The following is a 57,671-nucleotide window of genomic DNA, read 5'->3' as shown; positions in this document are numbered from 1 at the left end:
CTATTTTTTAATAATAATTATTTCAAGTTAACTCTGATGTAAATGAAGGAATCTCCCCATCTATATCTGTAATGATATAAGCTTTATGCCCCGAGAAATCTTCTTTTGAAACAGTAATTTTTATAATATCTGATGCACCTGATTCTAGTGTGTATTTGATGTCAAAGCTTGTTTTAAATTCACCAATTTTTTGCTTAGACAGAACCGTTAGTTCTGCGACCTGACGATTAGACATACCAATACCGCCTAATGGTAATATGGTGATTTCTTTTTTTAAAGTTTCATCTAAATATACTCTAGCTAAAGCACCACTTCTCAAGATTAATGCTTCTTTAAATCGATCTATTAATTCTTCCTCTGATTCAATCTGTACTAACAAAGCTTCTTGAACATATTTTAGCTCTGTAAGTTCATCTAAATTTTCATTAATATCAATACCACTTGAACTAATCGCAGTCTCTGAGTTTGAATTTTCATTTGTAGCTTCATCTATTCCACAGCTAGTTGTAAAAAGCAGAATAGTGCCTAAAGTAAAGGAGAGTAATTTGTTTTTATATATGTAATCAAACATAGTAGAACATCACATCCTTATCTGACATTTTATCGATCTACCATAGGTCAATTATATCCTATTCTTACCAAAAAAACATCAAACTTTTATGGGGCTTCTCTGGGATGTAGCTATTACAATATTGATTATTTCATTACTATTCAACTCGATTTATACTCTTCTCACACTCAAACCCGTTAGGAAATCTCTTTTCTAATTTTGTTATATTGCCTTTTGCGATTTCTTCCAATGAAATTCCTAAAGCTTCTGCTCCTGCAGCTATATACCACAAAACATCACCCAATTCCATTTCTAACTTCTTCCTATCAAGTTCATGACCCTGAAAAATATGTTTTTTTAGTTGATCTGCAACCTCCCCACTTTCACCACACAACCCCAAAGCGGCGTTCAATAACAATTTTTCCGAGTCAGATCCCGCTGCAGTTCGCATTGCTTTCATTTGATATTCTTTAAAATCCATTACACTTTCTCCTTTCACTTTTTATACTAAAATAATCATTAGTATAAACAAAATCTAGCTCTACCCAAAGTTTTTCCAAAAAACTTGAATGGCCATGAAAAAACAAACAGTAATTACGACTGGTTTTATTAATGATGCTCCTTTTTCTAATACCATCTTCGCTCCAATGAATGAACCTATGATTTGACCAAGCATCATAATGATTCCAATAACCCAAGCAATTTGTCCGAATAATACAAAATATAGTAAAGCAGAAATATTACTTGTAAAATTCAAAATTTTTGCATGAGCAGTTGCTTTTGAAGCACCGTACCCACATAACGCAATAAACGATAATGCCATTAAACTACCCGTACCTGGACCAAAAAAACCATCATATAAACCAAGAAGAGGGGCTATAGTTAAGGAAAACAGTGATAACCTCATCTTCATTTTTCGATCTTTATTTTCAATATTAGGTGAAAACAAAAAATACAACCCAATAAAAATAAGTAAAAAAGGTAATAACATCTCAAGATATTCAGCACGTATCTGCAACATAAACCAACCGCCAATAACAGCTCCCAAAAAAGTCATTAAAATTGACAACCTTATCTCTTTAAGATCTATAGACCCGTTTTTTATAAAAAACATCGTAGCAATAAATGTTCCGCTGCTACCTTGAAGTTTATTGGTTGCTACTGCCGTTGCAGGAGGCAAACCAGCCAACATCATCGCTGGTAAAGTGAGCAACCCTCCACCACCAGCAATGGTATCTACCCACCCTGCGAGGATAGCCACAAAAAATAAAATGACAATGACTTCTATACTAAAATCCATTTCATGATTCTCTCCCATAGGATACTTTAATCCCTATACCCCAAATAATATTAAAAATATTACCTACAATTAAACAATACAAGCATCATACCACATTACGAGAACGAAAAGAATAAAAGCTTTCGGAGCTTACAGAGAGGAGGTCCGATACTAACTCTAACTCAAAGCATTATTTAAACAAACGTACTAGATAAAAAATGATTGATACCACCACACTGATTAATATACAAGTAGTAATAGGAAAATAAAATTTAAAATTTTCTTTCTCTATAAAGATATCTCCAGGGAGCTTACCTATTTGCAGAAATCGACCACCAACTTGCCAAACAATTCCACCCAAAATAAGAACCACACCAACTATAATTAACATTTTTGCTACTGGGTTCATTTTTTCACCCCTCAATTTCTTCTTTCAAAAATATCCTTGGCAATGATCTTCCCATGAAATCTTCCATTCTCAATAAAAATGGCATTTGCATCATTACCTGCAGCTAATACACCTGCTACATACAAACCTTTGACATTCGTTTCCATTGTTTCTTCGCTAAACCTTGGTGCTCCCGTTTCTTTATTAAATTTCACACCCATTGATTCAATAAAAGAATGATCTGGGTGATACCCCGTCATAGCAAAGACAAAATCATTCTCAAACTCATGTTTAATGCCATTCTGCTCTATCACTATAGACTGCTCTTTTATCTCATTCACTTCTGAATTCCAAAGCATATTTATTTTTCCTTTTTCGATCAAGCTTTCAAATAAAGGGCGTACCCATTTCTTTACACTATTAGAAATATAATCTTTCCTATGAATAACTAGCACTTCTGCCCCACATCTTTGAAGCTCCATGGCAGCATCAACAGCTGAATTTTTTAAACCAATGACAGCGACTTTCCTGCCCTGATAAGGATGGGCTTCTTTGAAATAATGACTTACTTTTGATAAATTCTCACCTGGAATATTTAATAGATTTGGATTGTCATAATAACCTGTTGCAATAATAACATTTTTAGCTTCATATTGATGAAGCTTACCAAAACGATCTTCGGTTAAAACTCTAAAATAGGCCTCATCATTTATTACTGATGTGACTTTTTCGTAAGTTTGAATTCTTAGTTTTTTTCTTTCTGCGATCATACGATAGTAATTCAATCCTTCATGCCGACTTGGTTTGTCTTGGATCGTTGTAAAAGGAACATCACCTATTTCTATTAATTCAGGTGTACTAAAAAACTGCATAAAAGTAGGAAAATGATAAATGGAATTTACTACGCAGCCTTTATCTATAATTAAAGGATTTATATTATATTTCTGCAATTCACAAGCAGCAGACAAACCACAAGGACCTGCACCAATAATGATAACTTGTTCCATAAATAAGCCTCCAACCTAGATTAACAGTCCGATTGAACCTTCTTATCAAAGAGTTCACGCACTGTTATTTGTATCTTTTCATCATTTAACCATTGTCACGCTATATCACTTGTATCCAAGGACGATCATTGCTCCATTCAATCTGAACAGGAATTTGGAATGTATGGTTTATCCTTTCACTAGTTAATATTTCTTTTTTCTTACCTGATGAAATGATTTCTCCATTATTCAATAACATCACATTCGAAAATAGAGGAACAATTTCTTCAACATGATGTGTTACATAAATTAAACTTATACCATTTTTATTAAATCTTTCAAGTTCAACTAATAGTTTTTCTCTTTCATATAAATCTAAACCAGCACAAGGCTCATCCATAATAATAATTTCAGGCTCGCTTATTAATGCCCTAGCAAGTAAGACTTTTTTACGTTCACCTTGTGACAATAAACCTAGAGGTTGATTTTTAACATGAGATAAGTTCATTTCATCCAGCATCTGATCTGCTTTGTTTTTAACCTCATCTGGAATCGCTTGATAAAATCTAAGAAATCCATATAAACCTGTTGCAACAACTTCCCAAACTGGATCACTGTAGTTCAATTTTTCTAATAAGGATTGGCTAATATAACCAATACTTTTACGAACTTCCCTTACATCACAACTCCCAAATTGATATCCAAGTACTTCAATAGTACCTTGACTAGGAAATAAATAACCATTTAACATCTCTAGAATGGTTGTTTTTCCTGAACCATTTTTCCCAAGAATAACCCAATGTTCACCTTTATTCATTTCGATATTAATATTTGATAGAATCTCTCTAGATTCTCTTCTAAAATAAACCCGGTTTAGTTTAATCATCTGCTCACCTGTTTCAACAAATTCTACATATACTGCTCTAATAATTCATATGGCATCGGACCATTATGCAATACTACATCGTCTGGTTTGTGTTGATATAACAACTGGTACATTTTCATTCTACCATTTGAATCAGAGGTGTGCAGATATATTTCCTTTGCGTAGCATTTTTTTTCCACCATCATTTTTGTTAAATCATATCCTGTAGGTTCATTCCAACCTAAGTCAAAATCTAGAGATAATATATTCACATTACTTTCTTGTAACAAAACAATACACTCTTCAATATTTTTAGCTAATACAAAACCTTTAGGACAAGGTCGTAAATCGTCTAGATAAACATTAATCATCTTCTATCTCCCTTTATGAATTAATCTATTTATAATTTCCAACTCATGTTGAAAAGAAAATTGTTCAGAAGTTGGTGTTTCTAATATAATCGGAATCGCTTTCAACCAATTTGACTTTAAAAACAACTCAAACCGATCTTCTCCTATAGTACCATACCCAATATTTTCATGGCGGTCACGGTAAGATCCACTGGGATATTTGGAATCATTTAAATGTACTGCTTTCACATGTGAAAAAAAACCAAGTTTTTCACCATGACGGCACATTTCATTCCAATTCGTTTCATTCCATAACCCACTTGCATAAGCATGACAGGTATCAAAACAAAAACCAATTTTTTCTGAAAAAAGCGCTAAATTACGAATTTGCAGCAATTCCTCAAAGGTCATCCCCATTTTGGTACCCATACCTGCTTGATTTTCTAGTAAAATTAATGTTTTTCCATTCCATTGAGAAAGTACTTCATTTAAACATTGTAATATATTTTTGTATCCTTGTAACGTATTTTTTTCACTATATTTACCAAAATGAACAACTAATCCCAATGACCCACAAGCATTTGCGATCTCAAGATCATTCAAAATTGATGCCACCATCAAATTTCTTGTCTTCTCATCCACAGCTAAATTTGTTGGATACGGTGTATGTGCAATCGATACCAGGTTATTTTCTTTGCACCATTTATCGCAAGCCTGAGCATCCAAATGATTTAACTCTTTTATCTTTAAGCTTCTCGGGTTTTTCGGAAAATACTGGAAAGATCTTGCTCGTAGTTGTGTTGCAGTCTTAGCTGCATTTAGAAACCCATGTCGAATACTTACATGGCATCCAAAATACATTTGTAATCACCCTTCACCTTCCTTCACAATAAAGAAAGGTTCCCTTTATTTTAACGTGAAATCAAGTAAAATCAAGCGATGTCTATTCACATTGTTGTCTATTCTATGACAACTTAATCATATCAAAAATATTCACTTCTTTTTTTCTAGAAATGAGTCCAATAAGTTATTCATTTTTTTATGAAACGCATCTAACTTATTATCCTCTCCTTCAATTCCCAGATTTGATAACATCTCATTCATTTTTTTCAAATGTTTGTCAAGCATATCTCGATTCTGATCAATCTTCCCATTGATTTTCTCATTTCCTTGAAACTGTTTCACTTGATTTAATTGTTGATTCATCGTTTCATGTAAACTTTTAAAATAATCATGCTGTAACTTTAATTGCCCACTTTGCCCCCCTTTTCCTTGTATACGTTCCATTTGTTGATTTAACATTTGTCTAGCTTGATTAATTTGATTTTTCAAAAAAAGATTATCCATTCTGCTCACCCACCTATATTGATTTTTCTTTAAGTTATGCATATTATGTGTTTCTTGTCTGGTTCATCTGCCCTATTTCTCATGTATAAATTAAAATCAAACGATTGCCTAATCCACATTGCCTATCTTTATAAAAAAAGGGCACTTATCTAGGACTTTTATTTTTAGGTTTCATATGATGTAACAATTACTAAAAATTAGAAGGGACAAAACGAGATGACTGTACGGAAAGTTCCAACTGCTGAATTTCCAACGATTAATGATGCATTAGCAGTATCTGCTCCATACGATACTATTAGAGTAGGTGAAGGAAATTTCCCTGAAGAGCTTACTATTAATATAGATGGGCTTCGCCTTATAGGAGCAGGTAAAGGAAAAACAATCATTAATGGGCAGACTTTAGGTATTATTAATGGCATTACAATAAATAATCAATTAGTTACCATTAAAAATTTAACAGTGCAGAACTTTAAAGGCACAGGAATTTTTGTGAATTTTCAAGAAAATATTATCCATAAGGTACAAGTCATAAACAATAAAATAGGAATTGAACTAAACAATGGTAGAAGAAATATGGTATTTGAATGCGAAATAAATGGAAATGCTGGAGATGGAATCATTTCAAGAAGAGGTAATACTTTTATTATGCATTGTAAATTGATAAATAATAAATCTAACGGACTATTAGTAGAAAGCAATGTTAGTAAGAATTTAATATTTTGTTGTGTAGCCAAACAAAATACTAAAAATGGATTTCTTGTAGGAGGAAGAAGATGTTATATTTTCTCAAGTTCTGCTATAAAAAATGGGGGCAACGGTTTTAGTGATTCCATTACCTCGTTTGAAAATATATATGCATTTAACAAATCATTGGAAAATAAGGTGAATGGATTTTTAATAGATAGTGAAGTAATATTATTTGATAATGTTAGTAAAAACAATGTTTTAAATGGTATTTTAGCAGTGAATGGCGTAACAAGAATTATAAAAAATCATGTAATCAATAATAAAAAAGCTGGAATTCAGGTGGTAGACAATGAGAATGTCATTGATCTAAACATCGTAAAAAATAACAAGGAGGCTGGTGTTCATATTGCTGGAGATGAGACTGCTGTTCGTTCCAATTGTTTAAGAGGCAACACTCCAGATATCTTAGTAGAACAATTAATAACGAATTGTACCTTTGCAGACAACGTTTGTCAGACTAGTATGCCAGATGGATTATGCCAAAGAAATGACGCTGTCAGTGTACCAGGAGATTTTGACACTATATCTGAGGCTATTAATAATCTGGATACTTTATCAGGTTTTCAAATCAACATAAGTAAAGGGATATTTCCTGAACAAGTAAACATCCCGAATACAAAAAGTCGTCTCCGAATTGCTGGATCAGGCATATGCAAAACAATCCTTGATGGCACAAATATTGGAGGTGATGGCATTACAATTAGCAGCCGCCTCAATTCTTTAGAAAATCTATCGGTACAAAATTTTGGGGTCAATGGAGTAAACATAGAGGAGCAGTTTAATACATTAGAAAAAATTCAATCAAAAAATAATATGGAAGATGGATTTATGATCACAGATGATGTAAGTTTTTTCAATCAGTGTGAAGCAATAATGAATGGGAAAAATGGGTTTAATGGCGAAGATACTAATTACTTTATTAAATGTAAAGCAATTGAAAATCAAGATCATGGTTTTATAGTTGTCGATTGTAATTTATTTTTGTTTAACGAAGCAAAAAATAATCGTTTAAATGGTTTTTCATTCAATGATGAACATATTTGCATCGAAAACTGTGCTATAGATAATAAAAACAACGGATTTCTCTCACGATTTGATGATAATTTATGGTTTTTGAATAAAGCAATTGGAAATTCATTAAATGGTATTAATGCAACCGAGATTACTCACATCATTTGGGGCAATGTGTGTAATAAAAATAAAAGTAACGGAATTGAATTAACTGGTCTTGGTAATCGTATTATAAAAAATATTTGTCAAATGAATAAAAGCAATGGAATACAAGTGAATGAATTATTTGATAATGAAATTCGAACGATCGTAGATCAAAATTGTATAGAAAACAATAGAGAAGCTGGAATCATTATAGAAGATTCTACAATAGATTTCTTTGGAATCCGTTCTAACTGTTTATTTGGAAATATCCCAGATATCCAAAATAACTCATTAGAAAGTGATAATTTCACAATCGATGAAAATAAATGTAATTCTAGTATTCCAGAAGGACTATGTGAAGGGTCGTGTAATCCTAAGGGGTTCTTTAAACGATAAACGTTACAATGAACACTTCTTTTGCATTAGAGAAGTGTTTTTATTTTTCCATTATATCGTATTAACGTAAATGGGTTCCCTGTTTCCTCGCTTATGGTATATGATATTGTAAGATGAACTTGAGAGGAGAAATCAAATGGCACAGCTTTTTTTCAGATACGGTTCAATGAACAGCGGAAAATCAATTGATATATTAAAAGTAGCACACAATTACGAGGAACATGGTAAAGATGTCTTAATCTTTACTTCTGGGATAGATGATCGAGATGAAGTTGGTTACATCTCTTCAAGGATTGGATTTAAAAGAAAAGCCATTCCTATTTACGATGATACAAACTTAATAGATACTGTAAAAGAAAAATCTAACATCGCATGTATTCTAGTTGATGAAGTACAATTTCTGAAAAAAGACCAAGTCTTACAGTTGGCTAAAATAGTAGACAACTTTCATATTCCTGTTATTGGATATGGGCTCAAAAATGATTTCCGTAATGAATTATTTGAAGGTAGTCAATACATGCTCTTATATGCTGATAAAATTGAAGAAATTAAAACAATATGCTCCTTTTGCAGTCGAAAAGCAACGATGGTACTGCGGTTCGAAGATGGCAAACCTGTATATTCAGGAGAACAGATCCAAATTGGTGGCAACGAATCATACCATTCTGTATGTCGAAAATGTTATGAAGGTAAAAGAAGTGAAATTTAAATAGCATAACTTAACAATACAACACTCCTTTATATTAGAAGGAGTGTTATACATTCATTTCAACTTGTCTTAATTCCACAACACTATTTTGATCTACTTCATTCACTCTAGACTTTATTTTCTTTTCCAACCTATTCTTCCTTTTTTGAATTTCTTGCAATATTTCAGTATATTTTTGGTTCCTTTTTGATAGAGAAATCCTATTATACACTCTTAGCTCCGCTTCTTTTGTGTAGTATATTGCCTGTTTAAAATCCTTTTTACGATGTTCATAGTATTTTGCCAACTCTATATATGGTTCAGTGTTTATTATTCGTTGATGTCCTTGCAGTTCAATGAACTTTTTCCATAAAGAAACGGACGTTTCAACATCCTTTTTTTTCTTAAAGATCATAGCTAGGGGAATAAAATAATTCGGATCTTCCTCTATAACTCTAGTAGTGAGCAATTCATAAACATATTGAAACAAATCTGTTAATTCCATATTATTGAACCAAACACATAATCGATATAATTCATCTAATTCTAAATTTGAATATACATCTCTTTTTTCAAACAATGAAACAAAATAAATACTTAATATAGCTAAGGTTACAATATCTACTTTATTATGACGAAATACATCCGCCACAATGTTAGGATCTTTTTCTATTAAATATTTAAAATATAATGTAGGTGCCATAGAACCAGGCACATCATCTACACGATGAATTCCTAATCTTTTGCGCTCTACATGACTTAACTTACAAGTAGTTAAAGAATTTCTCCACAAACTTCTAGCTGGATATAATAAATCTATATGCTCCAAATGTTCCCCTTCATAAGTCAATCGATGAATTATGAATCTATTTTTGAGTAAAGGTAAGTCAAACGTTTTACCATTATAAGAGACTAGATGCGTAAAGTGTTGGAACTTCTCATTTATATAAGCCAACATAGCTAATTCTTCACTCGGATTACGAATAAATAACTGCTCTACTATAAATGCATCATCTGTATAATAACCAATTCCAAGCATAAACGGTACGTTCCCAGCACCAATCCCCAAACCAGTTGTTTCTGTATCAAAAAATAACATTTTATCATGTAGAACATTTGATTTTATGGATTGCAAGTGGGATAAGGCTTGAGCACTACCTACCAATTGATATAATGGATAAAAACCAATCTTTTCTTGCAATGGAATCCTTATCTCTCTTTTTACAAAAGAGCCGTATGCATTCGTTTTTGTAACTGCTCCTACCTCTCCCCACTCTCCACCTTTCAAATGAGAAGAAATTACTTTATTATCTATTGATGCTTGAGTTTTTTTCAATCTATTTAATCTATTTTTTAATTGGCTCAACCTTATCCCCCCTCAATAGATTCAGAATTTTGCAGCAGATAAACTTAATCAATGAATCAGTTCATTATTGTTTTCATTAATCAAAACACCTAGTAATTCTAATGCGAACTCTTTCCCAGTTAATCCAACCTCTTCGATGGGACCTACGCAGGCAGGACATCCGCTTAAACAAGTACAACCTTGAATTAATTCTTTTGCTTGTTCTAACAGTGCATGGTGTACTTCATATAAACGTTCACTTAATCCCACTCCCCCAGGGTAACGATCATAAAAGAATATCGTTGGTAATTTAGTGTGAATGGCTTTGACCTGTGGCACCACTCTAATGTCCATCGGATCACACATTAAATATAACGGTGCAATATGAACTAATACGTTTGAAAGACCAAGTAAAGCAAATTGCAGATCATTTTTGCTTCGATTTTCTAAGATATTCTCAGCAAATGAAAACCAATACGAGCTGGTATGCAATTCTTCTTCTGGTAGATGAATCGGACCAGACCCAATATTCTCATGTGTTTTATATTTTATTTTTTTGAAAAATGTTGCTTTAGCGTTTACCGTTACTTCACCATATTGAATTTCATGCGAATTTGTTTCAGTTTGTTTATCTACTTGAAGTACTTTCAATTGGACAGCTAGGTTTGCATCTGTAAAATAGTCAACATCCACTTTTCTTACAAACGCTTTTTTCTCTTCAAAATCCAATTTTTCTACTTGAAACTGTATACCTTCATGAATGTAAATTGCTTCTTCGTGAATTAAAGTAGGAGCACTGAAACGATCCACTTCCCCAATGACCCTGCTACCTTCTGTCATATCTATAATAATAAAGTTTTCTTGGGCAGCAGAACGTAATGAAATATTATGAGCTGGAAACGATTGCTCCATCCAATACCAACGATCTTGCACTTGATGCAGTACCTTTTCTTCAGTTAAAAACTCCAATACTTCTAGTAATGTCTCTCCTCCAAATTTTTCTCCTTTTTCAAACGGTAATTCATAAGCGGCACATTTGATATGATCTATTAAAATTAATAAATTATCTGCTTCTATTCTTGCTTCTTCTGGTGTTGCTTCAAAGAAAAATTGTGGATTTTGAATAATATATTGGTCTAATGGATTGCTGCTTGCAACCATAAAAGTGAGAGAGCTTTCCTGTCTTCTACCCGCTCTGCCTGATTGCTGCCATGTACTCGCAATGCTACCTGGATATCCGTTCATCACACACGCTTGCAATTGACCAATATCAATCCCTAATTCCAGTGCGTTCGTAGAAACGACACCACGAATTTCCCCATTTCTTAATCCTCGTTCGATTTCTCTTCTTTGTTTTGGTAAATATCCTCCACGATAACCACGGATAGATTTTGTACCAAATTCATTCTTGGTTTGTTCCTGTAAGTAAGTTAATAAAATTTCAACACGCACTCTGCTTCGAGCAAACACAATGGTTTGAATACCGTTTTTCAACAATAAACTTGCTAGTTTTTGAGATTCTAACACACTGCTTCTTCTAATGCCTAATTGTTGATTCACAATAGGAGGATTATAAAAAACGACATGTTTTTCACCCGCAGGTGCCCCATTTTTATCAATTAAATATACTTTTTGTTCTAATAATCGTTCTGCATGTTCCTTCGGATTCGCAATGGTTGCTGAAGTACAAATAAATTGAGGATTTGAGCCATAAAAATTACAAATTCGTTTTAATCTGCGTAATACGTTGGCAACATGACTACCAAATACACCTCGATATGTATGTAATTCATCGATAACAATAAATTGCAGATTCTCAAACAACTTTACCCATTTTGTATGATGAGGGAGAATGGCTGAATGTAACATATCTGGATTCGTGACTACGATATGACCAGCATTTCGTATCGCTTGCCTGGCTGTTGGTGCTGTATCTCCATCATAGGTATAGGCCTTTATATCCACTTCTAATAAATTGATCAGTTCATTAACTTCTGCCACCTGATCCTGCGCCAATGCTTTTGTAGGGAACATATATAAAGCTCTAGCACTATTGTCCTCCAATAAACGTTGCAATACAGGCAAGTTATAACATAATGTTTTCCCTGATGCTGTAGGAGTTACTGTCACTACATGATTTCCCTTATTTATTTCTTGAAAGGACTCTGCTTGATGTGTGTATAAACTTGAAATGCCCCTGTCCAAAAAAACCTGTTTCAATTCATTTTGTATTTGTTCAGGGAATTCAGCACAACGTGCTTCTTTAGCTGGAATCGTATGCCAATGTGTAATTTGTGCTTTGTACTGAGGCATGTTTTTAATTTCTTTAATTAATTCATGAAGGGAATTAAATTTACCCGTTAATCTATTCATGATTTAAACTCCTTATCAACCATATCTTCATTTTCCAATACAAATATTATACATCCCATTTTACAGAATATATGTTCTAGTAGCAACGTTATTTTATTAAAAAAGGATAAGCACTTCTACATGGATGTTCTCTAATTCTCTACTTTTTAGTGAAACCAACTCTATAATTGAACGTAGTTTAAAATATATTTATTATTAAGGAGGCAGAAGATGAAGATAAAATTCACACTAATCATGACACTGCTTTCTCTAGTTATTTTGGGTGCTTGTACATATGAAAAAGATAACATTATTGTCAATCAAGAATTATTGGATATAGAATCTTCTTATTCAAATAACGTGGAAACTTATCGTATGCAATATTTAAGTGATGATTTTAAGGTGGTCGGATTTATAGTAAAACCAAAAACGATTGAAGACAAAGCTCCCTTACTAATTTTTAACCGTGGTGGCAATAGAGAATTCGGAGTGATCAATGAAAAAACATTACAATATTTATCATTTTGGGCAGATCAAGGATATGTAGTTCTCGCCTCTCAGTATCGTGGTAACGATGGTGGTGAAGGACAAGAAGAACTCGGTGGTTCAGATATTAATGATGTTTTAAACTTGATCCACGTAGCTGAAGAACTTCCCTATGTAGATATGGATCAAAAAGTCATGCTTGGTGCTTCTCGCGGTGGGATGATGACTTACTTAGCAATCAAACATGATTTAGATATTCAGGCTGCGGCTGTAATTAGTGGGGTGACTGATCAATTAGATTTATATGAGAAACGTAATGACATGAAGCTGATTTTGAATGAGCTAGTTGGTGACCCTATTCTTGATAGAGAAGAATATGAAAAACGTTCTGCTGTTTATTGGGCAGATGAAATCGACGTACCAACCTTGATATTGCATGGTGAAAAAGATTGGAGAGTTCCAGTAGATCAAGCTAGAAATATGGTTGATCAGTTAAAAAAATATCAAAAAGATTATAAATACATAGAGTACCCATATGGGGATCATTCTTTAAGTGCTTATTCTGATGAATACAAAAAAGAAATCATCGATTGGTTTGAATTATATTTAAACAAGTGAACTTAATTCATTCTGATCCAGAATGAGGATTAAATAAACTCTTAAATAATGATAGCAGAGTTATTTATAAATAACTCTGCTATCATCTTTAATATTTTTTATACCAAATTTATATGAATCTCGGAAGTTGTCTTACGAATTTCCAATTTCGGCATCAATACAACACGTTGTTTAGTCGTTTTTTCCTCTTTAATCTCCTTTACTAACAACTCTACAACTTTTTTACCCATATCTTGTATGGGTTGTGCGATTGTAGTCAGAGGAGGGTCACATATTGAAGCTAAGATTGTATTATCAAATCCGATGATGGACAAGTCCTCTGGAATTTGAATTCCTTTTTCTCGAGCCGCTTGTATAGCTCCCATTGCAAGTAAATCATTACAAGCAAAAATAGCAGTAGCTGAATTGTTTTCAGATAGGATCTTAGCTGCTACTTTTCTTCCGCCTTCAATAGTAAAATCACTTACGTGTAAAAGACGTTCATCAAATGCTAATCCATGATCCTCTAAAGCTTGACAGTAGCCTCGAATACGCTCTTTACTGCTCATTACTGTTAAATCCTCTGCAATAATGGAAATCTTTTGATGACCTAATTTAATTAAGTGGGAAGTAGCTTCGTACCCCCCCATATAATCATCTACTAATACAGTATCTACAGGAAGGGAAGGCATGTCCCTAGCAATTAATGCAATCGGTACTTTTTTCTTTAATAGATTTTGCAAAATAGTTGTGTTTTGAGTTCCAGTAGCCAGTATGATACCATCCACTCTTTTTTGTTCTAATAATGAAATATATTTGGACTCTTTATCTATGTTGTTATCCGTACTGCACATCATCACACTAAAACCTAATTCATTCCCCATGTCTTCAACACTTCGGGCGATTTCAGCAAAAAATGGATTTGCAATATCTGGTATGAGGAGACCAATTGTATGCGTTTTCTTTCCCGTTAAAGCAGATGCAACAATACTTGGATGATAATCAAGGTCCTTCATCACCTTCATTACTTTTTGTTTGGTTTTATCCCCGATTCTCCCTGTATTATTGATTACTTTTGATACGGTTGCTATCGATACACCAGCTTCACGTGCAATGTCGTAAATCGTAGGTTTCATGATATAAAAAACTCCTTCTAGCTTTTTTCATTCCCCTTTTTCAATCATTATACTCCAAATATAGAAAAAAAACTTACATCAAATAGAATAGCTGCGATTTCCTATATAACATGAAGAACAAGAACCGCCAGAGGCGGTTCTTCCGTTATTCAACTATAAGTTTGATACTTTACTTACTAAATATATAAGATAGATTAAGACCAACGAGCTGTCATCATTTTTCTTCTTGTATAAAACTCTACACCATCCGATCCGTTGGCATGTAAATCACCATAGAAGGAATTTTTCCAACCTGAAAATGGGAAAAATGCCATTGGTGCAGGAACTCCAAGATTGATTCCTAACATGCCAGATTCAATATTTTCTCTAAAATAGCGTACATTGCTACCGTCTTGAGTAAATAAACATGCTCCATTGCCAAAATCAGATTTATTGGAAATTTCCACTGCTTCCTCTAAATTTTTCACTCGAACGATCGATAATACAGGAGCAAAAATTTCATCCTTCCAAATCTTCATCTCAGATGTTACGTTGTCAAAGATTGTGGGTCCAATATAATATCCTTTTTCGTTAACAAATTCATCCTTACGACCGTCACGTATTAAATCAGCACCTTCTCTTACTCCAATATCAATATAATTTGCTGTCCTCTCTTTATGTTCAGCTCGAATAACAGGACCTAAAAAGACATCTTCGTCTAATCCATTACCCATCTTAATTTGATCTGCTTTTTCTTTTATTTTTTCAATTAATGAGTCTGCCACATCATCCACTGCTACTACAACCGAACATGCCATACACCTTTCACCAGCTGATCCGTAAGCTGCAGTCACGATTTGTTCAACAGCTTCATCTAACTTAGCATCAGGCATGACAATACTATGGTTTTTCGCACCTGCTAACGCTTGAACACGTTTTCCATTCGCTGCCCCAGTTTTATAAATGTATTCAGCAACAGGTTGTGAACCAACAAATGAAATGGCAGGTACATCTGGGTGTTCTAATAAACCATTAACTACATCATGTGCACCATGAACGATATTGAAAACGCCATCAGGCAAGCCTGCTTGTGTGAAAAGTTCTGCCAAGCGATTTGCTAGTATAGGTGTTCTTTCGGAAGGTTTTAATACAAATGTATTTCCACATGCGATTGCTAATGGAAACATCCAGCATGGAACCATCATAGGAAAGTTAAATGGTGTAATTCCACCTACAACACCAACTGGATAACGATACATTCCTGATTCTAAATTTGTTGCAATATCAGGTAATTGTTTGCCCATCATTAAGGAAGGAGCTCCTGCTGCAAATTCTACACATTCAATTCCACGCTGTACTTCTCCGTATGCCTCTTTATAGCTCTTACCGTTCTCTTGTGTAATTAATTTAGCAAGTTCATCCCAATGATCTACTAATATTTGCTGGTATTTAAACAATATACGTGCTCTTCTAGGTACAGCAGTTTTGCTCCATGTTTTAAAAGCTTCTTTTGCCACAGCCACAGCTTTAGCTACGTCATCTTTTGAAGAAATTGGTACTTCTGCGATTTGTTCTTCTGTTGCAGGATTTGGTACTGATAATGTATCCGTTGCTGTGGAATCTACCCATTGTCCACCAATGAAGTTCTTTAATGTATCAATTTGTGTTTTATTCATCATGAATTTATCCCCTCCATGTTTTTCATTAATCTACTTTATTATGATTTCTTCAACTCAAAGTTCCTTATGAATTTATTCTATAAATCTAGTTCACTTTTTATGAATTTATATCTTCTTTATTCCACTTCACTCTGTAAGTTACTTATTATGATTGTCTATCACACTACTAATCTGCTCATAAGTAGGCATTGCATCTGAACAACTATGGCTAGATATAACAATGGATGCAGCTGCACTGCCAAACTCCATAGCTTTATTTACTTGCCAACCATTCATCAATCCATAAATAAAACCTGCAGCATATGAGTCCCCTGCTCCAAACGTTTTCACTATTTTTGCCGGGAATACTGATCCTGTATATGATTTTCCGTCTTTAGCATAAGCAATAGAACCATCTGCTCCATGTTTAATGACTACCATTTTGGCATTGAAATCAAACCATTTTTTTGCAGTCACCCAATCATCACTTTTCTCATAGTTTTCCATTTTTTCCATCATATCAAATTCTTCACGAGTTCCTATGATGACATCACATTTTTCTGCTGCCAGGTTATAAAATATCGCTGTTTCTTGTTCTGATTCCCAAGTATAAGGTCTATAATCTACATCAAAAAATACCATAACACCATGTTTTCTAGCATATTGTAACGCTAGGAAGACTGCTTCTCTAGAAGGGCTTTTTGCTAGGGCTGTACCTGAGATTAAGATCGCTTTGGATTGTTTAATATACTCCTCTGATACATCGTTTGGCTCTAACTTCAAATCGGCTACATTATCACGATACATAAGAATGCTGCAATCCGTTGGGCTTTTGATTTCTGTAAAAGCTAATCCTGTAACAGATCCAGATTTGTCTGTAATCACATTGGATGTATCAATGTTGTTATTATTTAAATATTGCTTTATAAATCGGCCCATTTGATCATCTGCAATTCTTCCGATAAAACCGGATTTCATATTTAATCTAGACAAACCGATCGTTATATTCGCTGGAGAACCGCCTACATATTTCGTAAATGTCATTGTTTCTTCCATCGGTCTATGAATTTCATTTGCATTTAAGTCGACACATAATCTACCTACACCTATAAAGTCTAGTTTTTTATTTTGATCAAAGTTTAATAGATTCATATCATTTCACCTGACTTCCATATGCTTTCATTCTACTCATTAACCATTCATGGTTTGGATCATTTTTAAATGCCCAAGTTCGAACAGGTCCTGCCATCACATTTAGATAATACACTTCATAACCAGGTGGAGCAGATACTGGATGATATCCTTTAGGTACAAGTACTGCGTCCCCATTTTTCAATGTTAATGTTTCATCTAACGAGAGATCATCCGTATAAACCCGTTGAATGGCAAAACCATGTTCAGGATTGACTCTATGATAATAGGTTTCTTCTAAATAGGACTCCTCTGGAAGATTATTTTGATCATGTTTGTGAGGTGGATAACTAGACCAATGGCCTTCTGGAGTAAATACTTCTACAACTAATAAGCTATCTGCTTCAGCTTGTTCTGGTAATATATTATGTATACTGCGTTCCATGTTACCAGATCCTCTTAACTCCACACCAACGTCTTCTGGAGAAATTAACCGAGCTGGAAATGAACCTTTTCCAGGGGCAACACAAACAGCTAGTTGAAGATCAGTTAGTGCTAACACCTCATAAAAATCACCTGATGGAATGTAAACAGAATACGGTGCTATTTTTTCAAATATATCCATCCGCTTTCCGATATTCTCCCATTTCTCTAACTTTGAATTTACAGAAGCCCTACCACTTAACAAAACGATACAAGTCTCTTTATCTCCGGTTACTTTTTTAAGTGATTGCCCTTCATTTAAAGAGAAAACTTCAAATCCCACATATTCCCAACCTGCTGACTCTGGAGTAATAGAAATCACTTGTCCTTTATCATCTGGTTGTTTAGTTGGTACTATGAATTCTGACATTTTATCGTTCCTTTCTATTCGTTTATTCGGTTAAACATTCTGTTTATGATCTAGTTCATCATTAAATAATTTTTGAATATATTCGGTTGATTTTTGTGCGTAAAACACTGGGTTTTTTACTGCTGGATCCTGCTCCGCTTCTAATATTGCCCAACCATTATAATTACGTTTTAATAAAAGAGAGAAGATAGGTTCGAATTCTATGATCCCGTCACCAGGAACAGTAAACACATTTTTTGCTATCGAGGATTTAAAGCTAATTTTCTCTTTTCTTACTTCATCCAAAACTGCTCTTCTAATATCTTTAAAATGAATATGTTTAATGCGGTCATAATGTTTAACTAGTACCTCATATGGATCTGCACCACCATAATAGGCATGTCCACTATCAAAAGTTAAGGAAACTAATTCTGGATTTGTGGTTTCCATTAGTCTATCGATTTCTTCTGACTTTTCAACATTTGTTCCCATATGATGGTGATAAACTAATGTCAACCCGTTATCCTTACAAATTTGACCTGCCTTTTCTAATCCTTCCACCATGTTACTCCACTCTTCATTCGTCAGTGGTTTCACTTCAGTCACATTAGCATCTCTTTTAGGATCACCAATTGTTGAACCTCCAAGCTCACATGTTACAACGACTTTACAGTCCATAGCTTTTAAAAAAAGCACATGATCTTTGTATGCCTCCAGTTCACTCTCATGTTTTGATTTGTCTGCAAACAATACACCCTTCCACTGGGTAACAAGTTGCATCCCTTTTTGGGATAAGACGGTTTTTAACTCTCTAACATCACTAGGAAATTTACTATGCATTTCTGTACCTACAAATCCTAGTGATTTCATTTCATTTAGAATCATTTCACATGTATAGTGTTCTCCTAGTTCTTTCACATCTTCATTGGACCAGTTTATTGGCGAAATCCCTAGATTAAAAGGGTAGATACTCATTCATGATCTCCTCCATCAAAAGATTAAAACTCCTTTGTTAACTTGATGTTTTGCTCCATCTGCTTATGCGCTTGTTGTACTTTTTCACTCTCAGATACTTCTGCTACACCTACACGCCACCATGATTCATATCCATCTGTATTTGTACCTGGTAAAACTTTAATATCTATTAAAGTTGATATGGTATCTCGTTTCGATTGTACAAGAGCATCTTTTAATTCTTCTAAAGTATGAACCTTGTAAGTTTTAACTCCTAATGCACCAGCATAAGCTGCAAAATCTATCGGAACATAATCAGCTGTTAATTGATTTGTTTCTTTAGAACGATAACGAAATTCATTTCCGAATCCATCACTTCCATGCCCTCTTTGTAAGTTATGAATACATTGGAATCCGTGATTATCCAATAATATGACATTAATTTTTTGGCCTTCTTGTATACTTGTCACAAGTTCGGAATGTAACATTAGGAAACTTCCATCTCCACACATGGCATATATTTCTTGACTTGGCTCTGCCATCTTTACACCAAGTGCACCTGAAACTTCATATCCCATACAAGAGAAGCCATATTCCAAATGGTAGGTTTTAGGTTGAGTTGTTCGCCATACACGATGTAAATCTCCTGGTAAACTTCCAGCAGCACCTACGATCACATCTTTTTCATCAATAAATTGATTAAGCTCGCCTAATACTCTTGTTTGTGTTAATCCTTCTTCACTTTCTAATGCATATAATCTATCTACCTCTGCATCCCATTGCTCTTTCAAGCTAGATAAAAAACTACCTTCATATTCTGCTTTATATCCTTCTTGACTTAACCCTTGTTTTAGTGATGTTAACGCCTCTCTCGCATCTGCCACGATGCTTAATCCGTTCATTTTTAGAGCGTCAAACGAACTTACATTGATGCTCATGATGTCTACTTGTGGGTTTTGAAAAGCTTGTTTTGATGATGTAGGGAAATCAGCTAATCTAGTACCTACAGCGATCACTAAATCAGTTTCTTTTGCTAATCGATTTGCTGCTAATGATCCTGTTACACCAACAGCCCCCATGTTAAGAGGATGATCCCAAGACATTGCACTTTTACCTGCTTGTGTATCTGTTACAGGAATTTGAAATGTTTCAGCAAACTCTTTCAATGTTTCGGTTGCAAGTGAATAATGTATTCCACCACCTGCAATGATCAATGGTTTCTTTTTAGATTTAATAAGATGAACGGCTCTTTGCAACCCACTCTGAGTCAAAGGCTTTCTATCCATATAAAAAACTCGTTTTTCAAAAAATGCTAGAGGATAGTCATAAGCTTCACTCTGAACATCTTGAGGGAGACATATCGTAACTGCCCCAGTATCCACAGGATCAGTTAACACACGCATCGCATTCAATGCTGCTGTCATTAATTGTTCTGGTCTAGAAATACGATCCCAATATTTACTCACTGGTTTAAATGCATCATTCGCTGTGACATTATAATCTGTAGGGTCTTCAATTTGTTGTAAAACAGGATCAGGTTGTCTACATGCAAATATATCACCAGGAAGAAAAAGCACAGGAATGCGGTTTACAGTAGCAGTACCTGCTGCAGTGACCATATTCAAGGCACCGGGACCTATAGAGGATGTACAAGCAAAGGTTTGTAGTCTATTCTTTTGTTTTGCATATGCCATTGCAGCATGTGCCATACCCTGTTCATTTTTTCCTTGAATATAGGTTAAACTTCCTTTATCTTGTTCTAAGGCTTCCCCAATCCCTGTCACATTTCCATGTCCAAAGATGCCCATAATACCTTTAAAAAACTTTATTTCTTTGCCATCTAATTCAACGTGTTGTTGATCTAGAAACTTCAGTAGTGCCTGTGACATTGTTAAACGAATCGTTTCCATAAAGACCTCCTTAATGAAAAATTATGGTTTTATGATTTCACTTTTAAATTGTTCAATTTTTACTGGCTTTCCTTGCTGTAAGGATTCCTTTGCTGCCTTTGCAATTAATTCTGCCTGATATCCATCATTTCCAGTGCATACTAGTGGTGAATCTTGTAGTAAGCATTGTATAAATTCTCTTGACTCTATGACATATGCATCCTTATACCTTTCTAAAAAGAAGTATTGAGGTTTGTCTCTATACACACCTTGCATCGTACTAATTTCAACTGTTGTTGGATGATCATTTTGAATCGCTACAGAACCTTTAGAACCAAATACCTCTACTCTTTGATCATATCCATATACTGCCTTACGACTGTTATCAATCACACCGATGGCACCGTTTTCAAATTTCAGGGTAATGATGGCCGTATCCACATCTCCATATTGCTTAAACACTGGATCTACTAAACTAGCGCCTTGAACATAAACCTCTTCTACTTCACTACCAGTCACATAACGAGCCATATCAAAATCGTGAATGGCCATATCCATAAACAAACCGCCAGAAGCTTTAATATATTCAGCAGGAGGTGGTTCAGGATCACGTGAAGTGATTTTTACGATATGAGGATCTCCAATCAAACCATTTTTAACAGTATCGTGTACCTTTTTAAAGTTATGATCAAAACGTCGATTGAAACCAACCTGCAGTTTCACACCATGTTGCTCAACAATTTTTAGTGCTTCAAATGTTTCTTCGGCAGAAAAGCTAATCGGTTTCTCACAGAAAATATGTTTTTTTGCTTCAGCTGCTTCTTTTATCATTTGTGCATGTGTATTTGTGGGTGAGCATATGTATACTGCATTAATTTCTGGATCTTTTATAATTTCTTTATAATCCTTTGTTGTTTTTTTAATTCCTAATTTATTCGCCCAATCTATCACGTTTTCTACATAAATATCAGAAATCGCTTTCAATTCAACCTTATCTAATAAAACTAGATTCTCTGCATGCAACTTTCCTATTCTTCCTGCACCAATAATGCCTATCTTTAATGTATGTTTCACTGTTTCCTTCACCATCCTATCTATTAATCGCAACTATATATCCATAAAGATCGTTATATAGGTTAAGCGCTTTCTCATTTCATTCTATATTTTTTTTAACTATATATCAAGAGAAGATTAGAAAAAATATTTATTGAGAACATCTAATCCACGATACTTAGATTATGAATTCATTTGTCAGATGATTTGAATGTATCTAATCAAAACTCCCGCATGATCAGACGGCCAAAGTCCGGAAAGGGTCCGATCTTTCTGTTTATCCCCCACAGTATTAGAAACCTCTATATTAAAATTGCCTTTGATTAATATTAAATCTATCCTCTCAGTCAAAGCAGAAATAGGATTTAATAAATCTCTAACTTGGAACGCTGTAAACCCAGATCCCACCCCTGAAATATTCCAAACATCTGTAAATCCAAAGTTAATTAGTAAATCATATGTTGGTTTTATAACTCCCTCTGCATTTGAATTAAAATCACCTAAAAATAATAGGGGAAGTGTAGTATTAGCAGGACCATTTAATAATTCTTCTGCCTGCTCCATTCGTATATCTACTGAGTTCCCCTCTAAGTGTGTATTTAACAATCTGAATTTTTGTCCTTGAAAACAAATATCTACAGAAGACCAACCCCGAAGAACAGTAAACAGTACACCTCCTATAGGAACCACTAAATTTCTAGAAAAGTTCTCCTCTTGTATATTGCAAAAACATAAACCTGCACTCTTTTTTGCTAGAATAACATCCCTATCTAATATTCTTATCAAATCCCCTGTACTACTGGGTAATTCACTACTAAAATTATGATTTATTGCCACTACACCGTAATCCAAACCCATTCTTTTTAATTCTTCTAAAAGAATAGTTAAAAAATTTGTTTCATACTTCGTTGTGAGACTTCTAACTGTCCATAAAGCTACTTCTTGTAGCCCTATCAAGTGAGGTTTTATATTTTTCATTTGTTGTGAGATAGACTTTGCCCTTTCTCGAAAATTAGTTTGTTTAAATTGATTAAAAATTTTTGTTGTTACTTGTGGAACTTCCTCCGGTGTTGTGCCTATAAGTGGTTCTAGATCAGCTCCAAAATATATATTCCAAGTCAATATAGTAAATTTTTTTCCGTTATTTATTTTCATATTAAAATCTCCTCTATTAATTTATCTATTGAGATATAATATGTAGTTTGGAAACGGACTGCTTGGATGTATTCACTAAATAGTATTAATATTTATAAAAAAATCAAATAAAGATTTTATAGACTTCATTCATAAAATAGTGAAATGTGATCAAATTGTTACAAAAAGTATTGACTGAATTTTTTTAATAAGTTAATATTACCTATAATAGATATCGGAAACGTTACCGAGAACGTTTCCATTAAATTTATGTTAAAATGTTTATTTTTTAACTAGGTTTCCATATTGATTTGAAAGCGTTATCATATTTTGTGTGTTTTCGGAAACGTTACCGAAATAAATTCTATTATATAAATTTTCTTTTTTCGGAGGTGAATGAAAACATTGGTTACTATCAAAGATATTGCTAAGCAACTGGGCATCTCTGTTTCTACCGTCTCACGCGCTTTAAATGATCATTCTGATATTAAAAAAGAAACAAAATTAAAAGTATTAGAAACAGTCAAAGAACTAAATTACCGTCCAAATAGTGTAGCTAGAAGCTTAATTCATCAACGTACATATACAGTAGGATTAATGATTCCAGATATTACAGATCCTTTCTTCTCAACAATTTCAGTAGGTGCTCAAGAGTTATTATCAGAACAAGGATATCAAGTCATTATTGGAAATACCTTAAGAGATAGTGCCAAAGAAAAACGTTTTATTGAAAGTGCATTGGAAAGAAAGATGGATGGATTGATCATCACACCTGACCATGTGGATGAAGAACTTGTTGAGATGTTATCTAATATAAACATCCCTGTAGTATTTTTAAGAAGAAGACCTTCCAAACTATTAAAGGTACCTTTTGTTGATGTAGATCATTACAAAGGAGCATGCGAAGCCGTTGAACATCTAATTTCACTAGGTCACAAGGGTATAGGTTATATCGGAATTCCTATAGAATCACCGATCGCGATTGATCGATTTCAAGGTTACAAGGATACTCTAAAAAAACACGATATCCCATACGTTTCTGATTTCATACAACTTTCAGGTGGAAGAACGATACAATCTGGTCGTATAGCAATGGATCAATTAATCTCTCATATACCTGAAATGACCGCGATATTTGCATACAATGATTTATTGGCAATAGGTGCTCTAGAGTCACTAGCTCAACACAACATTGGTGTTCCAGATACTATTTCCATTATGGGATTTGATGATTTAGAAATATCAAATTTATATTGGATTCAATTGTCAACCATGTCGCAACCACGTAATCAAATGGGCCGTCACGCTGCAGAAACTTTACTGAAAATGATAAATCATGCTAATACAGATGATGAAATCCCTGACTCAATTTTATTAGATTCTGTCCTAATTAATAGAAATACTTGTAAGAAACTCACCTATCAGTGATTCATTACATCATCAGGTTAAGCGCATACCCTGCTATGATTACTCTCTTATACATCACTTTGTTTTAGAGAGAATAGTTTTCATAAGAAATTATGTTGAGGAGGTGTCAAACCAGTCATACCGTTTCATGTTTATCCGTAGTCTATCTTTATCTATTTTTTGGAGGGGTCTAATTCATGAAAAAATCATTATTTGTTGTTTTATCAGTATTGTTATTAATGAGCATAGTAGCAGGATGTAGTTCAGGTTCTAATTCCGTAGCAATCTACACAGCATTTCCAGAGCAGGAAGTTGTTATGTATATTGAACAGTTTGAAGAAGAAACAGGCATTGAAGTTAATTTTGTTCGTTTATCCGCAGGTGAAACTTTAGCACGTATTAAAGCTGAAAAATCAAATCCACAAGCAAGTGTTTGGTTTGGGGGACCATCAGATACTTTTGTTGCAGCAGCAAATGATGATCTGTTAGAAGCTTACCAACCAGAAGGAGTATCAGATATTCCAGAACAATTCAGAGATGCCAAAAAAGTATGGACACCCATTTATGTTGGAGCATTAGGTTTCGCAAGTAATACCGAGTGGTTAGAAAAAGAAGGAATTGAACCTCCACAAAGCTGGGCAGATTTATTAAAACCAGAATACCAAGGGAATGTTACAATGGCTCACCCTGCGTCCTCTGGAACAGCTTACTCTGTTTATGCCACACTTGTACAGTTAAAAGGTGAACAAGAAGCATTAGATTACTTTTTACAGCTTGATGAAAACATTAGACAATATACAAAATCAGGATCTGCTCCTGCAAAACAAGCTGGATTTGGTGAAACTGGTGTAGGTCTTTCCTTTGCACATGATATTTTAAAACCAAAACATGAAGGTTATCCTATTACGTTATCATTCCCAAGTGACGGAACTGGTTATGAAGTTGGTGCTGTTGCATTAATTAAAGGTGCTCCAAGTGAGCAAACTGAAAATGCTCAAAAATTCATAGATTGGGCAATTAGTAAACAAGCTCAAGATTTATATGCAGATTCAGGATCGTTCCGTTTACCTGTAAATCCAGAGGCAAAAATACCTGAAGGTGCAGTAAAACTTTCTGATTTAAGTGTTATTAATTATGATGCAGTATGGGCCGGAGAAAACAGAGATGATTTACTAGGAAAATTTGAGTCATATGTTGTTGGAAAAGAAGCTGTAGTGGAATAATTTATTTTCAATCCATGGAGATGAGGCGGCTTCATGCTGCCTCTTCACTTTTCACCCAACTTACTAAAAAGTCTCACAGAAAGGCACCTTTCGGGTTATGATTACGGGAATAAAGATTTACCCTACAAAGGAGTAGAGAAGCTTGGCAAATATACCACCATCAACAAATAAAATAGAATCAAAGGTCAATGGACAATTCAAACGAATGAAAATGCTTATAAAAGAACCTTATTTACTTGCTTTAATCATCATCATATTTTTATCTTTATTTGTATTTTCAGTTTATCCAATTTATCAAGTGTTCAAAATTACAGTAATAAATGATGAAGGGATTATAGACTTTTCTTTAATAGTAGAAACCTTCTCAAGCAGTTTTTTTCTAAAAACGTTATGGAATAGTATTCAATTAGGTATCATGTCAGCCATCTTTGGAACGATCATTGGATTTATTTTTGCATATGCTGTAACACGTACTGAAATGAAAGGCAAAAAATTCTTTAACCTTGTTGCTTTATTGCCAATTATATCTCCACCGTTTGTCATTGCTTTATCTGTCATATTATTATTTGGACGAAATGGAATTATCTCTAATGGTTTATTTGGTTTTGAGGACAGTAATGTATACGGGTTAAGAAGTTTAGTATTTATACAAACGTTAGGTTTTTTCCCAATTGCTTACTTAAACTTAAAAGGAGTATTGGAAGCCATCGACAGTTCAGTTGAAGATGCCGCATTAAACCTCGGCGCTTCCAGGTGGAAGGTATTTAGTACCATTACTCTACCATTAGCTGTTCCAGGTATTCTAAGTTCATTGCTTTTAGTTTTTATTAAAGCCATTGAAGACTTCGGTAATCCTATGGTCATAGCTGGGGAGTACCAGACATTAGCGGTGCAAGCTTACTTACAAATTACTGGCATGTATGATCTACGAGCTGGCTCATTTTATGCAGTTGCTTTATTATTACCATCACTTACTGCTTACTTCATACAAAAATATTGGATAAGCAAAAAATCATATGTCACCGTCACAGGTAAACCTACACAAACAAGAGAAAAAATAAATGAAAAACACATTGTCATGCCGTTGTTCATATTCTGTGGATTAATTACAGGTGCAGTTATGCTTATTTATGGTACCGTTTTGTGGGGGGCATTTGTTAAAGTTTGGGGCGTAGATAATACGCTTACTTTTGATAATTTTAAATATACATTTACTTTAGGGTTTGATTCAGTTAAAAACTCATTGTTATTATCTGCGCTTTCTACACCGATAACAGCACTATTAGGTATGATCATTGCCTTTTTAATTATTAGAAAACAATTTATAGGTAAAAAAATAATGGAAGCTTCATCGATGCTTGCTTTTGCAGTACCAGGTACGGTTATCGGTATCGGATATATCCTAGCATTTAATCAAAAACCTTTATTACTAACTGGCACAGCGATGATCCTCATTATAGCTTTCACCTTTAGAAACATAACGGTTGGTATAGAAGCAGGAACAAATAGTCTTCGACAAGTAGACCCCTCTATAGAAGAAGCATCAACAAATCTTGGAGCTAGTTCCTTTACAACTTTTAGGAAAATATCACTACCATTAATGAAATCAGCATTATTCTCTGGACTAGTATACTCCTTTGTACGTTCCATGACTTCAATTAGTGCGGTGATCTTCTTAATTTCCGTGAATTGGAATTTATTAACTGTTACGATCTTATCTCAAGTAGAAGATGCTAGTCTAGGTGCAGCAGCGGCGTATTGTATTATCCTAATTGTGATTATACTTATTGTTATCGGCCTATTAGAATTCTTTGTAAATTATTTAGCATCATCCAAAAGGAGGAACTTTAGATGACAAACACTAACTCAAACATAAATACACATTCAGTGGATGTTAAGCTAACAAATCTACTAAAAGTTTTTCCATCACACAACGGTGGAGACAATTTTTACGCTGTAGATGATATTGAATTAGATATTAAAGCTGGGGAACTAGTCACTTTGCTTGGTCCTTCAGGATGTGGTAAAACCACTACATTAAGAATGCTCGCAGGATTTGAATTACCAACTTCTGGTTCCATTCATATAGGGGATGAAAATGTCACAAATGTACCACCAAACAAACGGAATGTTGCGATGGTATTCCAAAGTTATGCCCTTTTCCCACATCTTTCAGTCTTTGAAAACATTGCGTATGGTTTAAGAATAAATAAAGTGCCAAAAGGAGATGTGATCGATCGAACCTATAAAGTCATTTCCTTAATGCATTTAGAGGAATTTAAAGATCGATTACCTTCACAATTATCCGGAGGACAACAGCAACGTGTTGCATTGGCAAGAGCAATTGTCACAGAACCAAAAGTGTTATTATTTGATGAACCTTTATCCAATCTTGATGCAAAATTAAGAGAATATATGAGGGATGAATTAAGAAAAATTCAACAAAGATTAGGCATTACAAGTCTTTATGTTACACATGATCAAACCGAAGCCATGGCAATATCAGACAAAGTTGTCATCATGAATCATGGTAAAATCCAACAGGCAGATAGTCCAATCAACATTTATACTAAACCAAATAATCATTTTGTTGCTGGTTTTATGGGAAAAGCTAACTTCTTACATGGGGTTGTAAAGGAACTAAAAAACAATATGGCAATGATTAATATATTTGGAAAAAGCGTTTTAATTCGTATAAATGACAAAGTAAAGCTCACCGAAAATGGTCCTGTGGAATGTGTGACAAGACCTGAGTTCTGGGAATTTTCTGACACAGGCAAGTTTATAGGTCAAGTAACTAGAACTATTTATTTAGGAAACCATGTTGAATATGAAATTGCAATTGGGGATGATACAATATCAATGATGGATTTTGAACATTTTAAACATGGGATTAAGCAAGAAGGAGATCAAGTAACACTTCACTTAAAAGAAGAATGCGTAAGTCTTTTACCCACTAGAAAAGAATACATTAAGGAGGGCCTCGCTTGAGCACTCATTTAGAAGTCGCAAAACAAATCGCAAAAGAAGCAGGAGTTTTATTAGAAAAGAGAGTCACAAGTGAGTTCCATGTTGAACATAAAAACAATGTTTTTGATTTAGTAACAGAAATGGATCGGGCATCTGAAGATTTAATTAAAAAACAAATTAAACATCACTTTCCTGACCATCAAATTATTGGTGAAGAAGGAGTCGCTGAAGGTACCGATAAATTTGAAGATTGGTTTGATCGTATAGCTGACATTCCCTTCGCTTGGATTGTAGATCCTATTGATGGAACTACGAATTATGTGAACGGGTTACATAGTTACACCATTTCTATTGCACTCATTTCATTTGGAGAAATCCATGTAGGAGTAATATATAACCCATCTCTTGACGAAATGTTTTGGGCGGAGAAAGGAAAAGGTGCATTCTTAAATGGAAATCAAATTCAAGTTGATCCAACTGAAAAGTTAAACGAAAGTGTCATCTCTACTGGTTTTCCAACAGATATTGATAAAGCACGTAAATATGTACTCAATGGAATCTCTCAGTTAGGGATTGTAGCTCGTAACATTCGAGTTTTTGGTTCTGCTGCCTTACATTGTGCATATGTTGCTGCTGGGAAATTAAATGCTTATTGGGAAGTTGGTATTAATGTCTGGGATGTTGCTGCAGGAGTATTAATCGTCAAAGAAGCTAGTGGGAATGTAGTAGATACATTAGGAAATCCATATCAATTGTCAACTCGCAATTTGATATGTTCAAACGGGAAAATTGAAGAAGAATTAATAACACACCTTAAACAAGCTAATGGAACTGGTTTTTAATAATGATTGAAGCATATTAATAAAGAATGGATACATTTCCATTCTTTTTTGAACTAATACATTACTATCATTTTGAATCATCGTAATCATAGCGAAAGCCATCTTGTAAAGCAACTTTCTGGCTAATTTGATCATTACCTTTTGATAAGGATTGAAGTTTGCCTAAAACCTCACGATAATTTAATGAATTTTGATAACCACCACAATGATGAATAGCTTCATTTAATGCCTGTTCAATAATAGTTAGATCTTTTGAATTTAATTTTACATCCATTTCAAATCCCTCACTTTTGCTATATATAGTGCAATTAAATAACATATCTACATTTAATTTACCCAAGTCATTATAACTCATTCCAAATTTTAAAAAAGTTAAATAACAAGTTTTAAATGGAATTGAATTTGTGCTTTTTCATCTTGTTCACCTTGGTTTATTTCTTAATATATCTATTGTGTTCTTTGTTAGATTAGATTCCCACTCTAACAGATCAATCACTCGCTCTAATTTTTCTGTAATACCACTGTAAATTAAGGTAGCAAAACTAATAAAATTGATCAAGATGACACAATGATAAGTAAATTATATAATCTATTTTTTTCTTTTTCTTACGAGAAGATCTATTACGATTGATCTTTACAAAAAACATATTATACTGTAAATTACTTATAGTAAGTAAATGTAAACTTTAAAGAGGTGCTTGAAATGACAATAGATATAAAAGTGTATTCTGATTATGTGTGCCCATTCTGTTATATTGCAAAAAAATCTTTTAATGATGCTGTTAAAAATAAAGATGTGAAAATTGAATGGATACCTTTTGAACTTAGACCTAGCTCAACTCCTCCAATTTATCCTGAGCAAATGAAAGGGTTGTTTAATCAAGCCGTTAAACCATTAGCTGAAAAATTAAATGTAAACATGAAATTACCTGAAATGTCTCCTCATCCTAGAACACCCATGATCCATGAAGGTTTTTTATATGCCAAAGATCACAACAAAGGGATTGAATTTAATGAACTTGTTTATAAAGCTTTTTGGGAAGAAGGAAAAGATATAGGGAATATTTCTGTATTAATGGAAATTGCTAAACAGGTTGGTTTAGATGTAAATGATTTTGAAAATGCCCTACAAACACATAAATATCAAGAGGATCTAGAAATATATTTAAATAAAGCGGTAGAAGAAGATATACGTGCAATTCCTACATTTGTAATTGGAGATCAAAAGCTTCAAGGTGTTCAAGCACAAGAAATATTTGAAAAACTACTGTTAACCGATGGTACTAAATTAAAATCCCAACACGAAATAAGTTGCAATATTGATGGTTGTGAATAATAATGTTGGAATCTTTTTCTTGCCACCTTGTATAAATCTTTAATGTTCAAGACATCTTATAAATGTTATTAAAGTTTTAATTAAGGAGGCAATTATGAAAGCTAAACCTGATAATAGAGATGATAATGTAGAAAAATTACAAGAAGCTGTACAGAATACAATAGGAAACCTAAGGGAGTCTGAAGATTATTTAGAAGAATTCGGTGATGAGATTGGCAACCATGAACAACAAGACATTGAATCAAAAAATGAACGTAGAAAACAGAGTATTCAGGGGCTGCGCGAAGAAATAAAAGATGAAGCTCAAGCGGAACAGCAAAGAGACTCATAAGATAATTAAAATAAGGGTCCGTTATATTGGACTCTTATTTCATTCTCCAAAGTATCTTTACTAACTGGATCCATAATCATTCCCTTTTATATAAGCAGAATGATTAAAGTTATCTATTTCCTTATTTTTTTCTATATTCCTATCTGAATGATGATTCGTTTTCCTCTCTTCTTTCATTGATAAAATAATAATGATGGTTATTAGTAATGAAAATAAGATTAAAAAATACAATACACTAGACACCATTTTTGCTCACTCCTTTTATCAAAATTAACTAAATATTTTTTCGATTTATAGGAAACACCCAAAAATCATGGGCAATATGTGTATTTTCATGTATTTCCCTTGCTTCTTGTAACAGTTGATCTAATCTTTCACCTTGGTATCTTGAACTAAAATGTGTTAATATCAACTCGTTTACGTTACATTTTTTGGCTAACTGAGCTGCCTGTAATGAAGTTGTATGATAATACTTATACGCAAGGTCATGTAAATCTTCTGTAAAGGTAGATTCATGTACTAAAACATCAGCATCTTTAGACAGTTTAGGTGAGTTTTCACAAATCCTTGTATCTCCCATGATGACAACAATTCTTCCTTTTAGAGCTGGCCCAACGTAATTTGAAGCAATTAACTTCTCCCCGTTATCTAAAATAATGTCTCTTCCCTTTTTAATTTGAGAAAACAGAGGTCCAGGTGGAATGCCACTTTCTTCCAATTTTTTTGATAGTAAAGGACCAGGCTGATCCTTCTCAGTGATCCGATATCCATAGCTATTAATACGATGTTCGAGCTTAGCTATTTCTACTAAAAATTGTTTATCTTCAAATAAAATACCTTCATTTAAATTTTCAGGAATTTCTTCTATATGCAAATCATACTCTAAATGAGCTTGACTTACTAATAAGACCGTTGTTATCACATTTTTAATACCTTTTGGTCCATATATTGTTAAAGGGGACTTTCCACCAGAATAAGAACGACTTGTTAGTATCCCAGGTAAACCATAAATATGGTCACCATGTAAATGGGTAATAAATATCTTTTCTAGTTTGCTTAGTTTTATTGAGGATTTAAGAATTTGATGTTGTGTTCCTTCACCACAATCAAATAACCATACAGTCCCTCTCTCCTGTAACAATTTTAAACAAATGGAGGTTACATTTCGATCACGAACAGGCATTCCAGCAACAGTTCCTAAAAATTCTAGTTCCAATATTGTTTCCCCCCATATGCTCTTTCCAAAATGAGATTGCACTATATTAAAAGTCTAATCTATTGTTACTCAACTTAGGAGTTTTTATCCTCAATCAATATAGCTTTCTGGAGTCAGAAAATTGTAGTCAATAGACAGCAAATTTTACTTCATTCAATAAGATTACATCTAACTTCGACCACATCCATGTGGATCGAACTAAAGGGGTGTACTTACCCTTTATCAACACTAAAATATTTAGCTTCAGGATGTGCAAAAACCATTGCAGATACAGAAGCTTCTGGTTCCATCATACAACCATCCGTTAATTCGACTCCTATTTCCTCTGGATTCATTAATTCAAATAAGGGAATTTGATCTTCAAGGTCAGGACAAGCAGGATATCCAAATGAAACACGAATCCCTTGATATCTAGCACCGTGTCTTTGTTTCATCGTCATCTCAGAAGCGTCAGGGAATCCCCAAACATCTCGCATAATATGATGGATACGCTCTGCAAATGCCTCAGCAGTTTCTAATGCAACGGCTTGGATAGCATGAGAACGAAGATAATCACCTTGGTTTTTCCATTTTTCTGCTAATTCACGGATTCCTTTCCCAGCTGTAACTACTAAAAAACCTACATAATCCATCAAACCGCTATCTACTGACTTTAGAAAATCAGCTAAACATAAATAAGGTTCTACCTGTTGGCGTGGAAATGAAAAAGTTTTAATTACTTTTGTATGATCATTAGGATCATATATCAGAATATCATTTCCTTTTGACTGGGCAGGAAAAAAACGATACATCCCATGTGTTTCAATCTTTTTTTCATAGATTGCTTCTTTGTAAATTTGATCCACAACTTCTTTTAATTCTAGAGCTTTTGAATCATGTGCTTCAATCAATTGATCTACTTTTCCACGTAGACCTAAGTGATGTCCTAATAACATCTGCATATTCACATATGGAATTAAATGATCTAGTGGATAGTTTTTTAATATATGTTTTTCAGTGTCAGGAGGTGTAAATACAGGGACATCCTGTGAAATATCAGAAGATACCGCTCTGGTTAATTTAGGCATTTCCTTATTTTTTCTTGAATCCATGACATCTGAATCTTTAAACTCACGCATTTTTTGGATTAAGAGTTCACGTTGTTCTGGATTACTGATTTGATTCGCTAAATCTAACCCATTCATCGCATCCTTGGCATATAAGACTAATCCGTCATATTCTGCTCCAATTTTATTTTTCGTAAATTTACGACTTAGTGCTGCTCCTCCTACCAGGATTGGAACATCTATTCCTGCATTTTTTAAATCTTGTGCTGTTACTACCATTTGCTGTGCTGATTTAACTAACAACCCTGAAAGTCCAATCGCATCAGGTTTTTCTTTTTTATAAGCTTCAATTAACTGTTCTGGAGGGACCTTTATTCCTAAATTGACTATTTTATATCCATTATTAGATAGAATAATTTCAACTAAATTTTTACCAATATCATGAACATCCCCTTTAACTGTGGCTAAAATAATTTTCGCCTTCACAGAGGATTCCGTTGTCTCCATATGTGGTTCTAAGTAACTTACAGATGCCTTCATTGCTTCAGCACTTTGTAATACTTCCGCTACAATCAACTCATTATTGTTAAATAAACGGCCAACCTCCGCCATACCATCCATTAGTGGTCCATTGATGATTTCTAAAGGTTGATACTTTTTTAAAGCTTGATCTAAATCCACAAATAATCCTTCTTTTGTTCCCTCAATGATATAAGAAGCTAAGCGTTCTTCTAAGGTTAAATTTGATATTTTTTCTTTTTTCTCTACTTTCTTCTCACGATAAAATGCAACAAACTCAGCCAATGTATCATCATTTGTTTCGAATATTAATGCTTCAGCTAAACGACGTTCATCTTCAGGAATAGATGCAAATCTCTCTAATTTTTCAGTGTTCACAATTGCGTAATCCAAACCAGCCTTCGTACAATGATATAAATATACCGCATTAAGTACTTCTCGACCTGCAGGAGGCAATCCAAAGGATACATTACTTAACCCCAGAATTGTGTGACATTTAGGCATCGCTTCTTTTATAAGTCGAATCCCTTCAACAGTTTCTTTTGCAGAACCAATATATTGTTCATCCCCTGTTCCTACTGGAAATACTAAAGGATCAAATATAATATCCTCAGGATGAAGTCCATACTTATTTACTAATAGATCATACGATCTTTTTGCAACCTCAAGCTTACCTTCTCTAGTAATTGCCTGCCCGTTCTCATCAATTGTACCTACAACTACTGCTGCGCCATATCGATGTATAAGTGGGACAATATCTTCAAACTTCTCTTCCCCGTCTTCTAAGTTTATCGAGTTAATAATGGCTTTTCCCTGAGAGAATTTCAAAGAGAGCTCTACGACTTCTGCACTGGTTGTATCAATTACTAATGGTACCTTCACTTTTTTCACAACATATTGTAAAAATTTCTCCATGTCATCTACTTCGTCTCGATCAGGGTCTTGCAAACAAATATCTAAAACATGTGCTCCACCTTTAACCTGCGCTCTAGCAATTTCAGAGGCTTCTTCAAATTTGCCTTCTGCAATCAATCTTTTAAATTTTCTAGAACCCAGTACGTTGGTTCTTTCTCCAACCATATAAGGTCTATTATCTGTATCAATATAAACTGTTTCAATACCGGATACCGCAGCTAAATGTTCACCCGTTTGGGGGCGTGGAATATATGATTTCATCGTTTCTGACAAAGCTCGAATGTGTTCTGGTGTAGTTCCACAACATCCCCCAGCAATATTTAACCAACCTTTTTCAGCGAAACCCGCCATTTTTTTTGCCAAGGAATCAGGTGATTCGTGATAATGACCATCTTCATCGGGTAATCCTGCATTAGGATAACAACTAATCGCTGTATCTGCAATTTCCGAAAGACTTCGAATGTGATCTCTCATAAATTCAGGACCAGTCGCACAATTTAATCCGATGGAAACAGGTTCAAGATGTTCCAAAGATATATAAAATGATTCTATATTTTGACCTGCTAATGTTGTACCCATCGGTTCAATTGTTCCAGAAACCATCACTGGAATTTTTTTACCTAGTTTCTCAAAAGCACGTTGAATTCCAATACTAGCCGCTTTCACATTTAAAGTATCCTGAGATGTTTCAAGTAATAGAACATCAACTCCACCTTCTATAAGTGCTAGTGCTTGTTCATGATAACTTCCTTCTAATTCGTCAAAAGTAATTCCACCAGTAACTGATAATGTTTTAGTAGTAGGACCCATCGCTCCAGCTGCAAACCTTGGCCACTCATCAGTTGAGTATTTATTAACCGCTTCTACTGCTAGTTTTGCAGCTTCTATACTTAACTCCCTAGCACGATCTTGAAGATCGTATTCTGCTAAAACAACACTGGTTGAACCAAAAGTATTTGTTTCAATAATATCTGATCCGGCTTCCAAATATTTTTCATGTATGCTGGAAATAAGTTCAGGACGAGTTAATACAAGCATTTCATTACATCCGTCTAACTCTTCTCCTCCAAAATCTTCTGGTGTAAGTTCCGCTTGCTGTATCATTGTACCCATTGCACCATCTAATATAAGTATTTTCTTTTTTAGTTGTTCCTGTATTGATATTTTACTCATTATGTTCCACTCCGCTTCAATATATATGCGTTCGATGAATCATCGAATATCTTCCACTGTCATATTTCTATATAGTCTACCAAATTTGTCGGAATTGTAAAGAGATAAAAATCCATATATGATTTTTTTCTAGATTAAATCAATTATTATAGACGAATTATATCATATTATATGTGGATTGTAGTGAATTAAAGAAAAAAACTTTAGAGGAGTAAAGAAAAATTTATAAGAATATTACAAAAAAGGTGTCTAGAAGTCCTATCATCTTCTAAACACCTTATTTAAAGGTTATTCTTATAAAGGTACAGATTAACCTGTTGTCACGCTGTACATCTTTTCACGTAAACCTTGTACTTCAGCACTTTCCAAATACTCATCATAACTCATTTGTTTATCAATCAACCCAGTAGGGGTGATTTCTATAATACGATTTGCTATCGTTTGAATAAATTGATGGTCATGTGAGACAAACAACATAGTACCATCAAATTGAACAAGACCATTATTCAAAGCTGTAATGGATTCCAAGTCAAGGTGATTGGTAGGTTCATCTAAAATTAAAACATTTGCTGCACTAAGCATCATCTTTGACAACATACAACGAACTTTTTCTCCCCCAGAAAGCACATTACATTTTTTCAATGCTTCTTCACCAGAGAATAACATTCTTCCTAAAAACCCACGAATAAATGATTCATCCTGATCCTTGGAATATTGGCGAAGCCAATCCACTAAATTTAAATCCACATCAAAATAGTCCGAGTTATCCTTTGGAAAATACGCTTGCGAGGTTGTTACTCCCCAAGTATATGAACCATCAGTAGGTTCTATTTCACCCATAAGTGTTTTAAACAATGTCGTTTTTGGAATTCCATTCGGTCCAACAAAAGCGATTTTATCCCCTTTGTTTACAACAAGGTTCATTTTCTCTATAACTAAATCATGTTCTATAGATACTGTTAGATCTTCAATAAATAATAACTGCTTACCTGCTTCTCTTTCAGATTTAAAATTAATAAATGGATATTTTCGATTCGAAGGCTTAATGTCTTCAAGTTTTAATTTTTCTAATTGCTTACTACGGGATGTTGCTTGTTTGGACTTCGAAGCGTTGGCACTAAAACGAGCAATAAATGCTTCTAGTTCTTTTCGTTTTTCTTCTGTTTTTTTATTTTTCTCTTGCATAAGTTTTAAAGCTAATTGGCTTGATTCATACCAGAAATCATAATTACCTACGTATAACTCTATTTTTCCAAAATCAATATCTGCGATGTGTGTACATACTTGATTTAAAAAGTGTCGATCATGAGAAACAACAATGACAGTACCATCAAACTTTGCTAAAAAATTTTCAAGCCATTGAATAGATTCTAAATTTAAATGGTTGGTAGGCTCATCCAATAATAAAATATTGGGATTACCAAATAAAGCTTGGGCCAGTAAAACACGCACCTTATCATTCCCGCTTAGTTCTGACATTTTAAGATCATGAAATTCTTTAGAAATACCTAATCCTATCAATAATTCACCTGCATCAGCTTCAGCTTGCCAACCATCCAATTCTGCAAACTCCCCTTCAAGTTCTGCTGCACGCATTCCATCTTCATCAGAAAAATCAGGTTTTGCATAAATAGCATCTTTTTCAACCATGATATTGTAAAGTTTACTATGACCCATAATAACGGTTTTTAACACTTCATATTCGTCATATTCATAATGGTTCTGTTTTAAAACAGCTAGTCTCTCACCTGGAGTAATATTGACTGTTCCTTTATTAGCTTCTAGTTCTCCTGATAAAATCTTTAAAAAGGTTGATTTTCCAGCACCATTGGCACCGATCAAACCATAACAATTTCCTGGAGTAAACTTTATATTCACATCTTCAAATAGGGCTCTTTTTCCATATCGAAGAGATATATTATTAGCTGAAATCATTTTTATAACCTACTTTCTCAAATTTTTAGGTATAATTAATTCTGTTACTTGTAAAGATGGTGAATTACTTTTGAAGAGAAGAGTTTAGAGCCCATTCCTCTACATTCCAAACCTTCGTTATCCAATCCTCATAAAATTCAGGTTCATGGCATACAAGCACGATCGTTCCTTGATATTCCTTTAAAGCGCGTTTCAGCTCTTCTTTAGCAACTACATCTAGATGATTCGTTGGTTCATCAAACGCAATCCAGTTGCTTTCTCTCATTAGCAATTTACATAAACGTACTTTGGCTTGTTCACCACCACTTAATTTATTTAACGGTCTTGAAATATGTTCATTCTTTAACCCGCAACGAGCCAATGCTCCACGTACTTCATTTTGATTCATATGAGGAAACTCATTCCAAACATCATCAATAGGGGTTAGATGTCCTACTTTTACTTCTTGTTCAAAATAAGCAGGGATCAAAAAGTCTCCTTGATGAGTTTTTCCACCGTAAGGTTTAATGAGCCCTAACATTGTTTTTAAAAGAGTGGACTTCCCTACTCCATTACAACCAACTATCGCGATTTTATCTTTACGTTCTATCAGCATGTTCATTTCAGGTAATAATGGACTGTCATACCCAATTTGCAAATTCTCAGCTTCAAAAACAATTTTCCCACTTGCCCGCCCTTCTTTAAATACAAAAGTAGGTTTCATTGCGATTTCAGGACGATCTATTCTTTCAAGTCGATTCAATTGTTTTTGTCTACTTTTTGCTCTTCCAGATGTAGAGTACCGTGCTTTATTTCGTTGAATAAAATCTTCTTGTTTTTTAATGAATTCTTGTTGTTTTTCATAAGCATCGATATGTTGGTTTTTATTTAAGTCCGCCATCTGCAAAAACTTTTCATAATTAGCTGTATATCTTGTCAGTTTTGTGAATTCCAAATGATAGATCACACCCACTACTTTATTCATAAATTCCGTATCATGAGATATGAGCATGAACGCTGAAGGGTATTCTCGCAAATAATTCGTTAACCAATCTATGTGTTCCGTATCCAAATAGTTTGTAGGCTCATCTAATAATAGAACAGCGGGTTGTTCTAAAAGCAACTTTGCCAACAATACTTTTGTCCTCTGTCCACCACTTAATTCAGAAACATCACGATCCAATCCAATCGCAGCTAAACCTAAACCATTTGCCATTTCTTCAACCTTATTATCTAATAAATAAAAACCACTATTTTCTAAACGATCCTGAATCTCACCCATTTCATCTAAAAGCTGTTCCAATCTCTCTGGTGAGGCATCAGCCATCTCCCCCGTGATTTTATTCAACTTTCTTTCTTCTTCCAACAAAGGTAAGAAAGCCTCTTTAAGCACATCTCGCATTGTTTTCCCTGGTGTTAATTTTGTATGCTGATCTAAATATCCATAATTCACCTTAGGTGTCCATTCTACTTTTCCTGTATCTTTTAATACTTGTCCTGTTAATATGTTCATCAGTGTAGATTTTCCGACTCCATTTGCTCCTACAAGTCCTACATGTTCACCAGGCAGTAATCTAAATGACACATTTTTAAATAAAACACGTTCTCCAAACGTATGACTTAAATCCTCTACTGTTAAAAGACTCACGATATTCTAACTCCTAACTTATAAAATTGCATCTATATAAAATGTATAGCGTATTTAATTTGTTTTTAATGTTTTAAGCAAGCAAACAATTCATTATAACATAAATTGTTAATGGAATAAATTAAAATAAAAAAATTCGCCATACAACTACCTTAGTCAATGTATGGCGAGACTGTCTAATGATATAAAACTTTATTAATTGTTTAAGATGATACGTTAATATTTATAGTTTGAATTATGCCATGCAGTTCATTTAATTCTTTAATTTCAAAGTCTGGTTTAATTTCAACGGAAGGTTCCATGTTATTACGATTAACCCATACACATTTCATTCCTATGCTAAGAGCACCTTTAATGTCAGTATTAAGATTATCTCCTACCATAATCCCTTCATGTGGTTCAATTTCTAAAAGGTTCATTGCTTGTTCAAATATAGCGGGTGATGGTTTTCCTTGACCAAAACTACCAGATATCATCACTTGATCCATATATGGTGTTAATTTTGGCAAGGCAGCTAATTTTTCATTTTGAATATCTGGAGAACCGTTGGTTAGCAGCATTAGTTTATATTTTTGTTTTAACTTCTCTAATGTAGGATATATTTCATCATATACGTAAGATCGCGTTCTTCTTTCCATCGGAAATAACTCACCAAGTTTTTGACCCAATTCAAGATCATCAATTCCCAGTACTTTTAATCCTCTTGTCCAAGCTTCTTTACGATACTGAGGTGCCATTTTTTTCAATCTACTGAAATGTTCATTCTCATCGTTAAAATTCCCCCATAAAGCTTCAAAGGGATTGATGCCAATATTCTTAGTAAAATCAAATGTTTCAAATGTTTCATACAAGGACCTAGCTTCTTGACGTACAGCCTTTTCTAATTCCTCTGGATCAATATTATAATGTTTTTTCACTGACTCACAAGTAACCTCAAAAGCTTCTTTTACACAACGTTCGTCCCAAAGCAAGGTATCATCCAAATCAAAAATAACGGCTTTAATACTCATGTTTTCACTCATTTCTAGTGTAATATTTAATGGATAAAGACAATCTTAAATTGATTTTTTAGTTATTTATATCGATTAGACGTTTAATGTTCGTCTAAACTTATCTATGAATCGGTTTGGATACTCATCCACAAGCGCACTTACCTCATCAAGTTTGTTCCATTCATCCTCCGTTAACTTCCACTCTAAAGTTCCCATATTTTCTTCAAATTGATCTAATGTATTTGCTCCTAATATTGGTGAAGTAATGCCTTTTTTATCAAGCAGCCAATTTAAAGCTACTTGAGAAGGTTTTGCTCCCCTTTGTTCAGCAATTTCCATGACAGTATGGAGTATTTTCCAATTTTTTTCAGTATTACGATTCTCCCAAGAAGATTCACCCATTGCTTTATGAAGTCTTCCTTCAGTAGGCTGTAGACCCTTGGAATATTTTCCTGATAAAAATCCGCTTCCAATTGCAGCCCACGGCATTACACCAACATTTTCTTCAATGCATAAAGGTAAAACCTCTCTATCCATCTCCATGCTTACAAGACTATATTGAGGCTGGATGGAAATATATCTTACAAATTTATTAAAATCACTATAACATAGGGATTTCATTAATTGCCATGCTAAAAAATTGGAACATCCTATGTACCTTACCTTACCAGAGCTTACTAGGTCATCCAAAACTCTTAACGTTTCTTCTACAGGTGTGAACTCATCCCAAACGTGAACTTGGTAAAGATCAATATAATCTGTATTTAATCTTTTTAAGCTAGCATCAACACCATCCATAATGTGTTTTCGAGATAATCCAGCACTATTAAAATCTTTACCTGTCTGAAATCTTACTTTAGTTGCCAACACCACTTCAGAACGCCGATCTTTAATGGCTTTTCCAACAATCTCTTCAGATTTTCCTTGTACATATACATCTGCTGTATCTAAAAAGTTACCCCCTCTATCTAAAAAACGGTGAATCATATCAATCGAATCTTTTTCATTTGTTGTATTTCCGAACGTCATTGTACCTAGACATAATTTCGAAACTGCCAAACCACTTTTCCCAAGTAAACGATGCTCCATACTTGTCCTCCTTTGTATATCAATGAATATTTATTCACTTTTTTAAACTATTTTATCCTAATCTTATTAATATGAAAAGAACAAGATCACTTGTTGATCTTGTTCTAACTTATATAAAAACTTTTAGGTTACAGAGAAAGAGTGCTCTATTTGATTTATATAAAATTGATTAGTTTTAGTTCTTTTCATCATCTACAATTTCTATATTATCTAACTGTGCTCTAAAGTTTTTCCTAAAGGATTTTAAATATTCCTGTCGTAACTTCTTTTGTTCTTCAACTTCTTGTGCATTTAAGCCAACTTTTTTCTTCTTTCTAGCAAGCTCATTAATTCTGTTGATTTGATCGTTGTTCATAACAATTTGATCCTCCTTATCTACCCCATTACTTTGACATTTCAAAAAATAATTGTCAAGTCCTTTAATGATCTATGATTAACAGAAAAAAAGCTTGACTATTGTTTACTATTTATTAAAAGAGTATTAGTAAAATTAAGCGGGGGAACACTTGCCGATCAGAATGGAAATCGCAAATCAATTAGAATATATAGCAAAAGAAATACTAGATATTTCAGACTAATGAAATCAAAGTATCCATCGTTGTCGGTAGTGGAAAATTATTCAGCGGAAACCTAGTATCTGAATGGTGTATTGATAAAGTAGAGGCAGACAATATATTGGTACACTTGGAACAATTACCAGTCAATACCAGCAACATCTTTAGCAGAGCCTTATATCCATTTAAAAGCGGTTCAACATTTACAAAAAGGAAACATAGTCATCTTCGGAGTAGGGAACGACAACCTTTCGTTATTACTATTATTCAAAGTGCACAACGTACAATTGAAACAAAGAGTGATGCTATATATTTGCTAAACAAGGAATTGATAGCGTTTTTACTTGTGACCCCTTTCTTAACAAAGAGGCAAAAATATATAGAAACTTAAACTATAATGATGTAATTACAAATAATATAAAAGTAATGGATCAATCTGCTTTATTATTAGCAAGAGATCATAAACTCCGTCCATATAATCAATTTTAATAAACCTCAAGCAATGAAGAAAATATGTGAGGTGTCAACATATAGGAACTTCTATTATTGATGGCTAAATTTTAGTTATGAAAAATATTATACTATCTAAAAAATAGTCAAATTATAAGGATTAGCCTAGATGCTGGACTTAACTCAATTCAATTCTTCCTTCAGCTTCTCTAATGCAACATAAGCTAGCTCTTACCCTCTATTACTCTCATTTGAAGTAACAACTAACCATCCTGATAGTGGACCTTTATTTTTGAAGGGACTCAGTACGCGTGTATGATGAAGGTTATGTGTTTCTGGATCAAAATTCGAATGATTTATTTTAATTAATACCATCTAAATTATTTCTTGAATTAGGATTTACAAATATTCTTTCACATCATATTTACTATTCTACATATACTGCATTTTTCTTCGTTTTAATTACGACATTCTATAGTTCACCAGTTGGGATCAACAAGATTTGTCCTATAATGATATTACTGTTTTGTAATTGATTCTCCTCTTTAATCTTAGAAATAAAATATCGAATATCCATTTCTCTAGGTGCATAGCTCTTGGCAACGCTCCATAATGAATCTCCAGGTTTAACGTGAATTTGTATCATTTGTTTGTCTTGGTGCTGAATATTATCCGGATTCTCTAAAGCAAAAACATTCAAAATTGCTCCAAACATCAAACCTATTGTTACAATAACTGTTGTTATTAAAATAAATAATATTTTCTTTCTTAAAAAAATTGGTTTATTTATAACTTTTAGCTGTTCTGCTTTTTTTGTATCTATGGCATTACTTGTATAAATTAAATGCATATTAGCTACCTCCAAACATTTGTTCTAAAATCAGATTATCACGAACAGTTGTTTGTGTCAATATCATTTTCGAACTTATGTTTGTGCGAAATAACGTTCTATGTTATAATATCAACTAATACATAGATCGTTTAATAAAATGAAACTTGAGGAGGGAATTTGATTGAACAAGTTATCCACGAGACAGCAATCCATATTAGATTTTATTAAAGAAGAGGTGCAAAAAAAAGGCTACCCTCCTTCCGTTCGTGAAATAGGAGAAGCAGTTGGATTAGCATCCAGTTCTACGGTACATGGACATTTGGAAAGATTAGAAAAAAAAGGATTTATACGCAGAGACCCTACAAAACCACGTGCAATTGAAATTTTAGATGAAGAAAATCCCACTATCGTTACTTCATCCATTACACAAGTACCTTTAATCGGAAAAGTTACTGCTGGTCTTCCAATTCTTGCTACAGAAAATATAGAAGAGTACTTTCCACTTCCAAATCATTATGTTGGGGATTACAATGTTTTCATGCTTCAGATTGTTGGAGAAAGTATGATTGAAGCCGGAATTCACGATGGAGATTACGTTATCGTAAGACAACAGCAATCTGCAAATAATGGTGAAATTGTAGTTGCTATGACAGAAGAAAATGAAGCAACTGTAAAGAGATTTTTTAAAGAATCAAACCACTTTAGACTTCAACCTGAAAATTCAACAATGGAACCGATTTTACTCAATGAAGTTAGTATTTTAGGAAAAGTAGTGGGTTTGTTTAGAGATATTAGTTAGAATAAATCACCAATGAGGTATTTTAATAAAAAAAATTAAACTTCTTCTAAATTTACAGAAGAAGTTTTTTCTTATCCATAAACATAAGTTCACCAAATGTTTTTAAAGGCGTATACACATTTTTATAAATTTTGGTAAAAAAGTATAATCAAATTTATTTTTACTTCATACATTATTAAAGTGCAAAAATTTTACATTTCATTTACTGAAATAAAACATTTTTGTGCTATTGTATGATTCAAATAGAAAATTATTAAAATATGTAGGAGTGAGACAATGGATTTATTTGGGTATGGGGATTATAAATTTATAAGCAATCATGGAAAAACTAGACACCGTTTATTCGAAGAATTTGAAAAATTAGAAAGTAAGAAATCATTAAAATATCCCAAAGAAACAGATTTATTTAATAACAATTATAAGAAATATCGTTGAATTCGAAGAATTCATCTAACTTAGTCCTATTAATAAGACCATCATATCCCATCTCGAGAAAACCTTGGCAGCAATGCTGAGGTTTTCTTCATTATGATTAATACATAATGGTTATATCCACAACTTGCCACGATGCTAAATTTTGAATTCTTATAAAAAAATCTCCATCATATTGTCGCTTATAATTAAAGTCAAAATATTTTTCTCCAGTAGTAATTACTTCTTGAATTATTTTATTGCCATCCCATAACTGTACACGAACAAATGGCTTAGATGTAATATAAAGTCTATTAATAGAATCTATAAGAGGAACATCGTAATACGCACGTTGGTTTAATTTGGGACTATAAGAAACTCCTTCTACCATTACTAACTTTTTTAACATGCTATAAATCCTCCTAAAAAAATAGTAATATATATTGGCTTGTTATCATAATAATATATTTTTAAATTTCATGATTTTGGAATACAACAAGCTGAGCCCCAAAAATCATAAAATAATATGGATATACTCACATTTTTAAGTAACAATATACATATATGTATATTGTTACTTAAAAAGGTTGTTCGCAAGAATATAAGAATTTATCTATTGATAAGGTTTTTATCAATTAATATGAATTGTAAAAAGCACTCATAGTTGAGTGCTTAATCAAATGAATTATGAGAGAGGTGTTGTTTAATATGGGTGTATTCAACGAATCAATCTATGGTTCCAGGTTATTTCTCCTCGTTAATTCCCCTCAAATAAATTTTGTAATCGAATAATAATTACGGCTAATTGTTCACGTGTAACTGGTTCTGTTGGTCTAAATGTACCATCACTGTATCCAACCATTAAACCTTGTTCAGCTACTTGTTTAATTGCTTCAGCACTCCAACGATTTTCTGGTACATCACTAAAACTTATTCTAACCTCCGTTTGTTCTAATGGTTGTAAATAGTGATTTACAATGCTTTGTCCATATGTTTTACTTGGTGCCCAATTTCCACTTAGTTCCTCTACTGTTTTTGCTTTTCCCAAAATCCAAGTAAAGTGACGTGGATCTGGTGTATCTTCTCTAGGGTATCCATCGGCACCCGCGTATAATGCTAAATGATCACAGTGTGCAGTTATTCCTTCTTCCCAATCTATAAAACGTTGATGAGCTTCTGGATCATTGTTATCTCCACCACTCGCGATTTTTAAACCACATGGGTTGTGATAAGTATCATCAATCACTCCCCCAAACTGTCCGAATGCTGTTTCTAATGCTGATTGAGCATAGGCGATGGCTGGATTTAATTTACCCCGTTTTGGAGCAATCTCCCAATATAAAGGAGCTAAATCAATAAACATTTGTGTTGCTCCTCTATTCTTTGCCCACTTCCTAGCTTGTTCCACTGTTGCTGTGGTTTCTGATATAATTTTTACCAAGTTAAATACATCCTCTCTAAATTGATCTCTATCAAAATGCTTGTGTCAACTGCATTTTTTACGTTTCACTTTATTATGCGGTTGAACATGCTCTTTATTATAAATTAAACTCATTTACTGTAGGTACACGTCTTAACATTATATTAAATTTGACATAATAAAACCTCACTACAACGTATAGTGAAGTTATCTAGAGATGATAGATGAGTACATAGACGTCCGTAAGTGCCCTACTAAGAGTTGTTATATATTATGTTCAAACGACTCATTTTGTGTGTAAAAAAGTGACATACTTATTTAAAAATCTGTGCTCATCTCATGTCTGAACCACGACCTTAACTTTTGTTTAGTTTTAATAACGGAACTTCATTCCAAAGTCATCACTATTTAATGAAGTTGAATTCATTCTCCTTTTCCTTTCCCTAGATGTTGACAAAGGAATTGTTCTTGCCAGAGATACAATAAATAATGAAAGGAACTTTTTTTCTTATTGTGCAATAACAAGAATTACCATTTAACCAACAACAAATTAATGATTCTTCTAGGACATCTAATTCACGTCATTTTAATACAAACATATCCCCACCAGTTACCTGAAACAATCCAGTGGGGATCACACTCATTTCTGTACTGTATTCTTTATACTGAACACTAGTACAGTACATTCGTCCACTCAACATAATACCAACTTGAATACACTATTAAAAACTGAAAGGACGGGTGTATTCGATGAATCTAGGTGTGACTGCTGTGTCTGTAAAAAAGAGACAGCCTATCTAATATAAGGCTGTTTCATTTTTTTTGCCTTGCTTTTTTTTCTCTCGGTTAACTTGATGAGGTCTCTTTTAGAGGGATTAAAATTGTGTGTTTAATCCCTTACAAATATACAGGTCACAATTGTATTGGATGCTCATATACTAATCTAAACAAACAATGGAGGGTTAGCATGGGGGATAAAACAGGTTTATATCAAAAAATGGTCAATGTCATGATTGCGGTTTCTGATCTTCAAAAAGATGACAAGGTGGAGTATAAGACTACAACATATAAAGCAATTAATGAAGAAAAGGTATCTGGTGCTGTGAGAGCTGCATTAATAGAAAATAAATTAGTTGTATTCCCGATTGAGCAACAACATCGAAAAGAAGGTAATCTTACGACGGTAGATGTGAAATACAAAATTGTGGATGCAGAAACAGGGGAAAGTGAAGTATTAGTCAGCTCTGGAACAGGGGTGGATGTGCAAGATAAAGGGGTACGAAAAGCCATGACTTATGCGTTTAAATATTTATTCTTAAATTCATTCGCCATAGCAACAGGTGAAGACCTAGACAAGGTTTCATCTTCTGAATTAGTTGAAAAGAAACAGAGAAAACAAGAGGAAGAACGGGAGAAGAAATTAACTAATGTACCCGAATCTGGCAACATAATTTTCCAAAAGAAGTTGTAGGTAAGATCTTAGGTTTTTAAATGCGATCTTTTGAGCTATTCAAAGTTTATCTACTCGTGATTATGGTTCTGATGAAATTTTTATGTCGTGCGTGGCAGAGAATCTCCACATGATAGCATAGGTCGATTTTACCGCCAGCTCCAATTATTAATACATTTTAGTAGAATATTAGGTGTTTGATATAAAGAAACAGTTTAAAACTAATTTTTTTTAGAGGTAATGGTCTCAGCCTAATGAGACCAAACCACTGACTTACGTTTATGTCGGTGGTTTTTAATATCAATGATTAATGTTTATTTGTAGTCAATATATAGAGAAAATTGATTAATTAATTCAGAAATATTATCAGACATTGTTTTTATTTCATCTGAAGATCTCTCACTTATATCTCCAATAGCGATTACATTCCATAAGTCATTAAATAAATAACTAATATCTTTAAACTGCTCAGTTTCATTATAATTATTAAGAAATGTAAATAGTTGATAAGCTTTATAAGTTTCCTCAACTCTTAATAAACGATATATATACTCATTATTAGAATTATCAGTTTTTACTTCATCACTTTTTAAAAACTCATTTAATTCTTTTGATGCATCAATAAATTTTGAATAATATCGATTTTGCATCTTTTCTATATCTTTATTAAGATTATAATTATTCAAAATGACACCAAAATTAACCATTAATAAAATAATATTGATAACTATAAGCAACTTTTTCTTCATAATTATACATTCCTTATAAAGATGAAAATGGTAAGTTGATGAATCGGATTTTTGTTGTGTCATGTCTGAAATAATAAAATAGAACTGCGTACCAGTTCAAAAACCTAATTTTATGGGCTAACCACTGACAATATATAGTTAGTAGTTTTGACTATAAGAAGAAGACAATTCACTATTTAAATATATTATATGATCCAATTCAGGAAGACCATATTTATCATTCAAATTCTTAAACAATTCATCGTGTTTTTCCATTAATTCTTCTGATTTTTTTAATATTTCATATGCTTGCTTTTTAACCTCTTCATCTTGCTCTTTAATGGAATCTCTTAACAATAAGAAAAAGTTAAGTTTATCTAGTACTGCAATATTGTAAGTATCGTGCAGACTTTCAACCTTCTCGGTTTTAATAGTGTCAGCTGGATAAGCAATAAGAGATATAAACCCAGAATATCTTCTATATTTTGGAATAATTTCTTGAGTTAGTGTATCATATAGAATATTATCATTTTGATAATTATCGCCGGTAACGCTTTCAAATAAAGTCATTACTTCTTCTTCCGGTACGGATATCAAGGATCTCATCTTTAAATAGTTTCTATAATCTTCTTTAACAGAAACTGAGTTTGATAGAAAGTAAGTAACACTATTCGTTATTATCAATAACAGCACAATAAGTGTAATCTTTTTCACCATACTACTCCTTTACTATGAATGAATTCATAATATAATATTTAATTATGAATTCAAATGGTAAATGTATCTAGTTATATTTTATTAGAACAATCATAATATTATAAGTTGATTCTATCATTGCCACTGGTCCTTTAAAAAATGAAATAATTGATGTCGGAGAAGGAATTATCGTTGGTAGAGATATTATAATATCCACGTCCAATCAAAGCATTACCAATATGAATACATTAGTAAAAAATCTAAAACAAGCAAGTGGGGATCACACTCATTTCTGCACTATATTCTTTACCCATGATCATAACCCACTAGCAGCTAAGTAAGTACACTAGAATATATCATTACTATTATAGTTGATATTTCAATATAATTTGGTACCGTTCAAACAGTGAAAATATTAGATGGAGGGGAAGGTATTATTCATAGGAGAAATTGTGGATCAGTCTTTACAGCCTTTTTTTCTACATGTACAATTACAGGTATCATTCCCCAATAGGTTGACTCCCCCACCAACCTAATCATCTTAATCCTTGAATAATTTTGGCTGTTTTTTCTGCAAAGATAAATGGATTGGCCACTGCTTGATAGGTTACAATTTTTGAAGGTGGTCTACCAAAACTAAATAGGGTAGATACATTTCCTAGTAAAAACCTTCGTTTCTGTATTCTTTTGACTATTCTATTTACTTCGTCTGGAAACAGAACCAATCTACTTAGACATAAATCTTTGTCTCTTGTTACCGGAATAAAAGAAAATTCAAGATCCTTAAAGCCTGTATTTGGTCTACCTAATATTTTTGATGGCCTTAACCTTTGAAACCGTGTGAAACAAAATCCATTTATGCAAAATGCGTCAAATCTTGTACCAAGTATATTGGCGATCTGTTTACACTTTTTAGTTGGAGAGTTAACAGTACTCGGAGCAAAACTAATTTTTGCCTCAATTAGAGCTCTTCTAACTGCTTCTGCGAAGATTAACGGACATTCGATTGCCTCAAAAGCTAAACTAAATAATGCAGGTTTAGTTTGCATATAATTTTGAATATTAGATGCAATTTTAATAGAGGGTAGTTGAATTAATGCTTTTAAAAAAGGGGTCACTTCTTCTTCCAAAAAACAAATCTCTCCTAGACATAATGTTTTTCCTTGCCTATCTAATGATTCTTGAAATACTATAGAAGCTGCTGAAGCCAGCTGGTTTCCAAAGACATTAATCCCTTCTATTGTTATAGGGACAGGACGGAACCCTACACTATTACATGCATCTAAACTAATAAATTCTGTACCACCAAAAATAGTATTAAACTTCTCACATAAACATTCAGAGTCATTACTCATCGTTTATCATCCTAACAAATTTTAATGTGATTGTCCGTACTTTATTATATTAATAACATTTACATAGTGACACTGACATTAGCTGATTTTTGTTCATACATTACACACGTCCAATCAAAACACTATTTAGATACGTACAATATAAAAAATAAAAAGGACGTGTAAAGTATGGATGTGTTCGATGAATTCAAATGTAACTGTTGCGTGTGCCCTATGCAGTGTGTTTTGGAACAATTGGTAGGTGTTGGTGATGTAAATATTATAACTCCGACAGCTAATAATTCTGTTATTATTAACCAAGTAAAAGATTTCATAGCATTTACTTCTAATGGAAATATACCCATTTGTCAAATCACTGCTACTCAATTCAGTCAGAATTTGGTTCCCGATGGCATTAAATTAAAACCAATTAAGAAAAGTAAAGGAGAATGCGCTTGTTGCGAAAACCCTATTACAAACTTAGCAAATTCAATGATTGGTGAAATGGTTGAGATTGAGTTTATCTCCCCTTTTCCTTTCCCTTTTGTAGATAAAATTATAGATGTTGGCAAAGGAATTGTCGTAGGGAGGTTTTTTAATGATATCGACATTTTCTCTTCATGTGCAATAACAAGAATTATTCAACAAACCCAACAACAAATTAACGATCCGCCTTTATTTTCAAATTTCCAACAACTCAAAAAAGGTACTCCCCCACCAGCTAACTAAGAACTTAGCTAATGGGGGAACAATGGGGAAACAACACTAAATTTTATTCTTATGAATCTAGATAAAAATACCGGCTGCTAAAATGATAGCTATAAGAATGAAGAGTACTAATACAATACCAAAAAGACCTCCAAAACCTCTGCCGCCGTAAGCACTCATAATATCCCTCCTATACAAATGACATAGTATATATTATGTTCAAAAGTTAAATTGGATTGGACTAGAGACCTAGTAGAAGTACACATTTTTTGTTATCTAACATAGCAAAACCCCACTACCTAAATAGTGAGGTACCATAAAGTGATACTATGAGTGGATAATAGTTCTAATAGGAGCTATTTTATTCTATGTTCAAACCCTTCATTTGGTATAGACAAGTGACTTGCTTGTTTAAAAATGTGCTTTATTCTAAATCAAGTGTTCATTCTCATCTATTAATTACGTGCATGTAAGTTCTTCAGTTACAGTTGATGAACGATTATAAATCGTAAGTTTAAGTGCAATGACTTCTGTTTCGTCAGGATGTGGCATCAAGTCGGTATTCATTAAGATAGGGGTAGCTAATAGGAAACACTTTTGGATCAAGAATATAGGCTCCATAACTCCCTTCCCTCCTTTCACAAAACAAAAACTCTAAAACCATATGATACATCTCCATGGTCAAAGAAATGATTTAAGTTTTGAATGACATTTTTATGATAAAAGTCGGTGGCTTCTTCCATTTAAAATAATCATAATCCCTTGTACTTTTTCATGTGAAATCTATAAACGTATACTGGTGACACTCTTAACGATCGGATTTTAAATGTCGGTGAAGGAATTGTAGTTGACAAAGCAATCTTTAGGAATCGTCTAGATTTATTATTTACATGTTCTATAGTAAAAATTGCTCCATTTTAACCAAACAACACTCAGTTCTTCTAAAGCTTCTAAGTCACATTGGTTTAAAAAGCTACTCCCCCATTAAGTACAGAACCTCACTATTTATGACCATACAAAAAGGACCGCAAAGGGTCCTTGTGTTAAAAAATATTGAATTATATTTAATTCCATTCCACACCTTCCTTAACATTAAAGAACCCTGCTGTTAAAATAAGCAGGGTCTTATTTTGATTCTAGAAATTTTAGATAAAAATACCGGCTGCTAAAATGATAACTAGAAGAATGAATAGAACTAATACTATAGCTGCGACTCCAGAACCGCCGCGGCCTCTGTGGCAACAGTAACCCCCTCCACCGTATTGACTCATTAATATCCCTCCCTTACTTGGAATAATATACAATATGCTTAAAAATTTAATTTGGCTGGACCAATGTTCTGATACAAATGCACATTTTTATATAAATTCCAAGATAAAGCCTCACTACATTAAATAGTGAGGCATCCGTAGAGAGATTATATGAGTGTATAGTAGTTTAACCAGGAGCTATTATATTTTATGTTCAAACCCTTCATCTGGTATAGACAAGTGACCTGCTTGTTTGAAAATGTGCTTTATCCTAAATCAAGTATTCATTCTCATCTATTAAATAGGCTTTTGTATTTTATAAAACATGCCAAGTTATTTTAAAGTAGAGCATGTACAAGGCGTTCGTTTCTTATCTTGATAGATTCGTTGTTTAAAATTAGGTTTAATTGTACTAAAGTCTTTAGTATTTATGTTCCCATTTTATCAAAGTAAATAGCGTCCCTTAATGTCCTGAACCTTTTCATCAACTAGGTGAAGATTTAATCATTTTCTTAAATTATCAAACAATAATCTCTCTTGTTTCATTGAGCTAGCTATTAAAACAACATCTGCACCATTTTCATTGTCTTTACTACAACCATAGTTTGCAGTTCCTGAGATCATAGTGTTTTTCCATTCTTTCTACCTACAAAAATAATACATTCTTTAAACCGTCTTCCCCTGTATGTTTATGAATCCACCCATATGTGGACCCTAAAACAAAATGCTGCCAAGGTTGAAGTATTAACTGCTTAAAATCACCTTTAAATGGTTTACAGAAACTTTCAATATAAAAATGTATGGAAAATCATCATTTCCTTGTCTTTTTAGATCATTTAAGTGCCCTTTACAAGCTAAAATAACCTCTTTACATATGATATTACCTTTCACTACCTGCCCTGCATACCAAATAATTAGGAGGGATTGAGAAGAGTAAGGGGTTTTTGATAAAATTAGTAGCCCCTGCTTTATTCGTATGCTCATACATCAAATCAGAGTTCTTAACTTCCTTTTTCAACCTCCTATAAAACTGATGTGTTTCGATATAAATTTTAATTAATTCTTCTTCATCTGATTCCTCATAAGAGTCACCTAAATTCACGTATTTTTTTAGCAGTAGGTACAGTCATATTTTTGTTACCCCCTTTCATGAAAAATTTTTCCGTGGTGTAAACGATGCTACCCGCACGGTAGTTATGTTATAGTAAATCAAGTTGGATCGTAGGGGGCATGCACTGCAAAAACACGTAATTTTCAATGTTATCCCCTCCTTATTATCACTTCAACTCACCTTTACTTCTATTACTCTAACTTGTCTAAGGGAAGATCTTAACGCTCATTGCACGAACTCTAACTAAAGGAAAAATCACTTTACCTTGTACGATATTTAAATTTGCTACCAAAGTTAAATTTTGATTTACTAAACCTTCTGCAACAATCGTCAGGTTTGGTGTTGTATTGCTTTCAAAATCTACAACTTGAGGATTTACTTTTGCTGTTCCACATACCGTTTCTTTCAATATTGGAGTCAGTTCCATACGACCATCCCCTGATCCATCAAATAATTGATAGTGTAAATCAACCAAAAATGGAAGAGTTACTGGTTCTAGCCTTACTGAAAAATTCAATTCAAAACTAACATCAATTTTGAATAATTTATGCTTATCACATTCCGGTACCTCCAATGACAATAATGTTACTTCTTCTCCATCCAAAGGTAATAAAATTGGTGGATCAGCAGTTTGAGAAAATAAGACACGTTTCATATTTTATGATTCACCTCCCTAGTAGAAGATAATGTATCTTATGTTACTAGGAAGGATTTTGCTTGTTCGAATAACTATTATTTATAAGTACGCACTTATATCATCATTCGCCTTGATTTCATCCTTCTCTTGTCTTTCTTTCTCCCTTTCTCTGGATGTTCTTTGTTATGGCACGACGAACAAACACTTAATAGATTATCCATATCTAATGCTCGACTAGGATTATCTTCAAAGTGCTCTATATGGTGAACTATATCTGCTGGAGTAAGTTTGTTTTGCTTTATAGATAATTGACATAAGTAATTGTCTCTTTTTAATACAAGCTTTCTACAAGATTTCCATGTTTGACTATCATAAAATTTCTTTCTGTTTGTTTTGTTCAAGGTATTATCTTATCACCCTTTTAAAGATTAATATTTGTATACATGAATGACCATTTCTAAGTTTTAGAAATGGTCATAGATAAATTAAATATTAAGTTTTAATTAATATACAGTTCAATATAAAATTCGGATGAGACATTAAAATAGATTTTTTAATAGATGTTTAATATCAAGATAATTTCCTTACTTGTAGTTCTTCAAAATACATAGTGATTTTATACATAAATTATTTACAATTTTTGCCACTCACTCCCAACAAAAAAAAGACGTATCTCTACGCCCTTCTGTTTACGTTTATTCATAAAATTTTATTTTCAAACAATCTATAATGTGAATACTGTTGCTTTCAGGCTCCGAGACCCAATTAAAACAAATCCTACGGTTGGTCTAGTTACACTAGTACATCTAAGATCATACGTATTTATTCCAGCAATTGGGTTATCGTCCACTAGGGGAGAGTTTGGAAAGTTATTATGTCTTCCTTGAACAACAGATTCATAATCCATTTCATCATTGATCGTTGCAATAACAGTGTCATTACGTAGCAATTCATATGTTACTGCAAAAGTTTGCCCCATCATAGTAAGACCCAGTACAGCAATTTGTGCCATTGAATCGATAGATACTTGTGTTTTCTGTGGTTGTTTAATACACACATCAACGGTAGATACAACTGCAGATGGATTAGCTGGTGTTAAATTAATTACATTTGGATCACTTGTATTATATACATCTAGTACTGAAACTGTATCCGCAACAACAAAAGGATCATTTTTTAAACCCATAAAATATCCTCCCAACTTCTTAAATTAAAATATCATTTCACATTATCTTATGTATAATCTAATGAAGTTGCTTGGACTGGTATCCCTAGACGATTGTACAAAAACCAAGGAACTTCATTGAGTGGTCGATTGGAATAATATATAAGCAAGCTGTCTGTACTAGTCCTTATTAAGAGTAATCTAAGTAAGGACTTTTCTTTTTTCATCCACCCTAGCATAATGGATGATAACTTAATAACTTCCCAAAAAAGGGCCATCAGTGCCCTAATAAAAAAAGCACTACTATGAGTGCTTACATTGAATTAATTATTTTCTTTTTTCTCAAATCTTTCAGCAAGTAGCTGCTCTAACAATTGATTATTACGTTCCATAATTTCATTTGCACTTAGATCATTTTCAGTTTTAGATTTCATGAAGCCAAAAGCCTTAACTATCGCATAAATGTAAAATACACTTGCCGCGAGACCAAAGACTATTGTTGAAAATGAAAAAACACCCATTAATCCATACATTAAGTCCATTAAGTCTATTCTCCCTTGTTGTTATTTAGTTGTATTCACATATAACATAAAATATGTCTTTCACAAAAAACTAGCTATTTTTCCTCCTGCTTCCCTCCCCTAGCTCAATGGATAATAGTTTCCCAACATAAAAAGACGTATTTCTACGTCCTTCCTGTTCACTGTTTAAAAATAAAATTTTATTTCAAAACTGTAGTATATATATATCATAAGATATCAAATGAGGTTTTCCCTCATCAAAAATTAATAAATAGCAACTAATGATCTGTCTGTTAGTTTTCCTTGTGATATAAATGGATCACCATCTGGAGGTAGTTTTTTTGCCTTCACTTGATAAAAAACCTCTCCACAGTGTGGTGGATTATCACAAAACGTAGAGTTAGGTTGAGTGTTTCTAATGAAACTAATATTAGCTCTAAGTGCTGTATTGTCAGCACTTAGTTCTAAGGAATTCGACTCACTTGATGTTATAGTTGATCCTAACTGTTGACTGTTTCCATGTTTATCAATTCTACATAGTCTATATTCAACAGTACTGTTAATAGCTAGACTAATGGATGGTTCAAGGTCTGCAAAATCACTTGAACGGAGGTCTTCATCCACCGACCATATCAGTACCACATTTTCCTTTGGATCCTTCACACAAACTTTTACCTCTAGAATGACTACCTCTTTGTCTTCAGTTAACTTAACTGTATCATCCCTAAAATCACTGATTTTCTTTGTTTCTTTTTTAAAGTCTGCCATGATATCGCCTCCTTTTCTCCTTTAATATCGTTCACACTATCTTATGAACCAACCAATGAATTTGCTTGGACTCTTATCTATGGGCTGGAAGCACCAAAAGTATTGGTAACATCAGTCGATGCCTTCCCCAGCTTTTGCAACAGTTCCTATTAACCTAGATGGCGAACCTGGTCTAGTTAAATAATTAATTTCAACAGTTTTATTTACTAAGGTAGCTAATTCATTTGTAGCTGGATCTTCACAACAACTACACTCACCTTTCATATCCTTTCGAACTGGTTTCAATAATGTATTACCTAATACATTATTTCCAACTGCAGTGACATTGCATATGGGGAAACACCTTATAATCCCTCCTACATTTATTGTTGCTAGAAAATTTTCTACAGATGTGATTATACCTACTTGTTCAGCTGAAATTGTAAAGACCCTAGTATCAGGTATATTTATCAATTGTTGCATAACACATTGCATAGGACAAACACAACAATCGCATTTTGACTTGTCGAAAACCCATTCTCATCACTTTCCTTCTCAAATTGTTTATTTGATGAGATATAGTATGGATTGGACTGCATCCATGATTGTACATATACCTATAAGAAATTCGCATTGGTCTGTGTCAACATGGTTTTTAAGTTATAATCAGTTTCACTCTTATAAATAGTTAATTTATCACCATCACGATCAGAGGCATTGATTTCTATGAAATCTACATAATCATCACTTGTGTAAGGTGGAGTGAAATCATACGATATGATTTTTCTATAATCAGTCTGATCTATTGAAAACTCCAGTGTAATTCTTGCATAGTTATCGTCAAAAAGATAATATTCACTTAGGATGAATATGGTTGTGTCGATGTATTTAATTCATCCTTTTCACTACTAAATTTCAGAAAATTCCCTGAGAAATCCAA

At 33.4% G+C, this 57,671-nt stretch carries 58 protein-coding genes and 3 pseudogenes; 15 read left to right on the top strand and 46 right to left on the bottom strand.

Translation table 11 applies throughout. The features are described from left to right. Positions 1-22: 22 nt before the first annotated feature. The 9 genes from ERL59_RS02645 to ERL59_RS02605 form a co-directional block, all read right to left on the bottom strand. Positions 23-571 carry a hypothetical protein gene (locus ERL59_RS02645; protein ID WP_160644219.1) on the bottom strand — a complete coding sequence of 183 codons (549 nt, stop codon included), beginning with the start codon at positions 569-571 and terminating at the stop codon, positions 23-25. A 136-nt stretch (positions 572-707) separates the two neighbouring features. Beyond that, complete coding sequence (locus ERL59_RS02640) at positions 708-1,031, bottom strand: nucleoside triphosphate pyrophosphohydrolase family protein (protein WP_160644217.1); 324 nt, start codon at positions 1,029-1,031, stop codon at positions 708-710. A 60-nt stretch (positions 1,032-1,091) separates the two neighbouring features. Then, entirely contained in the window at positions 1,092-1,850 is a 759-nt protein-coding gene (locus ERL59_RS02635; protein WP_160644215.1) for a TSUP family transporter, read from the bottom strand. A gap of 169 nt (positions 1,851-2,019) precedes the next feature. Next, entirely contained in the window at positions 2,020-2,238 is a 219-nt protein-coding gene (locus tag ERL59_RS02630; protein ID WP_160644213.1) for a DUF2905 domain-containing protein, read from the bottom strand. Between the two features lie 11 nt (positions 2,239-2,249). After that, positions 2,250-3,224, bottom strand: coding sequence for a YpdA family putative bacillithiol disulfide reductase (locus ERL59_RS02625; protein WP_160644211.1), 975 nt, complete (start codon positions 3,222-3,224; stop codon positions 2,250-2,252). Positions 3,225-3,324: 100 nt separating this feature from the next. Then, complete coding sequence (locus ERL59_RS02620; RefSeq protein ID WP_160644209.1) at positions 3,325-4,089, bottom strand: ABC transporter ATP-binding protein; 765 nt, start codon at positions 4,087-4,089, stop codon at positions 3,325-3,327. A gap of 23 nt (positions 4,090-4,112) precedes the next feature. Beyond that, on the bottom strand, positions 4,113-4,439 hold the full coding sequence (locus ERL59_RS02615) for a cyclic-phosphate processing receiver domain-containing protein (RefSeq protein ID WP_160644207.1): 327 nt from the start codon (positions 4,437-4,439) through the stop codon (positions 4,113-4,115). A gap of 3 nt (positions 4,440-4,442) precedes the next feature. Further along, on the bottom strand, positions 4,443-5,279 hold the full coding sequence (locus ERL59_RS02610; RefSeq protein ID WP_160644205.1) for a deoxyribonuclease IV: 837 nt from the start codon (positions 5,277-5,279) through the stop codon (positions 4,443-4,445). A gap of 132 nt (positions 5,280-5,411) precedes the next feature. Further along, positions 5,412-5,765: a hypothetical protein gene (locus tag ERL59_RS02605; protein ID WP_160644203.1), complete on the bottom strand. Its 354-nt coding sequence runs from the start codon at positions 5,763-5,765 to the stop codon at positions 5,412-5,414. A gap of 216 nt (positions 5,766-5,981) precedes the next feature. Here ERL59_RS02605 and ERL59_RS02600 point away from each other — a divergent pair, with 216 nt between their 5' ends. Beyond that, complete coding sequence (locus ERL59_RS02600; protein ID WP_160644201.1) at positions 5,982-8,063, top strand: right-handed parallel beta-helix repeat-containing protein; 2,082 nt, start codon at positions 5,982-5,984, stop codon at positions 8,061-8,063. 136 nt (positions 8,064-8,199) lie between these two features. Continuing rightward, positions 8,200-8,772: a thymidine kinase gene (locus ERL59_RS02595; RefSeq protein ID WP_160644199.1), complete on the top strand. Its 573-nt coding sequence runs from the start codon at positions 8,200-8,202 to the stop codon at positions 8,770-8,772. Positions 8,773-8,818: 46 nt separating this feature from the next. Here the strand turns inward: ERL59_RS02595 and ERL59_RS02590 are convergent, their stop codons facing one another. Both ERL59_RS02590 and ERL59_RS02585 read right to left on the bottom strand, forming a co-directional pair. Beyond that, positions 8,819-10,117 (bottom strand): ribonuclease H-like domain-containing protein, encoded by a 1,299-nt coding sequence (locus ERL59_RS02590; RefSeq protein WP_160644197.1) that lies wholly within the window; start codon positions 10,115-10,117, stop codon positions 8,819-8,821. Between the two features lie 48 nt (positions 10,118-10,165). Further along, on the bottom strand, positions 10,166-12,469 hold the full coding sequence (locus ERL59_RS02585; RefSeq protein WP_160644195.1) for a DEAD/DEAH box helicase: 2,304 nt from the start codon (positions 12,467-12,469) through the stop codon (positions 10,166-10,168). A 210-nt stretch (positions 12,470-12,679) separates the two neighbouring features. Here ERL59_RS02585 and ERL59_RS02580 point away from each other — a divergent pair, with 210 nt between their 5' ends. Continuing rightward, entirely contained in the window at positions 12,680-13,552 is an 873-nt protein-coding gene (locus ERL59_RS02580; RefSeq protein WP_160644193.1) for an alpha/beta hydrolase family protein, read from the top strand. A gap of 98 nt (positions 13,553-13,650) precedes the next feature. Here ERL59_RS02580 and ERL59_RS02575 read toward each other — a convergent pair whose 3' ends face one another. The 8 genes from ERL59_RS02575 to ERL59_RS02540 all read right to left on the bottom strand — a co-directional run bounded on the left by ERL59_RS02575 (position 13,651) and on the right by ERL59_RS02540 (position 23,318). Further along, the gene (locus ERL59_RS02575; RefSeq protein WP_160644191.1) at positions 13,651-14,667 is read right to left on the bottom strand and encodes a LacI family DNA-binding transcriptional regulator; all 1,017 of its coding nucleotides are present in this window, start codon (positions 14,665-14,667) and stop codon (positions 13,651-13,653) included. Between the two features lie 194 nt (positions 14,668-14,861). Continuing rightward, complete coding sequence (locus tag ERL59_RS02570; protein ID WP_407925671.1) at positions 14,862-16,325, bottom strand: CoA-acylating methylmalonate-semialdehyde dehydrogenase; 1,464 nt, start codon at positions 16,323-16,325, stop codon at positions 14,862-14,864. 138 nt (positions 16,326-16,463) lie between these two features. Then, entirely contained in the window at positions 16,464-17,456 is a 993-nt protein-coding gene (gene iolC / locus ERL59_RS02565) for a 5-dehydro-2-deoxygluconokinase (RefSeq protein WP_160644189.1), read from the bottom strand. A 1-nt stretch (position 17,457) separates the two neighbouring features. After that, a complete protein-coding gene (iolB, locus tag ERL59_RS02560; RefSeq protein WP_160644187.1) occupies positions 17,458-18,288 on the bottom strand; it encodes a 5-deoxy-glucuronate isomerase in 831 nt (276 codons plus the stop codon). A 30-nt stretch (positions 18,289-18,318) separates the two neighbouring features. After that, positions 18,319-19,242 carry a myo-inosose-2 dehydratase gene (gene iolE / locus ERL59_RS02555; protein ID WP_160644185.1) on the bottom strand — a complete coding sequence of 308 codons (924 nt, stop codon included), beginning with the start codon at positions 19,240-19,242 and terminating at the stop codon, positions 18,319-18,321. 23 nt (positions 19,243-19,265) lie between these two features. Then, positions 19,266-21,131 carry a 3D-(3,5/4)-trihydroxycyclohexane-1,2-dione acylhydrolase (decyclizing) gene (iolD, locus tag ERL59_RS02550; protein ID WP_160644182.1) on the bottom strand — a complete coding sequence of 622 codons (1,866 nt, stop codon included), beginning with the start codon at positions 21,129-21,131 and terminating at the stop codon, positions 19,266-19,268. A 21-nt stretch (positions 21,132-21,152) separates the two neighbouring features. Continuing rightward, positions 21,153-22,184, bottom strand: a complete 1,032-nt coding sequence (gene iolG / locus ERL59_RS02545; protein ID WP_328699889.1) for an inositol 2-dehydrogenase — start codon at positions 22,182-22,184, stop codon at positions 21,153-21,155. 177 nt (positions 22,185-22,361) lie between these two features. Continuing rightward, the gene (locus tag ERL59_RS02540; protein ID WP_235929767.1) at positions 22,362-23,318 is read right to left on the bottom strand and encodes an endonuclease/exonuclease/phosphatase family protein; all 957 of its coding nucleotides are present in this window, start codon (positions 23,316-23,318) and stop codon (positions 22,362-22,364) included. A 375-nt stretch (positions 23,319-23,693) separates the two neighbouring features. On the opposite strand from ERL59_RS02540, the gene ERL59_RS02535 reads away from it, so the two are divergent. The 5 genes from ERL59_RS02535 to ERL59_RS02515 all read left to right on the top strand — a co-directional run bounded on the left by ERL59_RS02535 (position 23,694) and on the right by ERL59_RS02515 (position 29,739). After that, entirely contained in the window at positions 23,694-24,725 is a 1,032-nt protein-coding gene (locus ERL59_RS02535; RefSeq protein WP_160644180.1) for a LacI family DNA-binding transcriptional regulator, read from the top strand. Positions 24,726-24,901: 176 nt separating this feature from the next. Further along, positions 24,902-25,927, top strand: coding sequence for an ABC transporter substrate-binding protein (locus ERL59_RS02530; protein WP_160644178.1), 1,026 nt, complete (start codon positions 24,902-24,904; stop codon positions 25,925-25,927). A gap of 142 nt (positions 25,928-26,069) precedes the next feature. Beyond that, positions 26,070-27,782, top strand: a complete 1,713-nt coding sequence (locus ERL59_RS02525) for an ABC transporter permease (protein WP_235929766.1) — start codon at positions 26,070-26,072, stop codon at positions 27,780-27,782. Continuing rightward, the gene (locus ERL59_RS02520; protein WP_160644176.1) at positions 27,779-28,918 is read left to right on the top strand and encodes an ABC transporter ATP-binding protein; all 1,140 of its coding nucleotides are present in this window, start codon (positions 27,779-27,781) and stop codon (positions 28,916-28,918) included. Before ERL59_RS02525 ends, ERL59_RS02520 begins: the two co-directional genes overlap by 4 nt. Continuing rightward, positions 28,915-29,739: an inositol monophosphatase family protein gene (locus tag ERL59_RS02515; protein ID WP_160644175.1), complete on the top strand. Its 825-nt coding sequence runs from the start codon at positions 28,915-28,917 to the stop codon at positions 29,737-29,739. The genes ERL59_RS02520 and ERL59_RS02515 overlap by 4 nt, the downstream gene beginning before the upstream one ends. 67 nt (positions 29,740-29,806) lie before the next feature. On the opposite strand, the gene ERL59_RS02510 is transcribed toward ERL59_RS02515, so the two are convergent. Further along, on the bottom strand, positions 29,807-30,013 hold the full coding sequence (locus ERL59_RS02510) for a hypothetical protein (protein WP_160644173.1): 207 nt from the start codon (positions 30,011-30,013) through the stop codon (positions 29,807-29,809). Positions 30,014-30,442: 429 nt separating this feature from the next. On the opposite strand from ERL59_RS02510, the gene ERL59_RS02505 reads away from it, so the two are divergent. Together ERL59_RS02505 and tlp are read left to right on the top strand one after the other, a co-directional pair. Then, the gene (locus ERL59_RS02505; protein WP_160644171.1) at positions 30,443-31,075 is read left to right on the top strand and encodes a DsbA family oxidoreductase; all 633 of its coding nucleotides are present in this window, start codon (positions 30,443-30,445) and stop codon (positions 31,073-31,075) included. Positions 31,076-31,169: 94 nt separating this feature from the next. Next, positions 31,170-31,406 carry a small acid-soluble spore protein Tlp gene (tlp, locus tag ERL59_RS02500; protein ID WP_160644169.1) on the top strand — a complete coding sequence of 79 codons (237 nt, stop codon included), beginning with the start codon at positions 31,170-31,172 and terminating at the stop codon, positions 31,404-31,406. Between the two features lie 60 nt (positions 31,407-31,466). Here tlp and ERL59_RS02495 read toward each other — a convergent pair whose 3' ends face one another. The 8 genes from ERL59_RS02495 to ERL59_RS02460 form a co-directional block, all read right to left on the bottom strand. Then, positions 31,467-31,652, bottom strand: coding sequence for a hypothetical protein (locus ERL59_RS02495; RefSeq protein WP_160644166.1), 186 nt, complete (start codon positions 31,650-31,652; stop codon positions 31,467-31,469). Between the two features lie 28 nt (positions 31,653-31,680). Beyond that, a complete protein-coding gene (rnz, locus tag ERL59_RS02490) occupies positions 31,681-32,622 on the bottom strand; it encodes a ribonuclease Z (RefSeq protein ID WP_160644164.1) in 942 nt (313 codons plus the stop codon). A 212-nt stretch (positions 32,623-32,834) separates the two neighbouring features. Then, on the bottom strand, positions 32,835-36,275 hold the full coding sequence (gene metH, locus ERL59_RS02485; protein ID WP_160644162.1) for a methionine synthase: 3,441 nt from the start codon (positions 36,273-36,275) through the stop codon (positions 32,835-32,837). A 309-nt stretch (positions 36,276-36,584) separates the two neighbouring features. After that, positions 36,585-38,210: an ABC-F family ATP-binding cassette domain-containing protein gene (locus tag ERL59_RS02480; protein ID WP_160644160.1), complete on the bottom strand. Its 1,626-nt coding sequence runs from the start codon at positions 38,208-38,210 to the stop codon at positions 36,585-36,587. Positions 38,211-38,274: 64 nt separating this feature from the next. Further along, positions 38,275-39,837: an ABC-F family ATP-binding cassette domain-containing protein gene (locus tag ERL59_RS02475; protein ID WP_160644158.1), complete on the bottom strand. Its 1,563-nt coding sequence runs from the start codon at positions 39,835-39,837 to the stop codon at positions 38,275-38,277. A 203-nt stretch (positions 39,838-40,040) separates the two neighbouring features. Further along, entirely contained in the window at positions 40,041-40,847 is an 807-nt protein-coding gene (locus ERL59_RS02470) for an HAD family hydrolase (protein WP_160644156.1), read from the bottom strand. A gap of 75 nt (positions 40,848-40,922) precedes the next feature. Then, positions 40,923-41,918, bottom strand: coding sequence for an aldo/keto reductase (locus tag ERL59_RS02465; RefSeq protein ID WP_160644154.1), 996 nt, complete (start codon positions 41,916-41,918; stop codon positions 40,923-40,925). Positions 41,919-42,093: 175 nt separating this feature from the next. Next, positions 42,094-42,273, bottom strand: a complete 180-nt coding sequence (locus ERL59_RS02460; RefSeq protein ID WP_160644152.1) for a DUF896 domain-containing protein — start codon at positions 42,271-42,273, stop codon at positions 42,094-42,096. A gap of 114 nt (positions 42,274-42,387) precedes the next feature. Between ERL59_RS02460 and ERL59_RS20665 the strand changes: the two are divergent. Further along, positions 42,388-43,029 (top strand): annotated as a pseudogene (locus ERL59_RS20665) (amino acid kinase family protein). Positions 43,030-43,394: 365 nt separating this feature from the next. On the opposite strand, the gene yneA reads toward ERL59_RS20665, so the two are convergent. Further along, a complete protein-coding gene (gene yneA, locus ERL59_RS02455; protein WP_160644150.1) occupies positions 43,395-43,772 on the bottom strand; it encodes a cell division suppressor protein YneA in 378 nt (125 codons plus the stop codon). A gap of 163 nt (positions 43,773-43,935) precedes the next feature. Between yneA and lexA the strand changes: the two genes are divergently transcribed. Next, positions 43,936-44,553, top strand: a complete 618-nt coding sequence (lexA, locus tag ERL59_RS02450) for a transcriptional repressor LexA (protein ID WP_160644148.1) — start codon at positions 43,936-43,938, stop codon at positions 44,551-44,553. Between the two features lie 276 nt (positions 44,554-44,829). Beyond that, a complete protein-coding gene (locus tag ERL59_RS02445) occupies positions 44,830-44,988 on the top strand; it encodes a hypothetical protein (RefSeq protein ID WP_160644146.1) in 159 nt (52 codons plus the stop codon). Positions 44,989-45,085: 97 nt separating this feature from the next. On the opposite strand, the gene ERL59_RS02440 is transcribed toward ERL59_RS02445, so the two are convergent. Continuing rightward, the gene (locus ERL59_RS02440) at positions 45,086-45,373 is read right to left on the bottom strand and encodes a hypothetical protein (protein ID WP_160644144.1); all 288 of its coding nucleotides are present in this window, start codon (positions 45,371-45,373) and stop codon (positions 45,086-45,088) included. Between the two features lie 348 nt (positions 45,374-45,721). Continuing rightward, on the bottom strand, positions 45,722-46,405 hold the full coding sequence (locus tag ERL59_RS02435; protein WP_160644142.1) for an S-layer homology domain-containing protein: 684 nt from the start codon (positions 46,403-46,405) through the stop codon (positions 45,722-45,724). A gap of 946 nt (positions 46,406-47,351) precedes the next feature. On the opposite strand from ERL59_RS02435, the gene ERL59_RS02430 reads away from it, so the two are divergent. After that, entirely contained in the window at positions 47,352-47,855 is a 504-nt protein-coding gene (locus ERL59_RS02430; protein WP_160644140.1) for an ERF family protein, read from the top strand. Positions 47,856-48,148: 293 nt separating this feature from the next. On the opposite strand, the gene ERL59_RS02425 is transcribed toward ERL59_RS02430, so the two are convergent. From ERL59_RS02425 to ERL59_RS02415, 3 genes are all read right to left on the bottom strand, one after another. Next, positions 48,149-48,583 carry a hypothetical protein gene (locus ERL59_RS02425; RefSeq protein WP_160644138.1) on the bottom strand — a complete coding sequence of 145 codons (435 nt, stop codon included), beginning with the start codon at positions 48,581-48,583 and terminating at the stop codon, positions 48,149-48,151. Between the two features lie 138 nt (positions 48,584-48,721). Continuing rightward, positions 48,722-49,279, bottom strand: a complete 558-nt coding sequence (locus ERL59_RS02420; RefSeq protein WP_160644136.1) for a hypothetical protein — start codon at positions 49,277-49,279, stop codon at positions 48,722-48,724. A 515-nt stretch (positions 49,280-49,794) separates the two neighbouring features. After that, complete coding sequence (locus ERL59_RS02415; RefSeq protein WP_160644134.1) at positions 49,795-50,613, bottom strand: DUF1259 domain-containing protein; 819 nt, start codon at positions 50,611-50,613, stop codon at positions 49,795-49,797. 168 nt (positions 50,614-50,781) lie between these two features. Between ERL59_RS02415 and ERL59_RS02410 the strand changes: the two genes are divergently transcribed. Continuing rightward, positions 50,782-51,321 (top strand): hypothetical protein, encoded by a 540-nt coding sequence (locus tag ERL59_RS02410; RefSeq protein WP_160644132.1) that lies wholly within the window; start codon positions 50,782-50,784, stop codon positions 51,319-51,321. A gap of 57 nt (positions 51,322-51,378) precedes the next feature. Here ERL59_RS02410 and ERL59_RS20660 read toward each other — a convergent pair whose 3' ends face one another. The 12 genes and pseudogenes from ERL59_RS20660 to ERL59_RS02360 all read right to left on the bottom strand — a co-directional run bounded on the left by ERL59_RS20660 (position 51,379) and on the right by ERL59_RS02360 (position 57,226). Beyond that, positions 51,379-51,480, bottom strand: coding sequence for a sporulation protein YjcZ (locus ERL59_RS20660; RefSeq protein WP_201763453.1), 102 nt, complete (start codon positions 51,478-51,480; stop codon positions 51,379-51,381). A 279-nt stretch (positions 51,481-51,759) separates the two neighbouring features. Continuing rightward, on the bottom strand, positions 51,760-51,921 hold the full coding sequence (locus ERL59_RS02405) for a hypothetical protein (RefSeq protein ID WP_160644130.1): 162 nt from the start codon (positions 51,919-51,921) through the stop codon (positions 51,760-51,762). Between the two features lie 384 nt (positions 51,922-52,305). Continuing rightward, positions 52,306-52,374, bottom strand: a complete 69-nt coding sequence (locus ERL59_RS21525) for a BhlA/UviB family holin-like peptide (RefSeq protein ID WP_160644563.1) — start codon at positions 52,372-52,374, stop codon at positions 52,306-52,308. A gap of 71 nt (positions 52,375-52,445) precedes the next feature. Next, positions 52,446-52,571 carry a sporulation protein YjcZ gene (locus tag ERL59_RS02395; RefSeq protein WP_160644128.1) on the bottom strand — a complete coding sequence of 42 codons (126 nt, stop codon included), beginning with the start codon at positions 52,569-52,571 and terminating at the stop codon, positions 52,446-52,448. Between the two features lie 422 nt (positions 52,572-52,993). After that, positions 52,994-53,534 (bottom strand): annotated as a pseudogene (locus ERL59_RS20960) (terminase large subunit domain-containing protein); the annotation flags it as partial. Beyond that, positions 53,485-53,676, bottom strand: a pseudogene (locus ERL59_RS20955) (P27 family phage terminase small subunit); the annotation flags it as partial. The pseudogenes ERL59_RS20955 and ERL59_RS20960, both read right to left, overlap by 50 nt. 190 nt (positions 53,677-53,866) lie before the next feature. Then, the gene (locus ERL59_RS02385) at positions 53,867-54,316 is read right to left on the bottom strand and encodes a hypothetical protein (RefSeq protein WP_160644125.1); all 450 of its coding nucleotides are present in this window, start codon (positions 54,314-54,316) and stop codon (positions 53,867-53,869) included. Between the two features lie 95 nt (positions 54,317-54,411). Beyond that, entirely contained in the window at positions 54,412-54,699 is a 288-nt protein-coding gene (locus ERL59_RS02380; protein ID WP_160644123.1) for an HNH endonuclease, read from the bottom strand. Between the two features lie 323 nt (positions 54,700-55,022). Beyond that, positions 55,023-55,484, bottom strand: a complete 462-nt coding sequence (locus ERL59_RS02375; RefSeq protein ID WP_160644122.1) for a hypothetical protein — start codon at positions 55,482-55,484, stop codon at positions 55,023-55,025. A gap of 302 nt (positions 55,485-55,786) precedes the next feature. Continuing rightward, positions 55,787-56,005: a hypothetical protein gene (locus ERL59_RS02370; RefSeq protein WP_160644120.1), complete on the bottom strand. Its 219-nt coding sequence runs from the start codon at positions 56,003-56,005 to the stop codon at positions 55,787-55,789. A 243-nt stretch (positions 56,006-56,248) separates the two neighbouring features. After that, positions 56,249-56,752 (bottom strand): hypothetical protein, encoded by a 504-nt coding sequence (locus tag ERL59_RS02365; protein ID WP_160644118.1) that lies wholly within the window; start codon positions 56,750-56,752, stop codon positions 56,249-56,251. Positions 56,753-56,863: 111 nt separating this feature from the next. Continuing rightward, positions 56,864-57,226: a hypothetical protein gene (locus ERL59_RS02360; RefSeq protein WP_160644116.1), complete on the bottom strand. Its 363-nt coding sequence runs from the start codon at positions 57,224-57,226 to the stop codon at positions 56,864-56,866. Between the last annotated feature and the right edge of the window lie 445 nt (positions 57,227-57,671).

This window comes from Chengkuizengella marina (genome assembly GCF_009910845.1).
Taxonomy (GTDB): domain Bacteria; phylum Bacillota; class Bacilli; order Paenibacillales; family KCTC-33759; genus Chengkuizengella; species Chengkuizengella marina.
This window is presented reverse-complemented; position numbering and strand designations above follow the sequence as displayed.

Excerpts from the sequence above, each read along its gene's own strand:
- tlp (WP_160644169.1), top strand. The coding sequence starts at position 31,170 with ATGAAAGCTAAACCTGATAATAGAGATGATAATGTAGAAAAATTACAA.
- ERL59_RS02385 (WP_160644125.1), bottom strand. The coding sequence starts at position 54,316 with ATGAAACGTGTCTTATTTTCTCAAACTGCTGATCCACCAATTTTATTA.
- iolB (WP_160644187.1), bottom strand. The coding sequence starts at position 18,288 with ATGTCAGAATTCATAGTACCAACTAAACAACCAGATGATAAAGGACAA.
- ERL59_RS02375 (WP_160644122.1), bottom strand. The coding sequence starts at position 55,484 with ATGGGTTTAAAAAATGATCCTTTTGTTGTTGCGGATACAGTTTCAGTA.
- ERL59_RS02440 (WP_160644144.1), bottom strand. The coding sequence starts at position 45,373 with ATGTTAAAAAAGTTAGTAATGGTAGAAGGAGTTTCTTATAGTCCCAAA.
- ERL59_RS02360 (WP_160644116.1), bottom strand. The coding sequence starts at position 57,226 with ATGCAATGTGTTATGCAACAATTGATAAATATACCTGATACTAGGGTC.
- iolC (WP_160644189.1), bottom strand. The coding sequence starts at position 17,456 with ATGAATCTATTAAACTTTGATCAAAATAAAAAACTAGACTTTATAGGT.
- ERL59_RS02370 (WP_160644120.1), bottom strand. The coding sequence starts at position 56,005 with ATGGACTTAATGTATGGATTAATGGGTGTTTTTTCATTTTCAACAATA.
- ERL59_RS02610 (WP_160644205.1), bottom strand. The coding sequence starts at position 5,279 with ATGTATTTTGGATGCCATGTAAGTATTCGACATGGGTTTCTAAATGCA.
- ERL59_RS02410 (WP_160644132.1), top strand. The coding sequence starts at position 50,782 with ATGGATGTGTTCGATGAATTCAAATGTAACTGTTGCGTGTGCCCTATG.
- ERL59_RS02470 (WP_160644156.1), bottom strand. The coding sequence starts at position 40,847 with ATGAGTATTAAAGCCGTTATTTTTGATTTGGATGATACCTTGCTTTGG.
- ERL59_RS02480 (WP_160644160.1), bottom strand. The coding sequence starts at position 38,210 with ATGATTTCAGCTAATAATATATCTCTTCGATATGGAAAAAGAGCCCTA.
- ERL59_RS02630 (WP_160644213.1), bottom strand. The coding sequence starts at position 2,238 with ATGAACCCAGTAGCAAAAATGTTAATTATAGTTGGTGTGGTTCTTATT.
- ERL59_RS02620 (WP_160644209.1), bottom strand. The coding sequence starts at position 4,089 with ATGATTAAACTAAACCGGGTTTATTTTAGAAGAGAATCTAGAGAGATT.
- ERL59_RS02540 (WP_235929767.1), bottom strand. The coding sequence starts at position 23,318 with ATGAAAATAAATAACGGAAAAAAATTTACTATATTGACTTGGAATATA.
- ERL59_RS02420 (WP_160644136.1), bottom strand. The coding sequence starts at position 49,279 with ATGGTGAAAAAGATTACACTTATTGTGCTGTTATTGATAATAACGAAT.
- ERL59_RS02465 (WP_160644154.1), bottom strand. The coding sequence starts at position 41,918 with ATGGAGCATCGTTTACTTGGGAAAAGTGGTTTGGCAGTTTCGAAATTA.
- ERL59_RS02580 (WP_160644193.1), top strand. The coding sequence starts at position 12,680 with ATGAAGATAAAATTCACACTAATCATGACACTGCTTTCTCTAGTTATT.
- ERL59_RS02520 (WP_160644176.1), top strand. The coding sequence starts at position 27,779 with ATGACAAACACTAACTCAAACATAAATACACATTCAGTGGATGTTAAG.
- ERL59_RS02635 (WP_160644215.1), bottom strand. The coding sequence starts at position 1,850 with ATGGATTTTAGTATAGAAGTCATTGTCATTTTATTTTTTGTGGCTATC.
- ERL59_RS02445 (WP_160644146.1), top strand. The coding sequence starts at position 44,830 with ATGGATTTATTTGGGTATGGGGATTATAAATTTATAAGCAATCATGGA.
- ERL59_RS02625 (WP_160644211.1), bottom strand. The coding sequence starts at position 3,224 with ATGGAACAAGTTATCATTATTGGTGCAGGTCCTTGTGGTTTGTCTGCT.
- iolE (WP_160644185.1), bottom strand. The coding sequence starts at position 19,242 with ATGAGTATCTACCCTTTTAATCTAGGGATTTCGCCAATAAACTGGTCC.
- yneA (WP_160644150.1), bottom strand. The coding sequence starts at position 43,772 with ATGCATTTAATTTATACAAGTAATGCCATAGATACAAAAAAAGCAGAA.
- ERL59_RS02570 (WP_407925671.1), bottom strand. The coding sequence starts at position 16,325 with ATGATGAATAAAACACAAATTGATACATTAAAGAACTTCATTGGTGGA.
- ERL59_RS02495 (WP_160644166.1), bottom strand. The coding sequence starts at position 31,652 with ATGGTGTCTAGTGTATTGTATTTTTTAATCTTATTTTCATTACTAATA.
- ERL59_RS02645 (WP_160644219.1), bottom strand. The coding sequence starts at position 571 with ATGTTTGATTACATATATAAAAACAAATTACTCTCCTTTACTTTAGGC.
- ERL59_RS02430 (WP_160644140.1), top strand. The coding sequence starts at position 47,352 with ATGGGGGATAAAACAGGTTTATATCAAAAAATGGTCAATGTCATGATT.
- ERL59_RS02600 (WP_160644201.1), top strand. The coding sequence starts at position 5,982 with ATGACTGTACGGAAAGTTCCAACTGCTGAATTTCCAACGATTAATGAT.
- iolD (WP_160644182.1), bottom strand. The coding sequence starts at position 21,131 with ATGGAAACGATTCGTTTAACAATGTCACAGGCACTACTGAAGTTTCTA.
- ERL59_RS02535 (WP_160644180.1), top strand. The coding sequence starts at position 23,694 with ATGAAAACATTGGTTACTATCAAAGATATTGCTAAGCAACTGGGCATC.
- ERL59_RS02530 (WP_160644178.1), top strand. The coding sequence starts at position 24,902 with ATGAAAAAATCATTATTTGTTGTTTTATCAGTATTGTTATTAATGAGC.
- ERL59_RS02415 (WP_160644134.1), bottom strand. The coding sequence starts at position 50,613 with ATGAGTAATGACTCTGAATGTTTATGTGAGAAGTTTAATACTATTTTT.
- ERL59_RS02505 (WP_160644171.1), top strand. The coding sequence starts at position 30,443 with ATGACAATAGATATAAAAGTGTATTCTGATTATGTGTGCCCATTCTGT.
- ERL59_RS02575 (WP_160644191.1), bottom strand. The coding sequence starts at position 14,667 with ATGAAACCTACGATTTACGACATTGCACGTGAAGCTGGTGTATCGATA.
- ERL59_RS02405 (WP_160644130.1), bottom strand. The coding sequence starts at position 51,921 with ATGGAGCCTATATTCTTGATCCAAAAGTGTTTCCTATTAGCTACCCCT.
- ERL59_RS02640 (WP_160644217.1), bottom strand. The coding sequence starts at position 1,031 with ATGGATTTTAAAGAATATCAAATGAAAGCAATGCGAACTGCAGCGGGA.
- metH (WP_160644162.1), bottom strand. The coding sequence starts at position 36,275 with ATGAGTAAAATATCAATACAGGAACAACTAAAAAAGAAAATACTTATA.
- ERL59_RS02595 (WP_160644199.1), top strand. The coding sequence starts at position 8,200 with ATGGCACAGCTTTTTTTCAGATACGGTTCAATGAACAGCGGAAAATCA.
- ERL59_RS02460 (WP_160644152.1), bottom strand. The coding sequence starts at position 42,273 with ATGAACAACGATCAAATCAACAGAATTAATGAGCTTGCTAGAAAGAAG.
- ERL59_RS02615 (WP_160644207.1), bottom strand. The coding sequence starts at position 4,439 with ATGATTAATGTTTATCTAGACGATTTACGACCTTGTCCTAAAGGTTTT.
- ERL59_RS02395 (WP_160644128.1), bottom strand. The coding sequence starts at position 52,571 with ATGAGTCAATACGGTGGAGGGGGTTACTGTTGCCACAGAGGCCGCGGC.
- ERL59_RS02365 (WP_160644118.1), bottom strand. The coding sequence starts at position 56,752 with ATGGCAGACTTTAAAAAAGAAACAAAGAAAATCAGTGATTTTAGGGAT.
- ERL59_RS20660 (WP_201763453.1), bottom strand. The coding sequence starts at position 51,480 with ATGAGTGCTTACGGCGGCAGAGGTTTTGGAGGTCTTTTTGGTATTGTA.
- ERL59_RS02585 (WP_160644195.1), bottom strand. The coding sequence starts at position 12,469 with ATGAATAGATTAACGGGTAAATTTAATTCCCTTCATGAATTAATTAAA.
- ERL59_RS02510 (WP_160644173.1), bottom strand. The coding sequence starts at position 30,013 with ATGGATGTAAAATTAAATTCAAAAGATCTAACTATTATTGAACAGGCA.
- ERL59_RS02425 (WP_160644138.1), bottom strand. The coding sequence starts at position 48,583 with ATGAAGAAAAAGTTGCTTATAGTTATCAATATTATTTTATTAATGGTT.
- ERL59_RS02605 (WP_160644203.1), bottom strand. The coding sequence starts at position 5,765 with ATGGATAATCTTTTTTTGAAAAATCAAATTAATCAAGCTAGACAAATG.